Annotated in this window: 58 protein-coding genes and 5 pseudogenes; 19 read left to right on the top strand and 44 right to left on the bottom strand. The window is 49.3% G+C overall.

All coding sequences use genetic code 11. The features are described from left to right. Positions 1-171: 171 nt before the first annotated feature. The 4 genes from NSMM_RS09005 to NSMM_RS08990 all read right to left on the bottom strand — a co-directional run bounded on the left by NSMM_RS09005 (position 172) and on the right by NSMM_RS08990 (position 3,808). A complete protein-coding gene (locus NSMM_RS09005) occupies positions 172-414 on the bottom strand; it encodes a PP0621 family protein (protein ID WP_090286725.1) in 243 nt (80 codons plus the stop codon). A gap of 62 nt (positions 415-476) precedes the next feature. Continuing rightward, positions 477-758, bottom strand: coding sequence for a cell division protein FtsB (gene ftsB, locus NSMM_RS09000; protein WP_090286724.1), 282 nt, complete (start codon positions 756-758; stop codon positions 477-479). Between the two features lie 7 nt (positions 759-765). Then, positions 766-2,052 carry a phosphopyruvate hydratase gene (gene eno / locus NSMM_RS08995; RefSeq protein WP_090286722.1) on the bottom strand — a complete coding sequence of 429 codons (1,287 nt, stop codon included), beginning with the start codon at positions 2,050-2,052 and terminating at the stop codon, positions 766-768. Between the two features lie 82 nt (positions 2,053-2,134). Beyond that, entirely contained in the window at positions 2,135-3,808 is a 1,674-nt protein-coding gene (locus NSMM_RS08990; protein ID WP_090286720.1) for a CTP synthase, read from the bottom strand. Between the two features lie 175 nt (positions 3,809-3,983). Between NSMM_RS08990 and sdhC the strand changes: the two genes are divergently transcribed. The 10 genes and pseudogenes from sdhC to NSMM_RS15635 all read left to right on the top strand — a co-directional run bounded on the left by sdhC (position 3,984) and on the right by NSMM_RS15635 (position 11,559). Further along, positions 3,984-4,376 (top strand): succinate dehydrogenase, cytochrome b556 subunit, encoded by a 393-nt coding sequence (gene sdhC / locus NSMM_RS08985; protein WP_090286718.1) that lies wholly within the window; start codon positions 3,984-3,986, stop codon positions 4,374-4,376. Beyond that, complete coding sequence (gene sdhD / locus NSMM_RS08980; protein WP_090286748.1) at positions 4,370-4,723, top strand: succinate dehydrogenase, hydrophobic membrane anchor protein; 354 nt, start codon at positions 4,370-4,372, stop codon at positions 4,721-4,723. Before sdhC ends, sdhD begins: the two co-directional genes overlap by 7 nt. A 1-nt stretch (position 4,724) precedes the next feature. Beyond that, on the top strand, positions 4,725-6,488 hold the full coding sequence (sdhA, locus tag NSMM_RS08975) for a succinate dehydrogenase flavoprotein subunit (protein ID WP_090286716.1): 1,764 nt from the start codon (positions 4,725-4,727) through the stop codon (positions 6,486-6,488). Positions 6,489-6,536: 48 nt separating this feature from the next. After that, positions 6,537-7,508, top strand: a complete 972-nt coding sequence (locus tag NSMM_RS08970) for an ankyrin repeat domain-containing protein (RefSeq protein ID WP_090286713.1) — start codon at positions 6,537-6,539, stop codon at positions 7,506-7,508. A gap of 164 nt (positions 7,509-7,672) precedes the next feature. Then, positions 7,673-7,873: a hypothetical protein gene (locus NSMM_RS16075; RefSeq protein ID WP_218121058.1), complete on the top strand. Its 201-nt coding sequence runs from the start codon at positions 7,673-7,675 to the stop codon at positions 7,871-7,873. A 13-nt stretch (positions 7,874-7,886) separates the two neighbouring features. Continuing rightward, positions 7,887-8,105, top strand: coding sequence for a transposase (locus NSMM_RS08965; RefSeq protein WP_090286710.1), 219 nt, complete (start codon positions 7,887-7,889; stop codon positions 8,103-8,105). 18 nt (positions 8,106-8,123) lie between these two features. Then, positions 8,124-8,330: pseudogene (locus NSMM_RS15645) on the top strand (IS5/IS1182 family transposase); the annotation flags it as partial. Positions 8,331-8,342: 12 nt separating this feature from the next. Next, on the top strand, positions 8,343-8,627 hold the full coding sequence (locus NSMM_RS08960) for a hypothetical protein (RefSeq protein ID WP_090286708.1): 285 nt from the start codon (positions 8,343-8,345) through the stop codon (positions 8,625-8,627). 140 nt (positions 8,628-8,767) lie between these two features. Then, positions 8,768-11,056 (top strand): sensor domain-containing protein, encoded by a 2,289-nt coding sequence (locus NSMM_RS08955; protein WP_090286706.1) that lies wholly within the window; start codon positions 8,768-8,770, stop codon positions 11,054-11,056. Between the two features lie 335 nt (positions 11,057-11,391). After that, the gene (locus NSMM_RS15635; RefSeq protein WP_176753910.1) at positions 11,392-11,559 is read left to right on the top strand and encodes a hypothetical protein; all 168 of its coding nucleotides are present in this window, start codon (positions 11,392-11,394) and stop codon (positions 11,557-11,559) included. On the opposite strand, the pseudogene NSMM_RS08950 reads toward NSMM_RS15635, so the two are convergent. After that, a pseudogene (locus NSMM_RS08950) lies at positions 11,557-11,926 on the bottom strand (transposase); the annotation flags it as partial. The gene NSMM_RS15635 and the pseudogene NSMM_RS08950 overlap by 3 nt on opposite strands. A gap of 136 nt (positions 11,927-12,062) precedes the next feature. After that, positions 12,063-14,123: a TonB-dependent receptor family protein gene (locus NSMM_RS08945; protein WP_090286704.1), complete on the bottom strand. Its 2,061-nt coding sequence runs from the start codon at positions 14,121-14,123 to the stop codon at positions 12,063-12,065. A 485-nt stretch (positions 14,124-14,608) separates the two neighbouring features. On the opposite strand from NSMM_RS08945, the gene NSMM_RS08935 reads away from it, so the two are divergent. Both NSMM_RS08935 and NSMM_RS15180 read left to right on the top strand, forming a co-directional pair. Next, positions 14,609-15,166 (top strand): DUF488 domain-containing protein, encoded by a 558-nt coding sequence (locus NSMM_RS08935; protein ID WP_245654754.1) that lies wholly within the window; start codon positions 14,609-14,611, stop codon positions 15,164-15,166. Positions 15,167-15,317: 151 nt separating this feature from the next. Continuing rightward, positions 15,318-15,437 (top strand): annotated as a pseudogene (locus NSMM_RS15180) (IS5/IS1182 family transposase); the annotation flags it as partial. Positions 15,438-15,772: 335 nt separating this feature from the next. Here the strand turns inward: NSMM_RS15180 and NSMM_RS08925 are convergent. Further along, positions 15,773-16,921 (bottom strand): NnrS family protein, encoded by a 1,149-nt coding sequence (locus NSMM_RS08925; protein WP_090286695.1) that lies wholly within the window; start codon positions 16,919-16,921, stop codon positions 15,773-15,775. Between the two features lie 261 nt (positions 16,922-17,182). Between NSMM_RS08925 and NSMM_RS08920 the strand changes: the two are divergent. Continuing rightward, a pseudogene (locus tag NSMM_RS08920) lies at positions 17,183-17,860 on the top strand (IS6 family transposase). An 11-nt stretch (positions 17,861-17,871) separates the two neighbouring features. On the opposite strand, the gene NSMM_RS17080 reads toward NSMM_RS08920, so the two are convergent. From NSMM_RS17080 to NSMM_RS15625, 3 genes are all read right to left on the bottom strand, one after another. After that, positions 17,872-18,099: a transposase gene (locus NSMM_RS17080; RefSeq protein ID WP_425412366.1), complete on the bottom strand. Its 228-nt coding sequence runs from the start codon at positions 18,097-18,099 to the stop codon at positions 17,872-17,874. Continuing rightward, positions 18,077-18,250 (bottom strand): IS200/IS605 family transposase, encoded by a 174-nt coding sequence (gene tnpA, locus NSMM_RS17075; protein ID WP_425412364.1) that lies wholly within the window; start codon positions 18,248-18,250, stop codon positions 18,077-18,079. Before tnpA ends, NSMM_RS17080 begins: the two co-directional genes overlap by 23 nt. 166 nt (positions 18,251-18,416) lie before the next feature. After that, entirely contained in the window at positions 18,417-18,587 is a 171-nt protein-coding gene (locus NSMM_RS15625) for a hypothetical protein (protein ID WP_176753907.1), read from the bottom strand. Positions 18,588-18,651: 64 nt separating this feature from the next. Here NSMM_RS15625 and NSMM_RS17070 point away from each other — a divergent pair. Beyond that, a pseudogene (locus NSMM_RS17070) lies at positions 18,652-18,851 on the top strand (ISNCY family transposase); the annotation flags it as partial. Positions 18,852-18,969: 118 nt separating this feature from the next. On the opposite strand, the gene NSMM_RS08905 reads toward NSMM_RS17070, so the two are convergent. Continuing rightward, on the bottom strand, positions 18,970-21,651 hold the full coding sequence (locus NSMM_RS08905; protein ID WP_218121056.1) for a PD-(D/E)XK nuclease family protein: 2,682 nt from the start codon (positions 21,649-21,651) through the stop codon (positions 18,970-18,972). Between the two features lie 153 nt (positions 21,652-21,804). On the opposite strand from NSMM_RS08905, the gene NSMM_RS08900 reads away from it, so the two are divergent. Then, positions 21,805-22,299, top strand: coding sequence for a hypothetical protein (locus tag NSMM_RS08900; protein ID WP_090286691.1), 495 nt, complete (start codon positions 21,805-21,807; stop codon positions 22,297-22,299). Positions 22,300-22,333: 34 nt separating this feature from the next. Here NSMM_RS08900 and holB read toward each other — a convergent pair whose 3' ends face one another. Continuing rightward, a complete protein-coding gene (gene holB, locus NSMM_RS08895; protein WP_245654753.1) occupies positions 22,334-23,371 on the bottom strand; it encodes a DNA polymerase III subunit delta' in 1,038 nt (345 codons plus the stop codon). Beyond that, a complete protein-coding gene (tmk, locus tag NSMM_RS08890; protein ID WP_245654752.1) occupies positions 23,371-24,033 on the bottom strand; it encodes a dTMP kinase in 663 nt (220 codons plus the stop codon). Before tmk ends, holB begins: the two co-directional genes overlap by 1 nt. Before the next feature lie 31 nt (positions 24,034-24,064). Between tmk and ampD the strand changes: the two genes are divergently transcribed. Next, complete coding sequence (gene ampD / locus NSMM_RS08885) at positions 24,065-24,658, top strand: 1,6-anhydro-N-acetylmuramyl-L-alanine amidase AmpD (protein ID WP_090286688.1); 594 nt, start codon at positions 24,065-24,067, stop codon at positions 24,656-24,658. Between the two features lie 10 nt (positions 24,659-24,668). Here the strand turns inward: ampD and NSMM_RS08880 are convergent, their stop codons facing one another. From NSMM_RS08880 to NSMM_RS08735, 30 genes are all read right to left on the bottom strand, one after another. Next, positions 24,669-25,082, bottom strand: a complete 414-nt coding sequence (locus tag NSMM_RS08880) for a hypothetical protein (protein WP_090286686.1) — start codon at positions 25,080-25,082, stop codon at positions 24,669-24,671. A 28-nt stretch (positions 25,083-25,110) separates the two neighbouring features. After that, positions 25,111-26,571 (bottom strand): dihydrolipoyl dehydrogenase, encoded by a 1,461-nt coding sequence (gene lpdA, locus NSMM_RS08875; protein WP_090286684.1) that lies wholly within the window; start codon positions 26,569-26,571, stop codon positions 25,111-25,113. A gap of 17 nt (positions 26,572-26,588) precedes the next feature. Continuing rightward, the gene (nagZ, locus tag NSMM_RS08870) at positions 26,589-27,614 is read right to left on the bottom strand and encodes a beta-N-acetylhexosaminidase (protein ID WP_090286682.1); all 1,026 of its coding nucleotides are present in this window, start codon (positions 27,612-27,614) and stop codon (positions 26,589-26,591) included. 2 nt (positions 27,615-27,616) lie between these two features. Then, positions 27,617-27,994, bottom strand: coding sequence for a holo-ACP synthase (gene acpS / locus NSMM_RS08865; RefSeq protein WP_090286680.1), 378 nt, complete (start codon positions 27,992-27,994; stop codon positions 27,617-27,619). Continuing rightward, the gene (gene pdxJ / locus NSMM_RS08860; protein ID WP_090286678.1) at positions 27,991-28,716 is read right to left on the bottom strand and encodes a pyridoxine 5'-phosphate synthase; all 726 of its coding nucleotides are present in this window, start codon (positions 28,714-28,716) and stop codon (positions 27,991-27,993) included. Before pdxJ ends, acpS begins: the two co-directional genes overlap by 4 nt. Before the next feature lie 60 nt (positions 28,717-28,776). Continuing rightward, complete coding sequence (gene era / locus NSMM_RS08855) at positions 28,777-29,667, bottom strand: GTPase Era (RefSeq protein WP_090286676.1); 891 nt, start codon at positions 29,665-29,667, stop codon at positions 28,777-28,779. A gap of 62 nt (positions 29,668-29,729) precedes the next feature. After that, positions 29,730-30,428 (bottom strand): ribonuclease III, encoded by a 699-nt coding sequence (rnc, locus tag NSMM_RS08850; RefSeq protein ID WP_176753912.1) that lies wholly within the window; start codon positions 30,426-30,428, stop codon positions 29,730-29,732. 38 nt (positions 30,429-30,466) lie between these two features. Next, positions 30,467-30,844 carry a DUF4845 domain-containing protein gene (locus NSMM_RS08845; RefSeq protein ID WP_090286745.1) on the bottom strand — a complete coding sequence of 126 codons (378 nt, stop codon included), beginning with the start codon at positions 30,842-30,844 and terminating at the stop codon, positions 30,467-30,469. Between the two features lie 34 nt (positions 30,845-30,878). Then, positions 30,879-31,679, bottom strand: coding sequence for a signal peptidase I (gene lepB, locus NSMM_RS08840; protein ID WP_090286672.1), 801 nt, complete (start codon positions 31,677-31,679; stop codon positions 30,879-30,881). 53 nt (positions 31,680-31,732) lie between these two features. Then, a complete protein-coding gene (gene lepA, locus NSMM_RS08835) occupies positions 31,733-33,526 on the bottom strand; it encodes a translation elongation factor 4 (RefSeq protein ID WP_090286671.1) in 1,794 nt (597 codons plus the stop codon). Between the two features lie 95 nt (positions 33,527-33,621). Continuing rightward, positions 33,622-35,271 carry a glucose-6-phosphate isomerase gene (pgi, locus tag NSMM_RS08830; RefSeq protein WP_090286669.1) on the bottom strand — a complete coding sequence of 550 codons (1,650 nt, stop codon included), beginning with the start codon at positions 35,269-35,271 and terminating at the stop codon, positions 33,622-33,624. A 28-nt stretch (positions 35,272-35,299) separates the two neighbouring features. Then, positions 35,300-36,478 carry an acetyl-CoA C-acyltransferase family protein gene (locus tag NSMM_RS08825; RefSeq protein ID WP_090286743.1) on the bottom strand — a complete coding sequence of 393 codons (1,179 nt, stop codon included), beginning with the start codon at positions 36,476-36,478 and terminating at the stop codon, positions 35,300-35,302. A 21-nt stretch (positions 36,479-36,499) separates the two neighbouring features. Next, positions 36,500-37,834, bottom strand: coding sequence for an ATP-dependent protease ATPase subunit HslU (hslU, locus tag NSMM_RS08820; protein WP_090286667.1), 1,335 nt, complete (start codon positions 37,832-37,834; stop codon positions 36,500-36,502). Positions 37,835-37,921: 87 nt separating this feature from the next. Further along, complete coding sequence (hslV, locus tag NSMM_RS08815) at positions 37,922-38,443, bottom strand: ATP-dependent protease subunit HslV (RefSeq protein WP_090286665.1); 522 nt, start codon at positions 38,441-38,443, stop codon at positions 37,922-37,924. A gap of 131 nt (positions 38,444-38,574) precedes the next feature. Beyond that, a complete protein-coding gene (gene rpoZ, locus NSMM_RS08810) occupies positions 38,575-38,784 on the bottom strand; it encodes a DNA-directed RNA polymerase subunit omega (protein WP_090286662.1) in 210 nt (69 codons plus the stop codon). A gap of 132 nt (positions 38,785-38,916) precedes the next feature. Continuing rightward, on the bottom strand, positions 38,917-39,522 hold the full coding sequence (gmk, locus tag NSMM_RS08805) for a guanylate kinase (protein WP_090286660.1): 606 nt from the start codon (positions 39,520-39,522) through the stop codon (positions 38,917-38,919). Positions 39,523-39,868: 346 nt separating this feature from the next. After that, a complete protein-coding gene (locus NSMM_RS08800; protein ID WP_090286658.1) occupies positions 39,869-40,378 on the bottom strand; it encodes a C40 family peptidase in 510 nt (169 codons plus the stop codon). A 28-nt stretch (positions 40,379-40,406) separates the two neighbouring features. Continuing rightward, positions 40,407-41,540, bottom strand: coding sequence for a PQQ-dependent sugar dehydrogenase (locus tag NSMM_RS08795; RefSeq protein WP_245654751.1), 1,134 nt, complete (start codon positions 41,538-41,540; stop codon positions 40,407-40,409). A 61-nt stretch (positions 41,541-41,601) separates the two neighbouring features. Beyond that, positions 41,602-42,021 (bottom strand): ExbD/TolR family protein, encoded by a 420-nt coding sequence (locus tag NSMM_RS08790; protein WP_090286656.1) that lies wholly within the window; start codon positions 42,019-42,021, stop codon positions 41,602-41,604. Next, positions 42,021-42,812 (bottom strand): MotA/TolQ/ExbB proton channel family protein, encoded by a 792-nt coding sequence (locus NSMM_RS08785; protein WP_090286654.1) that lies wholly within the window; start codon positions 42,810-42,812, stop codon positions 42,021-42,023. Before NSMM_RS08785 ends, NSMM_RS08790 begins: the two co-directional genes overlap by 1 nt. A gap of 3 nt (positions 42,813-42,815) precedes the next feature. Then, positions 42,816-43,526, bottom strand: a complete 711-nt coding sequence (locus NSMM_RS08780; protein ID WP_090286737.1) for an energy transducer TonB — start codon at positions 43,524-43,526, stop codon at positions 42,816-42,818. 178 nt (positions 43,527-43,704) lie between these two features. Continuing rightward, complete coding sequence (rng, locus tag NSMM_RS08775; RefSeq protein WP_090286652.1) at positions 43,705-45,156, bottom strand: ribonuclease G; 1,452 nt, start codon at positions 45,154-45,156, stop codon at positions 43,705-43,707. A 28-nt stretch (positions 45,157-45,184) separates the two neighbouring features. Next, positions 45,185-45,811: a Maf family protein gene (locus NSMM_RS08770; protein ID WP_090286650.1), complete on the bottom strand. Its 627-nt coding sequence runs from the start codon at positions 45,809-45,811 to the stop codon at positions 45,185-45,187. 180 nt (positions 45,812-45,991) lie between these two features. Further along, positions 45,992-46,459 (bottom strand): 23S rRNA (pseudouridine(1915)-N(3))-methyltransferase RlmH, encoded by a 468-nt coding sequence (gene rlmH, locus NSMM_RS08765; RefSeq protein ID WP_090286648.1) that lies wholly within the window; start codon positions 46,457-46,459, stop codon positions 45,992-45,994. 9 nt (positions 46,460-46,468) lie between these two features. Next, a complete protein-coding gene (rsfS, locus tag NSMM_RS08760) occupies positions 46,469-46,798 on the bottom strand; it encodes a ribosome silencing factor (protein WP_090286646.1) in 330 nt (109 codons plus the stop codon). Then, the gene (nadD, locus tag NSMM_RS08755; protein WP_090286644.1) at positions 46,795-47,478 is read right to left on the bottom strand and encodes a nicotinate-nucleotide adenylyltransferase; all 684 of its coding nucleotides are present in this window, start codon (positions 47,476-47,478) and stop codon (positions 46,795-46,797) included. The genes rsfS and nadD overlap by 4 nt, the downstream gene beginning before the upstream one ends. Before the next feature lie 23 nt (positions 47,479-47,501). Then, a complete protein-coding gene (locus tag NSMM_RS08750) occupies positions 47,502-48,890 on the bottom strand; it encodes a 2-oxo acid dehydrogenase subunit E2 (protein ID WP_090286735.1) in 1,389 nt (462 codons plus the stop codon). Positions 48,891-48,971: 81 nt separating this feature from the next. Then, positions 48,972-51,629 carry a pyruvate dehydrogenase (acetyl-transferring), homodimeric type gene (gene aceE / locus NSMM_RS08745; RefSeq protein ID WP_090286642.1) on the bottom strand — a complete coding sequence of 886 codons (2,658 nt, stop codon included), beginning with the start codon at positions 51,627-51,629 and terminating at the stop codon, positions 48,972-48,974. A 51-nt stretch (positions 51,630-51,680) separates the two neighbouring features. Beyond that, positions 51,681-52,568 (bottom strand): bifunctional methylenetetrahydrofolate dehydrogenase/methenyltetrahydrofolate cyclohydrolase FolD, encoded by an 888-nt coding sequence (gene folD, locus NSMM_RS08740; protein WP_090286640.1) that lies wholly within the window; start codon positions 52,566-52,568, stop codon positions 51,681-51,683. A gap of 23 nt (positions 52,569-52,591) precedes the next feature. Next, positions 52,592-53,275 carry a hypothetical protein gene (locus NSMM_RS08735; RefSeq protein ID WP_245654750.1) on the bottom strand — a complete coding sequence of 228 codons (684 nt, stop codon included), beginning with the start codon at positions 53,273-53,275 and terminating at the stop codon, positions 52,592-52,594. A 166-nt stretch (positions 53,276-53,441) separates the two neighbouring features. Between NSMM_RS08735 and argS the strand changes: the two genes are divergently transcribed. From argS to NSMM_RS08720, 3 genes are all read left to right on the top strand, one after another. Then, on the top strand, positions 53,442-55,205 hold the full coding sequence (argS, locus tag NSMM_RS08730) for an arginine--tRNA ligase (protein WP_090286731.1): 1,764 nt from the start codon (positions 53,442-53,444) through the stop codon (positions 55,203-55,205). Positions 55,206-55,231: 26 nt separating this feature from the next. Further along, positions 55,232-55,873, top strand: coding sequence for an SPOR domain-containing protein (locus NSMM_RS08725; protein ID WP_090286638.1), 642 nt, complete (start codon positions 55,232-55,234; stop codon positions 55,871-55,873). A 209-nt stretch (positions 55,874-56,082) separates the two neighbouring features. After that, positions 56,083-56,643, top strand: coding sequence for a thiol:disulfide interchange protein DsbA/DsbL (locus NSMM_RS08720; protein ID WP_342671783.1), 561 nt, complete (start codon positions 56,083-56,085; stop codon positions 56,641-56,643). Positions 56,644-56,718: 75 nt separating this feature from the next. Here NSMM_RS08720 and NSMM_RS08715 read toward each other — a convergent pair whose 3' ends face one another. Then, a complete protein-coding gene (locus NSMM_RS08715) occupies positions 56,719-57,669 on the bottom strand; it encodes an IS1595 family transposase (RefSeq protein ID WP_090283515.1) in 951 nt (316 codons plus the stop codon). Positions 57,670-57,671: the final 2 nt, after the last annotated feature.

The following is a 57,671-nucleotide window of genomic DNA, read 5'->3' as shown; positions in this document are numbered from 1 at the left end:
ACAGGTCACTACTGTTACTCATTAAGCAGTAACAAGGCTTATCAAACGTCATCTTCAGTTCGGCTAGTTAGTGCGTAGCAGTGCGCTGGCTTCTCTGGCGCACGCTCAAGTCAAACTGAAATCATTTAGAGGCATTTATTTCTATTACGGCTATCCCTCTATAAAACGATCCTATTCATCAAGATCTTTCATAACATCCCGATATTGTTGAAGATGGTGTGCGTTACAAAAATATTGATCTTGACTGGCGATACTCTCACTTTTCGGTAAATGAACCCCGCAATGGGCGCAGCAAACCATATCTTCAATTGCAGCGAGGTCATTATTATCTTTTTGCTGAATTTGTCGAGCCCGTTTCAGAAACCAGTAAATCAGCACTCCCAACGCAATCAAAGCTATCCATTTCAATATCATTGTCTACCTGCTATGTCGGTCCGAAATAACGACGCAATAATTGCCTTGCAGCTATACGCCCGCTATTTTGTCTCCTGCGTCATCACGCGGAAAAATAATTCACCTTGACGGATCATGCCCAATTCACTGCGGGCAAGTTCCTCGATAGCATCCAGCCCCACTTTTAGATTGTCGACTTCTGCTTCCAAAATGGTGTTTTCCTGCTGAGATGACTGATTGCTTTCCTGCAATGCAGCTACCTGCCGCTTCATCTGTGTTACTTCCAGCCAGCCGCCTTTACCATACCACAGAGGGTATTGGGCCAGTGCAATCAGAGTAACCAATACAGCAGCCAGAATTTTCATAACATTCTTATGTCTTTAACTGATAAAAAGCCGAGCGCCCAGCATAACGAGCCAACTCACCCAGATCTTCCTCTATACGAATCAGCTGGTTATATTTGGCCAGCCTATCCGAGCGTGACAAAGAGCCTGTTTTGATCTGCAAGGCATTAGTAGCGACAGCAATATCAGAAATAGTAGTGTCTTCGGTTTCTCCCGAGCGATGCGAAACTATTGCAGTATATCCCGCGCATTTTGCCGCTTCGATGGCATCCAGTGTTTCAGTCAACGTACCAATCTGGTTGACCTTGATCAAAATGGAGTTGGCAATACCCTGTCTGATCCCTTCTTTCAGAATTTTCGTATTGGTTACAAAGATATCGTCTCCTACCAGCTGGATATTTTTACCCAGCTTCTCGGTCAGCAATTTCCAGCCCTCCCAGTCCTGCTCACTCATGCCATCTTCGATACTGATGATCGGATACTTGTCTACCCAGCCCGCCAGATAATCGACAAACTGGGCAGAGGTTAGCTGCAGCCCTTCCGAGTCAAGATGATATCTTCCATCACGGTAAAACTCGGAGCTGGCGCAGTCTACTCCGATGGCCACATCAGAGCCGGGTAGATAGCCTGCTTCATCGATTGCCTGAACAATCAATGCCAGCGCCTCCTCATTAAGGGCAAAATTAGGCGCAAACCCTCCCTCATCTCCGACTGTAGTCGCCATATTTTTTTTATGAAGCAATAGTTTGATCTTATTGAAAATTTCCGCGCCACAGCGAACTGCTTCGCGAAAACTCTGCATCCCGAGCGGGATGACCATGAACTCCTGAATATCCAAGCTATTATTGGCGTGCGCGCCACCATTGATCAGGTTCATCATTGGCACTGGCAACCACTTGGCATTGACGCCACCCAGATACCGATAAAGCGGCAGGCCGGATTCTTCCGCCGAGGCCTTGGCCACCGCAAGTGATACGGCAAGAATGGCATTCGCACCAAGCCTGGATTTGTTATCGCTACCATCCAGGGAAATCAAAGTTTGGTCAATAAAACACTGTTCAGCAGCATCCAATCCCATAATCGTTTCAGCAATTTCGGTATTAACATTCTCTACCGCTTTCAACACACCCTTTCCGTTAAAGCGATCCGCATCTTCATCACGCAGTTCAACTGCTTCCCGCGTACCAACCGAAGCACCGGATGGCACCGATGCGCGACCTAAAACGCCCGACTCCAGCAACACATCGGCTTCTATGGTGGGGTTGCCGCGGGAATCCATAATTTCACGGGCGATGACATCTACGATTGCACTCATGCTATCTTCCTTGTGTTATTCATTTGAATTATTTGATTAAATAGTTTGTTATTTTTTAACAAAATCTGATAGACAGTCTGAATCAGCTCACCAGCACATCAGTATTTTGTGATTTCCTTGACTCGGATTTAGCGGAAAATTTAATTGCTGCCTTAATATAGTGATTAAACAATGGATGACCATTGCGAGGTGTTGAGGTGAATTCCGGGTGGAATTGACAAGCTACAAACCAAGGATGTACCGATTGCGGCAATTCAACCACCTCACATAAATTCCCTTCGCTGGATAAACCGCTGACTAACAGGCCTGCTTGTTCCAGTTTCGGAATATATTTGGCGTTTACTTCATAACGATGGCGATGCCGCTCAATAATTTTGTCTGTGCCGTAAATTTTACCAGCCAGCGAACCCGCTTTTAACAGGCATTCTTGGCCACCAAGACGCATGGTGCCCCCCAGTTCAGTTTTGGCAGAGCGTTTTTCAATATGCCCACGACGGTCACGCCATTCCGTAATGAGTCCCAATACCGGATAGGGGGTATCGGGATCAAACTCGGTACTATGCGCTCCTTTCAGCTGTAACTGGTTACGCGCAAACTCAATAACAGCGAGCTGCATTCCCAGACAAATTCCAAGATAAGGTACGCGATGCACGCGAGCATAGTTGATTGCCATAATTTTTCCTTCAACCCCGCGCTTGCCAAACCCACCCGGCACCAGAATGGCATCCTTACCCTTGAGACAATCTGTTCCCTGCTGTTCGATATCTTCTGAATCAACATAATGAATATCTATCTGGCAGCGAGTATGAATACCCGCATGAATCAACGCTTCCGTCAGCGACTTATAGGATTCGGTCAAATCAACATATTTGCCTACCAGAGCAACCGATACCCTATGTTCAGGATGTTCCAGCGCATCCACCAGTTTTTTCCAGGCTGATAATTTTGCGGCCTTCGCCAATATGTTGAGTTTGTGGCAGACAATCTCATCGAGCATCTGTTCGTGCAGCAATGCAGGAATCTTGTAGATGCTGTTTACATCGATTGCACTAATCACTGCTTCCTCACGCACATTGGTAAATAATGCGATTTTACGACGTTCTTCCAATGGCAATGCATGATCAGAGCGGCACAGCAGCACATCCGGCTGTATGCCTATTTCACGCAATTCCTTGACGGAGTGTTGTGTCGGCTTGGTCTTGAGTTCGCCCGCCGAAGCTATGTAAGGCAACAGCGTCAGGTGGATGAAGCAGGTGTCCTCACGTGGCAGCTGTACCGACATTTGTCGGATTGCTTCCAGAAAGGGCAAGGATTCAATATCACCGACCGTTCCGCCAATTTCCACGATTGCAACCTGCGCATCCCCCACACCATTACGAATAAACAACTTGATCTCGTCAGTAATATGCGGGATGACCTGAACCGTTCCACCGAGATATTCTCCCCGGCGTTCTTTTCGAATGACACTATCATAAATCTGCCCGGTTGTGAAATTATTGCGACGCGTCATCTTGGTACTGATAAACCGCTCGTAATGCCCCAGATCAAGATCCGTCTCCGCTCCATCCTCCGTAACAAAAACCTCCCCATGCTGGAATGGGTTCATGGTGCCCGGATCAACATTGATGTAGGGATCAAGCTTGAGCATGGTTACTTTAATCCCGCGGGTTTCAAGCAATGCCGCCAGCGAAGCCGCTGCAATACCTTTGCCTAGAGAGGAAACAACCCCACCCGTCACAAAAACGTATTTAGTCATACAAGAATAAGTTTTAACAAAATAAAATTACTGAGGTTGTTCCGCATAAAAAACTTATAAACTGAGCACTCTGGGCAAAGTTGATGAGCCGATGAGAGAGAATTGAACTAGAATACTACTCAAATATCAAAGTACCGGCGCAATCACCATTCTTAAACAACTTGGGATAACTTTTATGGAAGCGCATTTTCCAAAAAAAAGAGGTCCGAAATATCTTGATTTGCTGCGCATCAAGCAGCCGCTGCCCGCCATTGTCTCCATTTTGCACCGTATCAGTGGCGTATTGTTGTTCTTCCCTGGTATTCCACTCATGCTATATACGTTGCAGACGGCATTGCACTCCCCAGAAAGCCTCACCCATTTACAGTCCAATCTAGAGTATCCGTTTGCTAAATTATTACTGTTACTGGCAATCTGGTTCTATCTGCATCATCTATGCGCGGGAATTCGTCATCTGGCACTTGATCTACATTTGGGATTACCTCTGCCGCAAGCGCGCCTCAGCAGCAAGATAGTTCTATTCGCGGGCATCATTTTAACAGCATTGACCGGGGTATGGTTATGGTAAGGCGATCAAACCGGGTGGTAACTGGCGCGCATTATGGATTACGCGACTGGCTGGCACAACGCGTAACCGCAGTGCTAATGGCGCTTTATACCGTGTTTGTCATCACATTTACCATCTTGCGCCACCCTGTCGATTACGACGACATCAGGTTGCTGTTCGATAACCAATGGATGCAAATAGCATCCTTGCTATTTTTTTTCGCTTTATGCTGGCATGCGTGGGTGGGTGTACGCAATGTATTGATGGATTATGTCCATCCGATGGCGGCTCGCCTGACAATCCAAATTATGGTGATTACCGCACTCTTATTCTATTTTGCTTGGTTTGTATATATTCTGTGGGGCTAGCGTGGCAATAAACACAAGAAAATTTGATGTCGTGATTGTCGGCGCCGGAGGTGCTGGCATGCGCGCTGCCTTACAGCTATCCGAGGCAGGTCTTAAAGTGGCGGTTTTGTCCAAAGTATTTCCCACCCGCTCACATACCGTTGCCGCACAAGGAGGAATTGCCGCGGCGCTTGGTAATGTCAGCGAAGACAACTGGCACTGGCATATGTACGATACGGTCAAAGGTTCCGATTACCTTGGCGATCAGGATGCTATCGAATACATGTGTCGTAGGGCTTCAGAAATTGTTTATGAGCTCGAGCATTTCGGCATGCCGTTCGACCGGTTGGAGAATGGTAAAATCTATCAACGGCCGTTTGGCGGACAATCCCAACATTTTGGCGGCGCGCAGGCCACCCGCTCTTGCGCCGTCGCAGACCGAACCGGTCATGCCATGCTGCACACCCTTTATCAGCGGAATGTCAGCGCCAACACTCAGTTTTTTGTCGAGTGGCTGGGACTTGATTTGGTACGCAATCAGCAAGGGGATGTTCTAGGTGTTACTGCACTGGAGATGGAAACTGGTGAAGTGATGCTGCTACAGGCACGTGCAACTCTGCTAGCGACGGGTGGTGCGGGTCAGATTTTTGAAGCCAGCACCAACGCTTTCATCAATACGGGAGATGGGCTGGGCATGGTGGCTCGTGCCGGCATACCTCTAGAGGACATGGAGTTCTGGCAATTTCACCCAACCGGTGTTTATGGCGCAGGAGTGCTCATCAGCGAGGCAGTACGCGGCGAAGGCGGTTATCTGCTCAACAGTGAAGGGGAACGCTTCATGGAGCGGTATGCACCAAATGCAAAAGATCTCGCCAGCCGGGATGTAGTGTCACGTGCACTAACGACCGAAATTTTGCAAGGCCGTGGCTGTGGGCCGAATCATGACCATCTGTTACTGAAACTCGACCATCTTGGCGCGGAGACGATTAAATCCAAGCTGCCGGGTATCCGCGACATTGCCCTAAAGTTTGCGCACGTCGACCCGATCGAGCAGCCCATACCGGTAGTCCCGACCGCGCATTATATGATGGGCGGCATACCCACCAATTTCCATGGTCAGGTTGTCGCTCCCTACAAAACAGGGCCGGAGGAAGTCGTGACCGGTTTGTATGCGGTCGGTGAATGTGCTTGTGTATCTGTACACGGCGCCAACCGTCTGGGTACCAACTCGTTGCTGGATATTGTCGTATTCGGTCGTGCGGCAGGCGAACAGATCATTAATGATCTCAAGGGTAACCACCATCATCAACCGTTGCCCGACAATGCCGCCGAATTCACCCTGACACGCCTATCCCGCCTCGAAACACAGAAAGATGGTACTTCTGTTGCCGAAACTTCTGCGGCACTGCGTAAAACCATGCAACACTACTGTGGCGTATTCCGCTTTCCAGACATGCTGGCGCAGGGAATTAATAAAATTAACGAAATCGCACAGCAAGTAAGGCAGACCGAAATACGTGACAAAAGCCGCGTATTCAATACGGCTCGGATCGAAGCTCTGGAACTGGATAATCTGATCGAAGTAGCAATCGCCACCATGGTTTCGGCACATGCCCGTCTGGAAAGCCGCGGCGCGCACACACGTGACGACTATCCCGAACGGGACGATCGTAACTGGCTCAAGCACACACTATTTTTCAGCCAAGACCAGCGACTCGATTATAAACCGGTAAGACTAAAACCGCTCACGGTAGAATCCTTTCCACCCAAAGCAAGAACCTACTGATAGCCTGCCAGGCACTATTTTATATAGTAATTTAAAAAATTATCCCATATGAAACTTCTAAAAACACTATTGCTTACCCACTCCAATCGCTCACCAAAATATTACCTAACTGGACTGGCACTATTCCTTTCATTACAGATTCCACCTTTATACGCAAACAATGAGCAAGATTTTCTCAAAGCCGCGTTAACCGGTGATGCTGCCACAGCGGCGAAACTGATCAATGAAAATATCAAAATTGATCTACAAAATCCGGATGGATTTACTGCACTATCCGTTGCAGCCCAGAATGGTCATGCAGAAATCGTTACGTTATTACTGAAACACAAGGCATCCGTGGATCTTGCTAATATCCAGGGAGGCACCCCGCTGCTGCTGGCAGTTAAAAATACCCACTTACCCATCGTCGAAATATTATTGGCGAACAAGGCCAATCCGGATCTACAGGACAAGAATGGCTTGTCACCATTAATGTTGGCAGCCGCTAAAGGTAACGGCAAGATAACAGACTTATTACTCAAGCATAAAGCCAAGCCTGATTTAAAAAGCGAAAATCAAGTTACTGCTTTACACTTAGCTGCACAAAATGGCCATCTTGATGTCGTCAAAGCTTTATTGGCCAGTGGTGCAAAGCCCGATCTACAGGACGCCAATGGCGCTTCTGCGCTGTTCCTGGCATCGCTTTCCGGTCATACAGATATTGTAGAAATTCTGCTAGCTCATGGTGCGCTGCCCGATCTCAAGGCGACCAACGACTTCACCGCACTTATTCTGGCCGCACAGAATGGCCATAATCCAGTTATCGAACTGCTACTCGCTAAAGGCGCTAATATAAACCAGCAAAATCAAGACGGTGTTACTGCATTAATGTGGGCCGCCTTACATGAAAACGCAAAAACCGTTCAATTACTGCTTGAGCGAGGTGCCGACTCCACCATCACCACTATCAGTGGAAAAACCGCAATGGATATGGCCAAAGATCCTGCTATAGTCGAGATACTCAAGCACACTGCCCAATAAAATTCTTTCATAGAATTGCGGATAATCATTAACATAAGCACGCAACCTCATACAAACGCACAACAAACCTGCCTATGGAATGGTGTAGTTGAATAAATAGAACTGCCGGTAAAAAGATGGCATATCTGGCATAATTCTGCAGGATTTCATCTGCAGAGAAACGAATGACTTATAAACACAACGAAAGTCACCGTCATAAGACCGAAAAATCTCGTTATAAACTGACGAACTGGCATGAGTATAACAATGGACTATGGCGACGGGGTGATATCACGATTTGGTTTACGGAAGCAGCAATTGCTGAGTGGCGCCCCACCAGAAGGGAGCTCGCGGCAGGCCGCAGGAATATTCTAATCTCGCCATAGAAACACTCTATTTATCCGCCAAGTCTTTCATCTACCCTTACGTCAAACCGAAGGTTTCATGAACTCGCTTGCCGGTATCACGAAAATTGACATCACCATTCCTGATTTCAGTAGCCTGTCCAAGCGCAGCATTAAGTTAGTTACCTCAGCATACCCTAATAAAGCGATGAAACCGGGTAGACTTGTTATTGTTGATTCAACCGGTCTCAAGGTTTACGGCAAGGACGAATGACACCAGGAAAAGCACGGTGCTCCTGCTCGCCGCACATGGCGGAAGCTGTATTTTGCAACTGATGAAAATCATCAGCTGTTGGAGTGCGAACTCACCACGCCGGAAATTGGTGACCTCACTGCGGTTCCAGATTTACTGGTTCAGATTGACACGCCTTTTGATACCTTCATCGCCGATGGCTCCTATGATGACGAACCGGTTTCCCGAGCGGTTTTGAATCAGTAACCTGATGCACAAGTGATCATTTCACCACACAAGACTGCTGTCCGTTCGGCTGCAGGCGACACCCAGCGAGACGGTCGTATCAAGGTGATTGACCAGCATGGACGCATTGCCTGGCAAAAGAAGACAGGATATGGTTTGCGCAACTATGCCGACCTTGCCGCGCAACGCTACAAGCGTATTTTTGGCAACGCCAGGAAAACACGCGCACTCCCACAGCAAAAAATAGAAGCATGGATTAGTGCGTCTGCACTCAACAGAATGCCTAATTTAGGCATTCTGGCGCCTATAAAAATCTAAAAGTTAACGAAAGAATGAGGACTTTTGTTCAAATTTTGATATATTCAACAAGGCTATTTCAAATGCTTCGCACGTCTGACGAACCAACTCTCGAACGCGTTCTGTGAAATCTTAATAAAGCCGATGATTTTAACCTTGTGATGAACAATAAAAATCTTTCTCTGACGCAAGCAGAATTACAGAAGCGTAACGCCGCTTTGGCTTTAGAGATTCAGGAACTGAAACGTGACGCACTAAAATACCGGGGACTGATCGAAAGTGCCCACGCTATTGTCTGGAGCGCCGACCCAGAGACATTCCAACTGACCTATGTCAGCAAGGAAGCGGAAACTTTGCTGGGTTACCGTCTGGCCTCCTGGACCAGCGAAACCGATTTCTGGCTCCAGCACATCCACCCGGATGACAAGGAATGGGCAGTATCCTATTGCCTCGCCGAAACGAGAGCACATCGCGAACACAAATTTGAATACCGGATGATAGCCGCCGATGGCCGTACTGTCTGGTTGTATGACGTGGTGGAACCGATCATAGAAAACGGTGAGCTTAAAGAATTGGTGGGCGTGATGATGGATATTACTGAACGCAAAGAAGCAGAAGCCGCGCTGCAAAACCGCACCGGTGAATTGACCCTGCAAAACTCGATTTTACAGCTTATCAACCAGAAAATGGCGCTGAATCAGGTTCTCGATTCTCTGACACGCCAAATCGAGGCGCTGCATCCTGAAATGCTTTGCTCGATTTTGCTGCTGGATGCGCATAACAAATTGCGCCACGGCGCAGCACCCAGCCTGCCCAAAGCTTACAACCGTGCTATTGATGGCCTTGCCATCGGCATAGCTGCGGGTTCTTGCGGCACGGCGGCGTTTCTGGGCGAACGCGTCATCGTCGCCGACGTGAAAACGCATCCTTATTGGACGGCTTATCGGGAAATTGCGCGTAAGGCATGTGTGCAATCCTGCTGGTCGCAACCCATCAAAAACAGTACCGGACAAGTTTTAGGAAGCTTCGCCATTTACCACCGGCAGCCCACGTTACCCACCGATACCGAAATCTTCCTGATTGAGCGCTATGCCGATTTGGCATTACTGGCTATCGAGCATGACAGTGCTGAAGCGACCATTCGCAACCTGGCCTATTATGACCCTTTAACCCAGTTACCCAATCGGCGCTTACTGATAGAACAGCTCCAGCATGGTCTCAGCATAAGTCAGCGTGATGGCAAACCATTGGCTTTGCTCATGCTGGATCTGGATTATTTTAAAGCCGTCAACGATAGCTTGGGGCATTTAGCTGGTGATAACTTGTTGCAGCAAGTCGCCGCCCGCATTAAGGCACGGCTACGCACCGTCGATATGGTTGCGCGCCTGGGTGGCGATGAATTTATCGTCCTGCTGGAAAATCTGGCGCATGAAGAAGATGCGGCCCGAGTGGCGGAATCGCTCATTACCGATCTGGAAAAGCCTTTTAGCCTCGACCAACGTAACGATATACGCATCAGTGTCAGTATTGGCATCAGCTTGTACCCACAACACGCCAACACTTCCGAACAATTATTGGTTCAGGCCGATGCTGCGCTGTATCAAGCCAAAGACGCAGGCCGGGGCAACTTTGCTTATTATTCCGAAGCCATGACGCTGGCGGCACGTGAACGGATTGAATTAGAAGCGCGCTTGCGTAAAGTGATCGAGCAACAGGAACTAAGGGTTTTTTATCAAGCGCAAGTGGCTGCCGCCAGCGGTCGCATCGTCGGCGCCGAAGCTTTGGTGCGCTGGCAATACCCGGACGGCCAGTTGATTGCACCGGGGCATTTTATTCCCGCTGCCGAATCCAGCGGCCAGATTGTGGCGTTAGGCGAATGGGTACTTGCCGAAACTTGTCGGCAGGGCCGTGCATGGCAGGACGCAGGACTGCCGCCGCTGACCTTGGCAGTTAATGTTTCGCCGCACCAGTTCCGCAGTAGCGACATGAACGCCCTGGTGGCCAGGATACTGAAAAAAACCGGTTTTCCCGCTAAATACCTGGAATTGGAACTCACTGAAAGCGGACTGATGGACAACCAGACCAAAGTGATGGGAATCCTGAATGACTTGCGCGCCCAAGGAGTGCGTCTTGCCATCGATGATTTTGGTACCGGCTATTCTTCACTGGCCTACCTTAAACGCTTCCCGCTGGATGTGTTAAAAATCGATAAAAGTTTTATCGACGATATTCCCCACTCACAATACGACATGGAAATTACCGCAACAATTATAGCTATGGGACGGACGTTGGGTTTTAAAGTTCTAGCCGAAGGCGTGGAAACAACAGCGCAATTAACTTTCTTAAAAACCAAGGGATGCGATTATTATCAAGGTTATTTAAAATATAAGCCGATGCCGAGTGATATTTTTGCCGAATTATTACGCCAAACCGCCCGACCGCCTCGTTAGCCAGATAAACTGAGCGTCTATTTCTACTTTGTCAGATTACTCCAAAGCCACTTACCATCAGGCGGAAGACTATTAGGCGCTGAGTCTCCTCTGATGCTGCTATTCATATGTTCAGGTGATAGCCAGCACCAACCCGGCTCAACCTTTTCTGGTAAGAACGTCTGGCCAGCCGTCACACTTGATGACCATCTGCACCCTGCTCTACAGGCCTTGTGCGGCGGCGAATCGCCTCGGAATTACTGGAGACTCTATTTCTTGAGAGGATAGAGTAATGAAAAACATGACTATTTAGCATAGGCTTGCAGAACTATCGGTTATTTATCGCACTACGAGTCATGCGCGAACTCGAACTTCTTGACCTCACGACACTGGCCTCAGATCAAGAGAATGATTTGATCCGCCCGTTATTCGAACAGGTTCGGATTTTGACTGCGCGGGTGTCTGAATTGGATGTCAGCGGCAATGTAATTTTGACTCCTTTTACTGCTTCATCGACAACCTGAAACACCCTTCAAATACAGCCAGGGTAACACCGCCTCCAGCGAAGCTGTCTTCCGTACATACGGCGCGGCACCAGAGCAGAGCTGACCGAAATGTCACAGGGTCTCCATCTTTGGCGCGTACCTTCGGTATCTTAACCGTGACAGGCCCTATACTTGTCTGTATATTCCTCTCAGGGCGATAGCCATTACGCACCACAGCAGCTCTCCCATCATTCAGCTTCCTGCCGGAAAATTGCTCCATAAATCCTGTCAATTCAGCTTCAACAGCTTGTTCCAGCAGTTGTTTGGCTCCCCTCCTTAACAACTCTGTCAACGAATCACTGAACTGATTTGTTAATAGCGTAACAACGTTGCAGCGTATGATCAAGGTGGACGGCGTATATCCAAAGTTGGGTTATTCTGCATAAAGGTACGTAACGCACCGTGGCCGAGCTATGGGGTCTTTTAGGCAAACAACCCATTGTTAATTCTAAATTTCATTAAACCAACAAAACCAAGCAGGCTCAAATTGGCGCAATATGCAGGCGTAATCCGCCAAAAAAATTCATTGGCGCACCCGGTTCAAAGTAGCGATCAAAGGCGGCATTGATACGGGTATTTGAATTATATTTGGCATCAAATAAATTGTTAATGCCAAGGAATAGTAAGCCTTCAATCCATTGATGCTTTTTTTGCCAGCCGACGAGTAGTTGCCCCAGGTTGTAGGCATTATTGGACGCGGTGTTGGTATTGTTGACATAAAAAGTGCCGACACGTTGCACATGCATTTGCCCAAATACACCAGATGAGTGGGCATAGCGTAGCAGTCCTTCCCAACGATGTGTGGGAACGCCGGGGAAAGTGTTGCCTTGCAAGTCATTATTGTCGACGATGAATTTTTGAAACTCAAAGTCGGAATAGGTGTAACTCACTTCGCCGCGTAAGCCTTTCCACTCCGGCGAGGCTAGGCGTGTTTCAACACCAATGCGGCGTGATTTCCCGGTATTGCGGAAGAACGCACGTCCTGGTGAGGTTGATAGCTCAAATGGCGTAATTTCATTGCGAGAGCTGATATGAAACACGGTGGTTTCATATTGAAATCCGGCAGAGTCACCACGAAAGCCGAGTTCTTTACTCAACGAAGTCTGTGCATTTAGGTTGGGATTAAAACCACCAATACCGGCTGGATTATTCAATAGCTCGGTAGTGGTCGGCGTTTCAAACACTGTCGCGACATTAGTGTAAATTTGTTGGTGGTTGTTTAAGTGGTACACCAAACCCACCGTGCCGCTGCCTTGAGACAGTGTTCGGGAGCCGGATTGATTGCCGTCAATTTTAAATGCATCACTGACTTGGTAGTGCAGCCAATCCCAGCGGCCACCCACAACGACATCAACATCTTCAATGACGCGCCATTCATTGCGAAAAAATGGCCCGACACTTTGTACGCGTTCCAATTGGTTGAGCGTCAGCGCACCTCGGTTGCCTTCATTGTTGTCAAAACGGCGCCGATCGTCGTTTTGTATGCCATAATCCACGCCGACCAACAGACGATTGGGTCGTTTAAATAGCATGTGGTTATTTTCAAACTGAACCGCGAATCCGCCGACCCAACGATCAAACTGTACCTGGCCACCATCCTTAAATGGTAAACGATTCTGAAAATCACGATGTAATATATGTGCGGTGACCGTGAGTTGTTGCGTGGCGGATGGTCTCTTGCGATAGCGCAGGCCAAGCTGCTCTTGGCTGACTTCCTCGCCGGCATTAAACAACACATTGCGCGGCGCGGCTTGGCGACGGTTTGAACGCACCTGGGTGCTTGTCAGACCGCCAGGGTCTCTTGATTCGGGCGAGTAAAATTTACGGAACAGCACCATCAAATCCGAATTAGTACTGGTTTGAAAATTAAACTTACCTTGCGAAAAGATATTCTGCATTTGGCTGTGATCACGCCAACCCCTTTGCTGCAAATGGGAACCGAATAGACCGTAGTCAAAATTTTTCTCACTTCCACCGGCAAGAATTTCTGATTTGAAATAACCGTATTGCCCAAATACTTGTCGTGGTGTAATGGCAAATTTTTCTCGTGGTGAACTGCGTGTCGTCATGTTGATCATGCCCCCCGACGCATTACCAAACAGTGACGCCGAAGGCCCGCGTATGATTTCCATGCGTTCGATCAGCGATGGATCTATGGTGTCTAGTTGCGTTTGACCGTCGGGCAGCGTTTGCGGGATACCATCGACACGCACCTGAATGCCACGCACACCAAACGGCGAACGTGCGCCAAATCCACGGATAGAAATACGTAAATCTTGTGCAAAATTAGACGGGTTCTGGAAAAATACACCGGGTGTGCCGCGAGCAAATTCGTCGATTGTCGCGCCGGGTTGAGAGTCTTGTTGCTGATCTCGCTCGATGAAAGTGGCAGCATTAGGAATCTCGCTGAGTTGCTTCTCACTGCGTGTGGCAGTGACGTTAATAGCGTCCAAAACAACGGGGGCTGTTTTTTCTGATTCTTGCGCCCAGGCAGTAGAGGAAGTGGCCAAGGAGGCCAAAATCAGAATAAGAAAATATTTCACTTAAAATTAAATGGTGATACGGATGTGATGATTAGTGAGCTGTAAAAATATTTAAAACAGTGCTTCTGGAAAGTAGCTTAGCTCAGAACGAACACTTTTGGGGTTCTTCCACAGGACCCCTAATGGTCAACACACTACACGAATGTATCAATGATCTCGCTTAATGCGACAGAGCAGAATATTTTAAATGAATATACGTGGAATGATATTCTTGTCTGGTGCTCACTTTTTTCTTCTATCGCTTATGGCAGTCTTCTCCCGACGCGGCGTTGTTGAATAAATCAAAATTTGACCAAAAATCCTCATTTTCTCGTTAAATTTTAGATTTTTATAGACTCTGGCATGCCTAAATTGGTCATTCTGGGGTCGTCTCAGAAAACGGAAATCGTACGCTAGTGCTTTATTTCCGTTTTCTGAGACGACTCCCACATGCAACATGGAACACGATAAAAAGAATTGAATGCCTTGCGGGATGAGATGGAGTAATGATGCAGGAAGAACAGCTACATAAGAATATTTGGACCATCGGGCATTCCATTCGTAGCCTGGAAGAATTTATTGAGATGCTCAAATCCTTTCAGATTGGAGTGGTGGCGGATGTGAGGAGCTTCCCGGGCTCACGTAGAGTTCCACATTTTAATAAAGAAGTACTTGAAATTTCTTTGCCACAAGCCGGCTTTCGGTACATCCACATAAAAAATCTTGGTGGCAGAAGAAAAGTTCGTCTTGACTCTAAAAATACTTCCTGGCGACATATGGCCTTTCGCGGCTATGCTGATTATATGGAAACGGACACTTTCCGGAAAGGAATAGATGAACTGAAGCAAATAGCCCTTACACAGCCCACCGCCTATATGTGTTCCGAGGCAGTTTGGTGGCGCTGCCACCGCTCTATGATTTCCGATTTTCTGAAAGCTGAGGGCTGGAACGTAATTCACATTATGGGAGCGGGCAAAGCCGAAGAACACCCCTACACCCAGCCGGCAAGAATAGTCGGCGGTAAATTGAGTTACCACCCTGATGGAGTAAACGAAAATACTTAACCTCCGCCAATATTAAAAATAACAAACCATGGGGTATAGGAAAAATAAACGCCGCTTTTTCATAAATAGGCGTCTCGAAAAACCTCGACTCTCCCACTCTTGGTAGACTTGGTAAAATTACGTTGTCCTGAAATCCATTCTTCTCCTGCCGATGAAACCACATAGCGCCATCAAGCTCGACCTGTTCGCCGACGAACACCGCCGCAAGAAAATCGATTCGTTGGGTGATCCACTGGTTGAGATCGAGTCGCACATTGACTTTGGCTATTTATGCCCATCCCCTCGAAAAGGTATGCTCGTTTCTGATCGGAAGCTTGATCTTAAACCCCCCAGCGCGATAGCCAGAAAAGCGACCGCCGCAATAACAATCAAAACAGCGATAAACATGTTAATTTCCAGAATAGTGTTACGAGTACAAATCGAGGCGTGCGATAGTGCACGCTAATGCCGTCCCGACATAAGTGGATTCAAGCCAAAATCAAGTGCTGCTGTATTTCTTGAGCAAGGTCTGCTGTGTGACATAAGAAGATAAATACCTGGAAGTCTAAGCACCAATCCCGTTGTCGTTAGGTATTAAATTCACGGCACCAGCACAAGTACTTTGTCTCAACGCCTGTTGCGCCCAGGTTCACGCCAGCCCCGATACAGCTCTGCCGTGAACAGTAAAGCCAGGGTACCAAAACACAGTGTCCATGCCAGTGCCGCCAGCCACAGGAACAGTATTGGATTGCCCCAGTGGGGAATATTGGCCGCCACTCTCGCCAGCACAGCAATGGTAAGGGTGGCGAGCATCCATATGACCAGAGCAGCGGGCGGTGGTGTGCGGCGCAGGCGCTGGTAGTGTGTGAGACTCATAACACCGCTGGTTAAGGTGCCCAGGGCGCCGATGGTAATGACGTGCAAGGTACTGGTAACGTGCCCGCCGCTGGCAATGGAGAAACCGAACAGGCCGAGGCCGATGCTTAACCAGGTGTAACCAGCGCACAATCCAATTAAGTCCGGTCGTGTGCGACAGCGCCATGGCTGCCAGCGCAGCAGACGAAACAGGATGAGTACACCGGCCAATATTGCCATTGTGCCAGCGACTGCGGCGCCGCCGGGAATGACTAATGCGGGGGCGGCTACTATCAACAGCACAATCAAAGCCACTTCTACACGTGGTTGTACGCGGGCATCCAGCTCGCGTCCTTGCTTGCCAAATTCATCGGCGATTGCCGGGGCAATTATCCGACCGCCCATAAAGGCCATCAGCAGCGATAAAAATAAAACGGCCTCATGCAGAACCAATCGTGTTTGTGCGAAAGCCCCCAGTTGCTGGGCTACCAAATAGCTTGCGGGCAACACACATAAGCCACCCAACAAGGGCATCATGACCCGGTTGCGCCACTTTTTTGCGACCACAAAACGTGGTACGATGCGCCAGCCCAGCGCCAGCCCAAAGTTTGCCGACAGCAGCAATGCAGGCACACTGAAAGGCGCAACATACTGGGCAATACGCGCAATTAACCACAGCGAAAACAGTGCTGCCAGCAAGCGCGGCTCCGTGGGCCCTAGGGTGTATCCGGCGACGACCGCCAGGGCATAGCCGAATAGCATTTCAAAGCCGTGGCCTTGACCGACCAGTGCTAGCGGCCAGGCATTACCGCTGGTCATGGCGTATACCGACAGCGGTATGACAATAGTGGCATACAGACAGGCTGCCGGGAAAAATATCCGGTGCGCCCATACGGTCTTATTTTTCTGTGGGCGGGTCATCGCCTGTAACTTAAGTCTACTGGGGTATAGGGAAAATAAACCACCTTTTCCATAAGTTTTGAATGTACTGAAAGCTGGCTTAATTGTCAAACACGGCGGTAATCGATCGAAAAATGACTATATTCAGGTTTAGCTAACACGAAACGTCAAAGATATTGCAGTGTTTTGGCGCTTCCGGCGCAAGGCACCCAAGGGTAAAGGTTCTGTCGCATTAAACGAGATCATCGATACATTCGATGTAGCGTGTTGACCATTAAAGAGATGGTGCTGCTACATGCCTATTGTAAAAAGATGCGGTTTCCGATTGATGTAATTCTGATTTGTATCCGCTGGTATGCAGCGTATCCGTTAAGTTGCCGGCACCTGGAAGAAATGATGGAGGAGCGCGGTGTTACAGTTGACCATTCTACAGTGAGCCGTTGGGCAATCCGGTTTCTACCATTACTGGAAAAGATTTTCATAAAATATAAGCGCCCGGTTGGTGGAAGTTGGCGGATGGACGGGATTTACATTAAAGTGAAAGGCGTTTGGAAATACTTCCATCGCGCTGTTGACAAAGAAGGAAACACCATTGATTTCCTATTGAAAGTCAAGCGTGATATAGCAGCAACCATGCGTTTTTTCAAAAAGGCCATTAACAGCAATGATATGCCGGAAAAAGTAGCGATGGACAAGCGTGGTGCCAATCAAGCAGATATTGATCAGATCATCAAGAATAATGGCGCTTCTATTGTCGTCAGGCGGGTCAAATATCTCAACAATATCGTGGAATGAGTGAAGCGCATAATAAAACTAATGCTCGGATTCAAATCTTTTCAATCAGCTAAAAACATCTTGGCTGGTATCGAACTAATGCACATGATTCGCAAAGGTCAGATGATGATGGAAGGGGCTGACAAGGTATCTTTTGCTGAGCAATTTTATGCGCTGGCAGAATAAATTCGCCTAGTTTAAAGGAATCGCATGCCAGCTCTTCCGAAATATGCTTTTTTGCAGTTAATGCGACAGAACTTCCAAATCATCGGTCGGTCACGCTTGAGTGCCAAAATTTGAAGTGCGGTGGGTATATAACTCGATGTTCGTCCTTTTATCCGCCTCATGATCTCGCTCGGCGCCATCTTCAGAGGACAACTCCCCGGTATATGCACATGATCCTTACTCACATACACCCTGTACAATTCTGACTTCAAATGCTTCGCACGTCTGGAGAACCATCTCTCGAACGCGTTCTGCCGCCTCTTCTTTCAATATCTTATATCGATACTTCGTTACCCACACAAAGTGGTATTCAATCTGATAAACCGTATGACTTCCATATCTATAATTCATGCCATGCCATGCCTCCTGTGTGGCATATTCTCGCAGCTAAACGGTGGTTTTAACCTTGTGGAGACAATAAAGGGATTAAATCCGGTTTAACCGACGTTATGCTTAATGAAGCACAGTATTATGCTGGCACCACGTAACCGTTGTTCTCCATTTATTGACGAGGCCTTTACCCTGCCACTTTGGCAGGGTTTTTTTTGGGTGACATCTGCGTAAATAGTGCCTGCCAGACCCCCTCACCCTCCAGTGAGGCAGCGGTTAGCACCCAATCGATAGTGCTGAAGATCCTCAAGGGATCAATCCAGACTGACGCTATCAGGCGATTTTGATCAATTTCCAAGGATAGTCACCCCAAACTTCGCATAAAATTTTTGGAAATACCATTCTCAAAAACAAACTTCATTGCACAACGACATCTGGACAAGATTCAAACCAACTTGCCCGGACTAATCGCTCCAGCCCCCACCGAGCGACTTCTGAAGCTTGAAATAGAAGGTTATTGCCAGCATGCTAGCCGCCAGATTGACAGATCACGCGCCGTGTGCTTAAAGGCGAAGTGATTCCTCATCAGGAAAAAGTATTCTCCATTTTCGAGCCCCACACTGAAGTTTCGACAAAGGTTCTCACTCACTCCCCCGCCAACCAGGCTAAATTAGCACAGCAGCTCGACCAGGTCACGCTGCCCCAAAAAGGTAAATCATCCCAAGAGCGTCTTGTTCACCCTATTCACCCTGGTCACCTGACCGATGCACCATCTTCTCATCGATCCGACATAATGGCCGCAATGAGCAATAAGCGCAGGTTTGTGGATATTGCTTCGGATTTACCTCCGCTTTGCCAGCAATAAAATCCGTTGCCAGCTTTTCCAGTGTTTGCTGCCAGATGACGATCACAGTCAGCCAATCAGGATAATCGCGTGTCAGTGGCAGTTTTTTATAAAAAATAATACCAGGTACACCAGTTTCATCGCTGGTGACACCCTTAAAAGCCATCTCACCGGTCCTGATCTGCGCAAATGCGATCCCGGCAAGTTCTTGCCCAAAAAGCAAACTGTACAATGGCAATTGCGGCTCATCAGGACGCTCGCCAAACCAGCCATCAACTTTGCTGAGTCCGGTTTTATAATCGATCAACAGCTTTCCTCCTTGAGGCAGGCCGTCTATTCGGTCAATTCTGACATGCACTTGCCGCCCACCCACCGTCAATTCCGTGGTTTTTTCCTGCTCGATTATCTCGAAAGGCGGACGTTGTTTTTCATATTCGAGCCATGCGTGCGCCAGAAAGGATAGTCTTGTCAATTCAAGCGCCTGTAAACGGGCACCAAAGCTTTGCCGATAACGGGGTGCTATTTCCCGAATGGTCTCAGTCACTTTACTGACAATCAGCTCATCCAGCTTATCTGCTGGTGTTGCTATTAGGCAATCATGCGATTTAAGCGATATCCAGATTTTCTCCATCAAGCGATGCAGCAGAATCCCTCGCACCCGCGCATTCAAACCGAGCTGAGTCCGGCCCAATTCTCGTGCACCTAGCCGTAACTCAGCAAAGGCAAGGAAAGGACAAGCCGCTTGTAGCTTGAACGCGCGGCTACCGCCAGGAATGAAATGTTCCACCAACGGTGGAGCAGGATCTTCAGTCAGTTGCTGCAATCGACTATTTTGATGGATCAGTTGCTGCCAGATAAGATGCGTGCCGCCGGACAGCGCTTCCTTGGACAAAAGAGGGAAAGCAGCAATCAGTGGACTCGGGATCAGCGACATGTCCTGTTGGCGCTGCGGATAACTGATGACGACTTCTGGCGCACTTCCAGCCAGCCGCTGTAATACTGTTTTTGCTACTTGCAATTCACGTCCGGCAGTTGATCTGGGTAACTCCATCCGGCGCTGCAATGGCAGAGGAATGAACGGATTAGGCTGCGGTGGCGCAGGCAATACACCATCATGCAAACCCATGATCCAGAGATGATCGAACTGTAAACCGCTGGTTTCGAGTAGCCCAAGCACCTGAATCGGAACCGGTAGAGATTCCGGCTGGAATACGGTACTGGCAGCCATTTCCCTCAACCGGCTCAGTGCAGAAGCCAACGTCATTGGCTGCGCCACCCAATCGAGCGCTACGAATTGCTGCAATAAAACCTGCCACGCTTGCATTACCTGGAATTCCATACTCGTCAGAAGGCGGTCGCCCGGCCAGCCAACTACAGTCAGCCACTGGCTGAATTGTCGCCTCCACTCGCCCGGCATACCCATCTCTGGCCGCGCCTCGGCCAATTCAAGCAGCTGTTTCAGGCGCTGGACGAGCACCGGACAATGATAGGGACGTTCAATCTGACTGGCATGATGCGCAACGGATTGTAACGACACATTCCACTCCCCTGTCTCTCGCAGACGTGCATCCAGCAAGGCACGCGCACTGCGTTCATCCTCCCGGCCAGCCAGAAAGGATGAACGCAGCAAACGGCTGACATGCGTTATCTCAGCAACTGGCACAGGTAACGTCAGCCATTCAAAAGCAGCATTGATTAGTGGATACTGAATCAGCGGCAGGCCAAGTGACAGGTTATAAGGACGAGGCAACTCATGATTACCAGGCTGCAGTGCCGCCGGACAAAGCATTTCATCCAGCATGCGGCACACTAGCGCGCGCTGCGTACTTAACTCAGGCACTACCAGTCCAATGTGCGCATCTGGATTTTCTTCCAGCCGCCGGAGAATCCATTGCGCCGCCTGCTGCAATTCAACGCGACTGTCAACGCAGGCCAATTTGCCAATAAAGGCCGGTTCTGATGAGAATTGCAACCATTCCGGCACACACCCCGCTTGTGCCAATCCCTGCAGAAAGGCTATCTGCTGTGGCGTCAGTTCATCAAACCCGAGCAGAATCAGCTCACCTGGCAAGGCAGTGCCACCTGCCTGTAAAACTGGCAGCAATAGATCCGGTAATTCTGCGGCTGTCAGCCAACTGTTCTCTTTACAGCTACGCTCAAAAGCCGTAAAAACTTTCCAGAAAAATTGACTGTCTTCGTTATACGCGAATGTCGCCACATCCATTGAGATTTTCCATGTACGCAGGTTTTGTGCGGCCACCATCATCCGCGTGACAGTCAACCCATCAGTCAGCCACGGCAGTGATGGGACTATTGTTTGCAAAATCTGCTGCCAGACTTGCCGCTCCTGATGTGCATCCAGTAGAACCAGGTTTGAGGCTACTTTATTAGCCACAATAGTTTCCTGCCACAATCGCTGCAACCAGGCATTCCATGGCAAAATATCTGCCGCTAACCATGCCTCACAGCCTGCCTCGATCATGGACTGGTTATAGCGTTGACGAAGTACTCGCGCGAGGCGTTGATTGCCGGTCACAATGGTTGCATCACGACCCAATCTGCGGATAATATCGGCCATGTCGGTTCGCTGTGGCTTGCATACAAAAGCAGTGATAGTTGAATAGTGCATCTCAATTGCATTCCAGTGCGCATTTACCCATCAAGAGGCGATCCATATTGTGATTCACAGAATCGATATATTTCAATAAATTATAGTTAATTAGGAGAATAAATGAATAAAAGCATATTAAATAGCCTGCTATTCGCTGCAGCTATTTCCTGGGCAGGGCTGGTGTTTTCTGAGGAATCAGATGCACAGCATACTACTGAGGATGTTTCGTCACAAACTGAAACTGAAGTAACGACAACAACTGAAAAAGCCAGCGGTGATGAACCCCTGATGAGTGGTATCGGCTGGCGACTGGCTCGAAAAGTAGAAATGGGCAACACTGGTAAATTCGTGAATATGGTTCTGGTAGAACCAAAAAGGCAAATGGATAAGACCATTTACAGCAATGCGATTACCCGAATATGCGGCAAAGAGGAAGAATTCTGCCGCATCCGCTTCTGGATAGAAGAACGCTTCCTCCCGGAAAAAAGCATTCCTACCGGCGAGCAATTGCAAAGGCAAAAAGCCGACTTCCTGCTCAACCGCAAGGCCGGTATCCATCGTACTCAGTGGTCCTGCACGGTTGATCATGACAGAAATGAATGTATAGACTGGTAGTCTATTGACGAAGCAACTATCTTCAGCTGTTTTCTTATGCTACTGAATCCAGATAACGATACAGCAGCTCTTCGATAAACAGTCTGGGATTCAGCGGGTGGCGCGCCCATTGCCGTGAGGTAGTCAGGCCGCGCCACAGAAATGCCAGTGACGAAGGATTGATCCTGGCAGCAATTTTTCGAATCACCGCTTCCTCCTGCAAATGATAACGAACCTTGCCCGTCATGCGGCAGCTCATCAAGTCAAAGCACCATTTCTGCAACCAATCCACGATGCATAGCAATTCGAGCTGCTGCAGTTTTTCTGCCAAACCGACCACAGCCAGGTGATCCAGTACGCTGAGACATCGTATGAATGTCTGATGCTGTTCAAGCCAGGATTCATCGAACTGCATGGCTAGCAAGGGTGAAAAACCCGACATTGCCAAACGAACTTCTACATGATCAGCCCCCTGTTGCTGCAGCCAGTCTTGCGCAACCTGCCGGTCTGGCAGTGGCATAACGATCTGCTGACAACGGCTACGAATAGTTGCCGGCAAGGTCGCTACATCATGGGTCACCAGAATGAACACGACATTGGGAGGCGGCTCTTCCAGTTTTTTCAGCAATGCATTAGCTGCCGCTTGATTCATCGCCTCCGCTGGGTGAATCAGTATCAATCTGTCGCGATCCTGATGCGCGCTGAGATAGACAAAATTATCCAGTTCGCGAATTTGGGTAATCGTGATCTGCTGGCCAAGTTTTTTTTTTGATTTAGCGTCTCCGCCTTCAGACGAACTGCTCGCCTTGTCTTTATCTGCATGATCCGTCGTTCCGGATAACGCTTCCGGGGTCAGCAAACGGAAATTGGGATGCTGGTTCTGTTCAAACCAGCAACAGCTGGCACAAGTGCCACACGCAACGGCATCAGCATCGACTCGTTCGCACAACGTTACTTTGGCCAGACTGCGTGCCCAGGCAAGCTTGCCGATTCCGGCACGCCCTGTCAGCAGCAAGGCATGATGCTGACGAGCACTGCCTTGCCGAATCTTCTGCCACAACATTTGCTGCCAGGGATAAATAGTGGTCTGCATCATTGTCCACCGTGCTGCCGGTAAAAAGCTTCGATCAACTCCATCAAATTCTGTTTGACTTGTTCAATTGGCAGACTGGCATCAATTACACTGATACGTTGCTGGAATTGCTGCGCGCGTTGCAAATAACCTCGCCGGACATGCTCAAAAAATTGATCGGATTCCACTTCAAAGCGGTCTGCGGTTTTAATAGACTGCACGCGCGCTTTACCAATTTCTGCCGGCAGATCGAAATATAGCGTCAGATCGGGTGAAAAAATGCCCTGTACCCACTCCTCTAACAAGGCAAGCTTCCGTAGCGGCACGCCCCTTCCTGCGCCCTGATAAGCAAAACTGGCATCCATGTAGCGATCAGAGACTACCCAGTCGCCACGAGCCAGCGCCGGCAGGATGACTTTATCAAGGTGCTCGCGCCGTGCCGCAAACATCAATAAGGTTTCGGTCTCAGCATGCATCGTCTGGCGCTGGTCAAGCAATAGTTCTCGCAGTCTCTCGCCCAATACCGTCCCGCCCGGTTCACGGGTCACGACTACTGTCAGCCCTCTGTTTTGCAGGAATTTTGTCAGCCAAGCAAGATGAGTGCTTTTCCCCGCGCCATCGATACCTTCGAACGTAATGAATTTTCCCGGTTGTACCATGCTGGATTCTAATAAAATGGGCATTTGATTGGCGTGAACATACGGTCAGATCGATATGAAAATTAACACGGTGGGTTTACTGGTTGATGCAACACACATACCTTCTCCCAATTGTGACGCACGCCCCGACGATACCGATATCAGTCTGCTGGTGATCCATCATATCAGCCTACCACCGGAAGAATTTGGCGGAGATGGGGTAATTGAGCTTTTCACCAATCGGCTTGATTCTGCCGTACATCCCTATTATCAGTCGCTGCAAGGTGTACGGGTCTCGGCACACTTTTTCATCCGGCGCAGCGGTGAAATTATTCAGTTTGTCCCGTGTCTGCTGCGCGCCTGGCATGCGGGAGTTTCCTGCTGGAAGGAGCGTACCTGCTGCAATGATTTTTCAATCGGCATCGAACTGGAAGGCAGCGAAAACCAACCTTTCACTCCCGTTCAATACGTACAATTGGCCAGATTGACCGCAAGCCTGCTTACTACTTACCCTATCCACGATATTGCCGGACATGCCACAATCGCACCACAACGCAAAACCGATCCTGGCCATCATTTCGACTGGCAAGGCTACCGGCAGGCGCTCCTTACCCAAAAAATAGTGTGTGATTTGACCGATCAGATCGCTATCACCATCCATCGGGTCTGAAACCAGTCATTCAATTCATTTCTTCCCGGTCAGGGGATTTGTCTTGTCTCAAGGCAGCCAACTCACCGATCAGTACCTGCCGCTCCCGGTCGATTTCCTGGTAGCGCTCATGGATTTCACTCAGCCGTGCCGTATAATCCTTGATGCGAGCCAAGCGCTCCCGCTCACGCTTTTGTACCTCATCATAATTAAGAGTAGCGTTTCCCGTGACAGGTGGTTGGTTCTGTTGCACGATGATGCTGTTTTCCTGCAATAACTCCTGCCGACGCAATTCCTGCAACATTTGAAACTGCTGGAACAGGTTCTGCTGTTCCTGTTGCAGCATTGACAAGGCGACCTCGACCTCCTGTATCTGTTTCTGCACATCGTCGGCAGCAGATAACGGCAGCGATAACAGCAATAAACTCATCAACATTAACTTCATAATCCCTCCAGGAGTCCTTATCCTGCAATCAGATATGAATCGCACGCTTGTCCACAGCCAATGCCGCTTCATGTAGCGCCTCGGATAATGATGGATGAGCATGCACAATGCGCGCCAGATCTTCACTACTGGCAAAAAACGCCATTGCGGTCACCGCCTCGGCAATCATCTCCGAGACGTATGGACCAATCATATGCACCCCCAGAATCTGGTCAGTCTCGGCATCTGCCAGAACCTTCACCAGACCGGCCGTTTCTCCGAGTGCGCGGGCGCGGCCATTGGCCATAAACGGAAACTGCCCGGATTTATAGGCAACGCCTTCTGTCTTGAGCGCCTGTTCAGTTTTGCCAACCCAGGCAATTTCCGGACTGGTGTAAATCACCCACGGTATCGTGCCAAAATCCACCTCTCCAATCGAACTGGCTGACCCATTCCGTTTTGCCGCAATCCGCTCAGCCACCGCCACACCTTCTTCGGAAGCCTTATGGGCGAGCATCGGGCCTCTGACAACATCCCCGACTGCATACACATCCGGCAGATTAGTCTGGCAAAATGCATCGACCTCGATCTGACCACCAGCATCTAGTTTCAGACCGGCTGCATCTGCGCCCAGTCCGGTAGTATTCGCTACTCGGCCCGCGGCAACGATCAGCTTGTCCACGGACAATTTCTGACTGCTGCTTTCCTGGTCCAGATAATCTATTTCCACCATATTTTTCAGGGACTTGACCGATTGAATCTTCACTCCGGTTTGAATGTTCAATCCGGTGCCGCGGGTCAATACCTTGAAAGCTTCTTTGGCAATCTGTTCATCCGCCGCAGACAGAAAATCTGGTTGTGCTTCCAGAAGAGTAACTTCCGCACCCAGTCTACGCCACACGCTGCCCAGCTCAAGACCGATAACACCCGCGCCTATGATGGCGATCTGCTTAGGAACAGCCTGCAGCGCGAGTGCACCAACATTGTCAAGAATATTGAGATCGTCCACTGGCGCCACTTCCAGCTGGCGTGGCGATGAACCCGTGGCGATAATGACGTGCCGCGCTTGAATGGTTTGCGTATCCTGGCCATTTTTCACCTCGACGGTCCAGGTATCCTCATTTTGAGCCCGTTTGTGCAGCACACCATGACCATGTACGCTGGTGACTTTATTCTTCCTAAACAGCATACCGATGCCGCCGGTAAACGCTTTGACGATTTTGTCTTTGCGCGAGATCATCACGGGTACTTCTACTGTGATGCCTTCTATCTTGATACCGTGTTCGGCAAACTTGTGGTTAGCTCGCTCCACGTTCTCGGAGGATTCCAGCAGCGCTTTGGAAGGAATGCAGCCGACATTAAGACAGGTACCACCGAGGCTGGGTTTTTGCTGCTCATTTTTCCAGTCATCGATGCAGACGGTATCCAGCCCCAGTTGCGCGCAGCGAATCGCCGCCACATAGCCACCCGGGCCCGCACCAATCACCGCAACATCAAAAATTTTATTCATGTCTATCTACCCTAATATTATTGATCAAGTCCGTTAATAGTATCAACCGCATGGGCAAACTGCGGGATTTCCCGTAACTGTTGCAGGGAATGATCACTGCGATGTCCACGCATCCGTGCCAGTCTTGCCATGCTGGTCGCGGAGATCTCCCATGACAAATCATCCAGCAACTGGTTTGTCGCCGCGGTATCGTTACACACCAGCACCATGTCGCAGCCTGCCCGCAACGCCAGAGTGGCGCGCTCCGCCATATCACCATAACTGCCGGTTGCACGCATGCTCAGATCATCGCTGAATATACAGCCTTCAAAGCCGAGCATATGCCGCAATACATCCTGAAGCCATTTGCGGGAAAACCCAGCTGGGTAAGAATCAACAGCAGGATAAATGACATGTGCCGCCATAATGCCGGCTAGCCCAAAATCAATCATGCGCTGAAATGGCAGCAGATCATCCATCTGGATATCCACAAAGTCACGCGTATCGACGGCAATTTCCACGTGCGTATCTGCTGCAATCGCACCATGCCCGGGGAAATGCTTGCCAACCGCCATCATGCCTGCCTTACGCATACCGAGCATCAGTTCGTGCGCAAGTTCCGATACTGCCTGCGGATGACGATGCAAGGATCGGTCCCCGATGACACAACCCAGCCCATAATCGAGATCCAGTACAGGCGTGAAACTGACATCGACCCCACAAGCTTTCAATTCTGCGGCCAGCACATAACCCACTTGCCAGGCCAGCCGACGGGCGTACCGCGGGTTATCGTTCCAGCTCTCGCCCAATCTGCGCATGACAGGTAGGCGTGTGAATCCGCTCTGGAAACGCTGTACCCGGCCCCCTTCCTGATCAACAGCAATCAGCAACGGCGGTTCTCGCAGTATGCGAATTTCTGCTGTCAACTGGCAAAGTTGTTCAGGTGATACAAAATTACGGGAAAACAGGATGATTCCACCTGTCAAGGGATGCAGCAATCTTTCCCGATCCTCTGCCGACAGGCTCGTACCCGCTATATCGAGCATGATGACGCCCGTCGACATATCTATTTTTCCAGAATAACGAAGGCGCTTGCCATGGTCAATTCATCACTGATCGACAGGTGATGCGCAATAATTCCTCGTTGTCTCACCCATTCACTCAATGCCTCACAAAACTGAAAATACGGTTTTCCCTGCGGATCATGCAGTACCACGATGTTGCTAAAACTGACCGGATCACGCAGCCCCGTGCCTATTGCCTTGGCAAAGGCTTCCTTGGCGGCAAAACGTTTGGCAACAAACACGGCTGGATTAGCATGCCTGATAAAATCAGGCCATTCCACATCCGCCAGCACCCGTTTGGCAAACGCTTCACCGTGACGTTCCAGCGAACGGGCGATACGAGCAGGATCGACCAGATCGGTACCAATACCATAGATCATGCGCTCGCCTGACGGATCAGCGTCTTCATTTCACGTACCGCCTGGGCAAAGCCGACAAAAAGGGCACGTGCCACGATGGCATGCCCAATATTGAGCTCAGAAATACCAGTGAGCGCAGCTATCGGCAAGGTATTCTGGTAGTGCAATCCATGTCCGGCATTGACTTGCAGGCCACATTCAAGACCATACTTGACCATGGCTTTGATCGCTGTCAGTTCTGCCTGCTGTTCGACATCACTCTTGGCATCGGCAAAACGGCCGGTATGAAGCTCGACTGCCGGCGCCCCCGCTTTGACAGCCGCATCAACTTGCTGCGGCTGCGCATCGATAAACAATGAAACACGTGTACCCGCCTGCGCCAGCGAGTCACAAGCCGCCTTGACCTGATCAAAATGACGCACGACATCCAACCCCCCCTCGGTGGTCAGTTCCTCACGCCGCTCGGGGACCAGACAGACATCCTGCGGTTTGATACGGCAGGCAAAATCGATCATTTCCCGAGTAACCGCACTTTCAAGATTCATGCGGGTGGTCAAACGCTCACGCAGTATCTCGACGTCTCTATCTTGAATATGGCGGCGATCTTCTCGCAAATGCAGGGTAATGGCATCCGCACCAGCCGTCTCGGCGATCATCGCTGCTTCCACCGGATCAGGATATGTAGTACCACGCGCCTGACGCACAGTGGCGATATGATCAATATTAACGCCCAGCGTAATCATGATGGTAGTTGCATCCTCCCAAAGTAGTTTGTTTCTATAACACCTGTTTCGCAGCTCTTGTCATTCGTAACCCAGATTCTTCAGTACGTTGCCATCATCCGCCCAGCCAGTCTTCACCTTGACCCAGACTTCCAGATACACCTTGCCGCCAAACAACGTCTCCATATCCTTCCGCGCCTGGGTTGCCATCTCCTTCATTTTTTTCCCCTGTTTACCAATGATGATGGCTTTCTGATTGGGACGGTCCACCAGAATGCAGGCATGAATACGCCGCAAATTGCCTTCAACCGTAAACTGTTCAATGATCACGCTGACAGAATAGGGAATTTCCTGCCCAATTTGCCGGAAGATTTTTTCTCGCAATAGCTCGGCGGCCAGAAAACGCTCGCTGCGATCCGTTATATCATCCCCACCAAACAACGGCGGGCTGACCGGCAAATAATTCCGGATAGCTTCTATCAATTCGATCAGCAACTCATTTTGCAGGGCGCTAACCGGAATCATCTCTACAAAATTGAACCTGTCCGCCATTTCCTGCATAAAGGGAAGCAATTGCAGCTTATCCGCCTGCAAATCAATTTTATTGATAACCAGCATGACCGGTCGGTCAGTTGGCAAGCGCTCAAGGACCGCTTCATCCTGGCGATCAAATTTACCTGCTTCGATGACGAAGATAATGACATCGACACCGTGCAGTGTTTGCATAACCACTCGGTTCATCGCCTGATTGAGTTCGCTACGATAGCGTGTCTGAAAACCCGGGGTATCAACAAAAATGAATTGCGACTGTGTATCTGTCAAAATCCCATGAATGCGGTGACGGGTTGTCTGCGGCTTCCGGGAGGTAATGCTGATTTTTTGCTTGACCAGATGATTCAGCAACGTCGACTTGCCTACATTAGGACGTCCCACGATGGAGACATAACCGGTTTTAAATTCAGCAGCATTCATGACAGTAGGCCTCAAGGGATCAAAATATGAAACGCCAGACAAAGCAGACATGACATCAACGATTATATTGTCTGCCTGTTGCTGCTGGTTACCTTCGCATACGCTTGCTGTGCGGCTTCCTGTTCAGCGCGTCGACGACTGGTTCCCTCACCCTGTGTGCGGATGGCTAGCTTCTCGACCATACACTCAACCAGAAACGTCTGTGCGTGCGCTTCACCCGCTACTGATAACATTCTGTATTGTGGCAAACCCATTTTGCGATGCTGCAGATACTCCTGCAACAGTGTTTTTGCATCTTTGCCAGACACGTCGAGATCAAGGTCATCGACCAGGGGACCATACAGCTTGGCAATAAGACGTTCAACTTCCTGAAATCCGCTTTCAAGATAGACTGCGCCAATGACCGCTTCCAGCGCATCTGCCAGAATGGATGGGCGACGATAACCGCCACTTTTTCGCTCACCATCGCCCAACAAAATCAATTCGCCCAGTCCCACACCAGATGCTAGCGAATATAAAGCATTCTGATTGACAAAATTGGCTCGGGTTCTAGTCAGATCGCCCTCCGGCAATTGCGGAAAACGTTTGAACAATAACGCAGAAACGGCGCAATTCAACAAACTGTCCCCAAGGAACTCAAGCCGTTCATTATGAGGCAGGCCAAAACTGCGATGCGTCAACGCCTCCCGAAACAAGGCAGGCTGATTGAAAGTGTAACCGATCCTGTCAAAAAAAATCAGGTAAGGCGGTGTCCGCAGAATGCCATCCTTGTCATGTACTGAAGATTTATACACTCCGGTCAATGACTGGACGCCTCAAAATCAATCAATAACGAGATATTGGCAAATAGTGGTTTTTTGACCATATAACTGGCGCGCATCACCACCTGATTATTCTGTTTCTCGATCACTAGATCTTTTCCTGTGACAGACTTGATATCGTCTATGCTGGCACGCTTGTCAAATCCCTGACGCAATGCACTGATACCTCCTTCTTTCAAGGCAGTGTCACTGGCTGTAGCGACCAGCGCCCGCTTGACTGCTGCAAATTCAATATAAACTGGAATCAGACGCATACTAAAAATTGCAACCATGGCAATCATGACTGACCATAACAACAACCCTGACAGGGTCAATCCATTCTGTCTGCTTTTAAGCTGAGGCATATTCTGGCGCATCATTCTATCTCCTGATTAGTTGACAAGCAGATCGTTAAATCGACGTACCAATTCTGCTCAGATCGCTGAAATTCCACCAGATGAGGAAAGCCTTTCCAATGATATTGCCCTCCGGAACGAATCCCCAATATCGACTATCGCTACTGCCATCACGGTTATCACCCAAAGTGAAATAGTTTCCTGCTGGCACTTCACAGACAAAACCGGCATGATCAAACTGACAATTTTCCCGGTGCGGAAAATAATGAATGGCGGACAATTGTATCGTGGGCATTTCCTGATTGATCAGGATATTGTGTTCTCGATCATCTATTTTTTCGCTGAATTTCTGCGCATAGATATACGCCAGCCCGGATTCCACATATTTGTAATCACCATTCAGTTCCAGCTTGAAGGACTTCCCGTTGACGCTCAGCTGCTTGTTACGATATTCAATTTTATCACCTGGCACACCGACAATACGCTTGATGTAATCGATGGAAGGGTCTTCCGGAAACCGGAAAACCAGCACATCACCGCGTTGCGGCTCATTCAGATCGATAATTTTGCGATTAATAACGGGCAATCTGATGCCATAGGTAAATTTATTAACCAGAATAAAATCACCCACCAGCAAAGTGGGAATCATCGATCCGGATGGTATTTTGAACGGCTCAACCAGAAATGACCTCAGGCAGAACACAATCAGAATTACGGGAAAAAAGCTGACGGGATACTCGATCCACCATGGTTCATGATTTTCAGGAGCACGCTTGGGTTTTAACCAGAAACGATCCAATACCCAGATCCCGCCTGTCACCACGAGTAAAACAAGTAATACCAAAGGAAAATTCATAATGTGTTTCTACCTGATTCTTAAAATCTCAATCGCCAGTCAAGGCATTGATATTATTTATTATCTGTCTGTAAAATAGCCAGAAATGCCGATTGGGGGATATCCACGTTACCCACTCGTTTCATCCGTTTTTTACCTGCTTTCTGTTTTTCGAGCAATTTGCGCTTGCGCGTGATATCGCCACCATAACATTTGGCCAGCACATTCTTACGCATTGCCTTGACATTCTCACGCGCAACGATGTGCGCCCCAATCGCTGCCTGTACGGCAATATCGAACATTTGACGAGGGATGAGTTCCCGCATTTTTTGTGCCAGTTCTCGTCCTCTTGATTGGCTGCTGACACGATGCACAATCAGAGACAAGGCATCCACTTTTTCGTTGTTAATCAGGATGTCAAGTTTAACCAGATCGGCCGACCGAAATTCAAGGAATTCATAATCCAGCGAAGCATAACCACGGCTCACGGACTTTAACCGATTGAAAAAATCCATGACCACTTCGTTGAGTGGCAATTCAAAAACCAGCATCACCTGCCTGCCCATATATTGCATATTCTTCTGTACACCACGTTTGCTGACACACAACGTGATGACCACTCCCAGATACTCTTCCGGCACCAGAATGGTTGCCGTAATAATGGGCTCGCGGATTTCAGCAATAGCTGAAGCATCAGGCAGCCTGGAAGGGTTCTCGATTTTAATCACATTGCCATCTCGCATGACTACCTCATAAATCACCGTTGGCGCCGTGGTGATGAGGTCCATATCATACTCCCGCTCAAGCCGCTCCTGCACAATGTCCAGATGAAGCAGTCCCAGAAAGCCGCAACGAAAACCAAAACCAAGCGCCTGCGAGGTTTCCGGTTCAAATTGCAGGGAGGCATCGTTGAGCTGCAGCTTCTCCAGTGCCGAGCGTAATGCATCGTACTGATTGGATTCGACGGGATACAACCCGGCAAAAACCTGCGGTTTGATTTCCATGAATCCGGTCAACGCTTCAGATGCAGGACGATCAAGCAAGGTGACTGTATCACCCACTTTCGCAGATTTCAAATCCTTGATACCCGCAATGATAAAACCCACTTCACCCGCGCTCAAGGATGGGCGATCTACCGCCTTCGGCTGAAAAATACCAGCCCGTTCACACAGATGAGTGGTTTTGCTGTGTATCAACTGAATCCTGTCTCCAGTATTCAGCACACCGTCTACCACCCGCACCAGCATAACCACACCCACATAATTATCAAACCACGAATCGATAATCAAAGCTTTTAGAGGTGCATCAATATTACCTCTGGGTGGCGGCACTCTAGCGACAACATTCTCCAGCAAGTCTTCTAGACCCTCCCCGGTTTTAGCGCTGATACGCACGGCATCAGTGGCATCAATGCCAATCACATCTTCAATCTCAGCCACAACCCGGTCTGGATCAGCCGCCGGCAAATCAATTTTATTCAGTACCGGAATGACTTCAACCCCGAGCTCCGTTGCGGTATAGCAATTGGCAACCGTTTGTGCTTCCACTCCTTGAGATGCATCCACCACCAGTAATGCACCTTCGCAGGCAGATAGCGAGCGGGAAACCTCATAGGAAAAATCAACATGCCCAGGAGTGTCGATTAGATTGAACCTATAGCTGTTGCCATCGCGAGCCCGGTAAGCCAGGGCAACGGTTTGCGCCTTGATCGTAATACCGCGTTCACGCTCGAGGTCCATGGAATCGAGCACCTGCTCTTCCATCTCGCGCTCGGATAAACCGCCACAATACTGGATGATACGATCGGCAAGCGTGGACTTGCCATGATCGATATGGGCAATGATTGAAAAATTACGAATGGACTGCATTAACCGTTCCTGGAAAAGTGTAAGTAAACTTCACGATTACGCAAAAGGAGGGATTGTATACAATCCCAATTAACTTGACATAAACTATAACCACCTTATTCATTTATGCGGGCGCGTTGTTCCCGGAAATAGTGCATCAATCCACTGGTTGATGCGTCATGCTCTGCTGGGGACCGGTCGTTTGTCAATTCGGAAAGAATAGTATTGGCGAGCTGCTTGCCCAGTTCCACCCCCCATTGATCAAATGGATTGATGTTCCAGATCACACTCTGCACAAAAACCTTGTGTTCATAAAGCGCAACCAGCGCCCCCAGGGTGGCAGGATCCAGCTTGTTGAACAGGATGGACGTTGTCCCTTGGTTGCCGGGAAACACCCGATGAGGCAACAACTGTTCGATGAGCTGCTGAGGGATCCCTTCTGCTTCCAGTTCGACACGCACTGTCTGAGCATCCTTACCGCGCATCAGCGCTTCGGTCTGAGCAAAGAAATTTGCCAGCAGCATCGTGTGGTGATGATGCAGCGGATGCTGACTATTACACGGCGCTAGAAAATCAGCATTAAAAACCTGAGTTCCCTGATGCAGCAGCTGATAGAACGCATGCTGACCATTGGTACCGGGCTCCCCCCAGACAATGACGCCCGTGCTGTAGTCAACCGCATCGCCATCACGGGTGACACGCTTGCCCAAACTTTCCATTCCCAGCTGTTGAAGATACGCCGAAAAGCGATGCAAGGACTGATCATAAGGCAGAATTACCTGGCTGGTAGCCTGGCAAAAATTGATCTGCCATATTCCAATCAATCCCAGCAGAACGGGCAGATTATCTTCCAGCGCAGTATTGAGGAAGTGTTGATCCATGTCCCGCGCACCAGCCAGAAGTGCACGAAAGTTATCCATCCCGATCGCCAGCGCTATCGGCAGACCGATGGCCGACCACAACGAATAACGTCCCCCGACCCAGTCCCAGAAAGTAAACATATTTTCTGCCGCGATTCCGAATTGCTGCACTGCGGCAATATTGGTGGAAACCGCAACAAAATGACGGGCAACCGCCGCTTCGTCACCACCATTTTGTAGAAACCAGGTGCGCGCGGAATGCGCGTTGGTGAGGGTTTCCTGAGTGGTGAATGTCTTGGATGCGATGATAAACAGTGTCGTGGCAGGGTTGAGATTTCGCAGAATGTTATCCAACTGAGCACCATCGATATTCGAAACAAAATGTACCTTGAGTTGCGGCAGGCAATAGGGCTTCAGTGCTTCCGTGACCATTACCGGACCGAGATCGGAACCACCGATGCCGATATTGACGACATCGGCAATTGGCAGACCGGAGTAGCCACGATGAGTATGGTCCTGAATCGCCGCAACGAATCCTGCCATTTGCTGCAAAACTGCATTGACCTCTGGCACGACATCGACACCATCGAGATAGACCGGTGTATCGGCACGTAACGCAATATGCAGTGCCGCACGGTTTTCGGTGGTATTGATCCGGTCGCCGGAAAACATGCGTCTGATCCAGTCCTGCAATTTTTGCTGTCGCGCCAGAGCAAACAAGCAGGCAATCGCCGTCTCATCGAGCGGTTGTTTGCTGAAATCGAGGAGTATCGTGCCAAATTGCCGGGAAAATTCTGTAAAACGCTGCGGATCCCGTTCAAAAAACGAAGCTATCGGCTGATTTTTGATTTGTGCGTGGTGTGCTGCCAGTGCGAGCCAGGCAGGAGACTCAGTCAGAGTGGACATCATGTTCTCGGAAAAGGTGTTTTAAAACTCAGAGACGCTCGAATATCGCGGCGATACCCTGTCCGCCGCCAATACATAATGTAACCAGTGCATACCGCCCACGGCAGCGACGTAGCTCATGAATAGCCTTGATCACCAGAATACAGCCGGTTGCGCCAACTGGATGCCCCAACGCCACGGCGCCGCCATTGGGATTAGTTTTGGCCGGATCGAAATCCAATTCTCGCACTACTGCGCAAGCCTGAACAGCAAAGGCTTCGTTGGATTCGATGACATCCATGTCTTCCACACGCAAACCGGCGCGTTGCAGCGCTTGCCTGACTGCAGGTACCGGGCCGATTCCCATGAAAGCTGGATCAACTCCCGCATGACCATAAGCAACCAGACGTGCAAGCGGTACAAGCTCACTTTGTCTGCTGGCAGCATCGCCTTCCATCAGCACCAGTGCTGCAGCAGCATCGTTAATGCTGGAAGCATTACCGGCGGTCACGGTACCATTCTCAATAAAAACTGGGCTTAGTTTCGCGAGCGCTTCGATACTGGTCTGACGAGGATGCTCGTCCGTTGCAAATAATCTGTTTCCGTTACGATCTGCAATTTCGATTGGGATAATCTGCTCGTGGAAATAACCCTGATCAATGGCATGGAGTGCACGCTGGTGACTTTCCAGTGCAAACTCGTCCTGCTGCTCGCGATTGATTCCCCATTTCCTCGCAATATTCTCCGCCGTCACCCCCATATGTACACAGTCAAAGGGATCGGTCAGCGCACCGACCATCATGTCCATAGCTGTTGCATCCCGCATCCGCTGCCCCCAGCGCAGCGACGGCAACAGATACCCTCCCCGGCTCATCGATTCCACACCTACTGCGACGGCCGCTTGAGCATCACCCAGCATGATCGCGTGAGCAGCAGAAATAACAGCCTGCAGGCCGCTGCCACAAATCCGGTTGAGTGTCAGTGCCGCAGTCGATTGCGCCAATCCCGCCTCGATGGCAACCGAACGCGCCAGATACATGTCACGGAGCTCGGTTGGAATGACATGGCCGGCAAACAAATGTCCGATTAATGCCGGATCAATCCTTGAGCAGGAAACTGCTTCCTTAGTAATAATGCTCGCAAGCGAGATTGGAGAATGCCCTTTAAGTGCACCGCCAAAATCGCCGATAGCGGTTCTGACACCACTCAGGACGACAACATCAGTCATGGGCATTACGCAATCAGAGCATCAAAGCACGTAGCGCGCCAGATCCTCGCTCCGGGACAGTTCTCCCAGACGCTCATCAACAAGCACAGCATCAATTGTCAGGGTCGTATTTTCATAACGTGTAGCATTAAAGGAAATTTCCTCCAACAGTTTTTCCAGTACAGTATGCAGCCGCCGCGCACCGATATTTTCAGTTTTTTCATTAACTGTCGAGGCTATTTCAGCCAACCGCCGGATCGCCGTATCCGTAAATTTGAGCTCCACACCCTCGGTTTTCAATAGCGCCTGATACTGCCTGATCAAGCAGGCATCGGTATTGGTGAGAATCTGCTCAAAATCACCGGCACTCAGGCTGCTCAGCTCGACCCGGATTGGAAAACGCCCCTGCAGTTCAGGAATCAAGTCGGACGGCTTAGCAATATGAAATGCACCGCTGGCAATAAACAGAATATGGTCTGTACGAATCATGCCATATTTGGTAGTAACTGTCGTACCCTCCACCAGCGGCAGCAGATCCCGTTGTACTCCCTGCCGGGAAACATCCGATCCGGACACTTCCGAGCGACTGGTGATTTTGTCGATTTCATCCAGAAACACGATGCCATTCTGCTCCACGTTCTGTGTGGCCCTAAGTTTCAGTTCCTCATCATTGATCAATCGACTCGCTTCCTCTTCGGTAAGCAGTTTTCTGGCTTCGCGGATAGGCAATCGACGGGTTTTCCTCTTGCTCGCTCCCATATTTTGAAACATCCCCTGAATCTGTGAAGTCAGCTCCTCCATACCAGGTGGTGCAAAAATTTCCATACTGGCCTGAGGCATGGCAACTTCAATCTCGATATCCTTATCATCCAGGTCACCTTCACGTAATTTTTTACGGAATTTCTGCCGTGTCGCGCTATGTTCTTCATACTGCTCGGATTGTGCACTACCAGTATCGCGTGCAGCTGGTAACAAAATATCGAGAATGCGTTCCTCTGCTCGATCTTCCGCCAGTGGCCGGTTACGCTTGATCTCAAGCTCGCGTGCCTGTTTGATGGCGGATTCAACCAGATCACGAATGATCGAATCGACATCACGCCCAACATAACCCACTTCCGTAAATTTGGTTGCCTCGATCTTGATGAATGGGGCATCTGCAAGCTTCGCCAGTCGCCGGGCAATTTCGGTTTTACCAACACCGGTCGGGCCGATCATCAGAATGTTTTTGGGAGTGATCTCCTGACGCAATGGCTCATCGACCTGCTGCCGGCGCCAGCGGTTACGCAGCGCGATTGCCACGGCGCGCTTGGCTGCTTCCTGCCCGATGATGTGTTTGTTAAGTTCATGCACAATTTCTTGTGGCGTCATTTGCGTCATAATGTTTATTCCTGGTGCTGGGTAAGGATTAAGCTTAGGGTACTTCTAAAAACTCAAATTTATAAATAAGATTTTTAGAAATACCCTTCAGTCGAGCTGTTCAATCACATGTGATTGATTGGTATAAATACAAATATCTGCGGCAATGGTGAGTGCCTGACTAACAATTTCCCGTGCATCCAGATCAGTGTTTTCCAGCAAGGCACGCGCAGCAGCCTGGGCATAAGCGCCCCCACTGCCGATTGCTGCCAACCCATGCTCAGGCTCAATCACATCGCCCGCACCGGTAATGATCAGGGTCGCCTCACGATCTGCCACTACCAGCATGGCTTCCAAGCGACGCAATATCCGGTCGGTACGCCAGTCCTTGGCCAGCTCAACCGCCGAACGCAGCAGATGTCCCTGATGCTTTTCCAGCTTGCCTTCAAAACGTTCGAACAGAGTAAACGCATCCGCTGTTCCGCCCGCGAACCCAGCCAGCACTTTTTCATGATGCAGTCTGCGCACCTTGCGAGCGGTCGCCTTGGCAACCACTGCACCAAGTGTCACTTGACCATCTCCGCCCAGCGCAACCTGTTCACCGCGCCGCACAGATACAATCGTCGTCATGATTTTTAATCCAGGTAATAAAAAAAGCAGCCATTATTAATAATTAGCGATTTTTTGTGCGCTATCTCTATTTGCCAGAAGAAGGAAATCCACAGATTACCTAATGTATCAGAGCCGCAGGGCCAGCAAAATTACGACAAGCGCCCAACATTGATAATTTCCTCGCCATACTTGCCCTGCGCCATTTCACGCAACGCAATGACGGTCGGTTTGTCATTCGACTCCTCGATCATGGGAGTGGATCCAACTGAAATCTGTCTCGCCCTAGCAGTGGCAGCAAGAGTCATATTAAATCGATTGGGTATTTTTTCAAGACAATCATCTACGGTAATTCTTGCCATGGTTGATATAAACTCCAGTCTGGTAATTTTTAAAAAGTGTGAATACGTCCGTTTTGATAAAAACACGCATATTTATTTAGTCTGTTATTTGCCAAAGACCACCGGAAATCTCCATAGAGTTATAGCACCAAATCAGGCAAACTGCGCAATCAATTCACGCTGCCCGGCGAGTTGTCGGATTGTTTTCAGCCTCTCCGCGCGCACAATACAAGCAATTTGCTGAACAGTTTCCTGCAGATCCTGATTGACTATCAGGTAATCATATTTATGAACGTGGCTGACTTCCTCACGAGCAGCAGACAAGCGACGCTCAATGACTTTATTTTCATCCATGCCGCGTTGCTCAAGACGTTGTTTCAAAATTTCCAGTGAAGGTGGCAGGATGAAAATTGACAGAGCTTGTGGATATAATTCACGCACCTGCAGCGCTCCCTGACAGTCTATTTCCAGCAAAACATCCTTGCCCGCCGCCATTTTTTCTTCAATCCAGCTACGGGAAGTGCCATAAAAATTACCGTATACCTCAGCGCTCTCGAGAAACTCCCTCTGCTTCAACATTTCCTGAAAACGCGCACGATCTACAAAAAAATAATCATGCCCATCCACTTCATTTTGTCGCGGCGGGCGTGTGGTATGCGATACAGAAAGATTGATATTTGGATCCACTTGCAATAGCGAGCTGACAACGCTGGTTTTACCTGTGCCAGAAGGTGCACTGATGACAATTAGAAAACTCATTGGCAAATTATATTTTATTTAGGCTATGTCTACGTTAATAGTTAAAACTGATTTTCACATCCGAAAGCAGCATGGCACCCGACAACAGAGCCGATCCGGCTGACAGGCCGGACAACTCGGTTCAAAATAATTTCTCAAGTCATTTCACGGCCACAGCTTGCGGCACCACATCGCTCAGCCAATAACCTGCCTCGTTCTTTTTGAACACACGGCACGGCTAAGCTGCGATATTTTCCAGTCACTCCCGAAAATCAGAGACGCTCATAAACCATATTCTCCGGTCCTGATGCTCCAGTCTAAAGTCTTTTCAACATTTAACGCAGACATAATCTAATATTTTGGGCAATCAAATTCTGACTGATTTCCAATATTTGTTGCGCCAATAGGTATTATCCATACGAGAAATAGTGACGCCTACGCTGGTGGAAGCGTGTAGAAATTTCCTGTCCTCCAGATAAATACCAACATGCTGGGTACGTTTGCCGGTCTTGAAGAAGACGAGATCGCCCGCCTTGAGTTCATGTCTGCCAATCTCATTACCCAATTGCGCTTGCACACCAGTTAGCCGCGGCAGATCTACACCAAAAGCAGATTGATAGACAGTTCTGACCAACGCCGAACAATCAATCCCGGAGCGACTCTCCCCGCCCAATCGGTAAGGTGTGCCCTGCCATTGCTGATAATGCGTGTAGAGCCGATCGAGAATAGCTTTTGTGTCTGCGTCAGTTTCTCTATTAAGGAGAGATGGTGGACGCTGTGAGAGTTTACTGGTAAATGTGCCGCATCCAGTTACGGTGCTGATGCTCAACAATACTACCAAAAAATATCTGAATACAATATTGTTGGTTTGTTTCATCTATCTTGAATATTCACTCAATGATCCTTCATTGTAGCGTCTTTTCAGGAATAAGTTTCAGCAGTTTACCGTTTGCTTCATCCGTCAGCAGGTAAAGTGCTCCGTCCGGGCCTTGTTCGACGTCACGAATACGTGCCATACCCTTGAGCAAGGGTTCTTCGGCAACGACTTTCTGTCCATCGAGAACCAGTCTGACCAGCTGCATGCCTGCCAGCGCGCCAATGAACAGATTCCCCTTCCAGACTGGAAAAAGATCTCCCGTATAAAAAACCATACCGGAAGGCGCAATGGAAGGTGTCCAGTGATGGATTGGTTCTTCGAATCCCTGTTCGGCATGCTCATCCTTGATAGGAACCATCCAGTAATGCATGCCATAGCTAGCATAAGGCCAGCCATAATTTTTACCGGACTCCGGAATATTAATCTCATCCCCACCGCGAGGACCATGCTCATGTATCCACAATTTGCCAGTTTGCGGATGAATCGCTGCGCCCTGCATATTGCGATGGCCATACGACCAGATCTCGGGCTTTGCCTGTGGGTCATCCATGAAAGGGTTGGATTCCGGGATACTGCCATTCGGGCGAATTCTTACCAGTTTTCCAAAGTGATTATTGATTTGCTGCGCTTCCTGCATGAAATCCCAACGATCACCCAGGGTGATGAACAGATTACCATCTGGAGCAAAAACCAATCGGGAGCCGAAATGCTGTGCTCCCCGAGTCTTGGGGAACTGGCGAAAAACAACCTGCAAATCCTTGAGCATCAATCCGTCCACATCCAGTCTCGCACGTGCCACTGCCGTGCCAGCCAGCTGCTCTTGTGGCTCGGCATAGGAAAGGTAAACCAGACTATTACGCGCAAAATCCGGATCGATTACCACATCGAGCAGTCCTCCCTGCTTTTCGTTTAGGACGGCTGGCGTTCCCTTCAGGGGAGCGGAGACCTCTCCTGTGGCGGAAATGATGCGTAGCCGCCCAATGCGTTCTGTCACCAGCAGACGCCCATCCGGCAAGAAGGCCATGCCCCAGGGAAAACTCAGACCAGCAGCAACGGTTTTGATTTCGAAAGCGGATGACAACGGCTGAGAGAATGGCGTTGAAATCGCCAGACACCAAGAAAAAACAACCAATACGATGCGTCCGCCCAGTGATTTATTCAAAATGCTCTCCAGGTAAAACCAAATGCAATCACTCGCCGAGATAATCAACGTGAGCGAAGCATTACTCCGTGGATGGATCGGTGACAAAACCAATACGACTAATGCCTGCCTGCGCAGCAGCACTCATCACCTTGGCGACCAGTTCATAATGGGCATCACGATCGGCACGGATGTGTAATTCGGTATCAGGTGATTCCGCAACCGTTTGCGCAAAACGTGCAGATAATGCATCCAGTGTAACCGGTTCACCACTCCAGAAGAAGTTACCATCGGCATGAATGGCAAACTCGATATGCTCGGGTTCCGTCAGATTGGGAGTACTGGATGCTTTCGGCAAATCCACCTTGACCGAATGCGTCAACAAGGGAGCGGTAATGATAAAGATGATCAGCAAAACCAGCATGACGTCCACCAACGGTACCACATTGATTTCGGACATAGCACCCTTGCCTTGATAACGGGTCGAATCACCGAATGCCATCAGTCTTTTACTCCCGCAACCATTCCTACTGCCGCGCCGACCAGCGATGTGGAAGGCGACCCAAACGAAACCTGTGTATTTCCCTGCGTCACAGGTTTTTCTGATTCCTCACCAACTTTCCCACCTATTGTAAAAATGGTGTAAAGATCATGAGCAAAGCTGTCGAGTTGCGTCATCCATACACGATTGCGACGTGTAAAGGCATTGAATGCCAGTACTGCAGGAATGGCCACCGCCAGACCCAACGCAGTCATGATCAGCGCTTCCCCAACTGGACCAGCGACCTTGTCGAGCGTGCCTTGGCCTGATATTCCGATCTGAATCAGGGCATGATAAATTCCCCAAACAGTGCCAAACAGGCCGATATAAGGGGCAGCAGAGCCAGCAGAAGCAATCACGGTCAAGCCATTTTCGATTTCTGCCGCTTCCTGATCAAGCGCATTGCGCAACGCACGGGTGAGCAACTCTCCAGTACCACCTGCAGCGGCCAGTTTTTCAAACCCATGTTTACGCGAATCGCTTGTGACTTCCAGAGCGGTTTTTGCCAACTGAACAAAAGCATGATCGCCTTTTGTCTGCTTTATCTCCGTCTCCAGCTGGATAATCGAATCAATATTCCAGAAACATTTCAGAAACCGACTGGCACGGCGCTTAGCCAGATAATTGGAGATACTTTTAGTCACAATCAGATACCAACTGGCAACCGACAAAACCAGCAGCAAACCGAGCACAGCCATACCGACATGGTCTATCTGTGCCAGGAAATTAGCAAAGCCCAGCGATTTTTCCATCAATTACTCTCCTTGAATAACAAAATTAAAAGGCTGCAAAGCAACTGTGCGAACAGGCTGTCCATCGCGCGTAGCAGGTCGGCAGTGCCAGGTTTTAACAGTCGCAACTGCAGCATTGTCCAGCCGGGAATAGCCACTGCTTTTGACAATTTGCGTTTGCGTGACTCTTCCGGACTCATCCAGTTCCACCTGTAAGGTGAGCTTACCCTCTTCACCCAGGCGTCTGGATAACGCCGGGTAAGAGGGTCGTGCCATCTCGGGACAGGATACCGATAATTCGGTAGACAAAGTAACCGGGCCAGCCGGCATTTGTGCTGATCTGGCTGCCGCCACGGCCTGTGGCGCTATTTCGGCAGGTACTGGCAGGGACTCCTCAACAGGCATAACAGGAGCAGCAACATCCTGCTTTGTTCTGGCCGGCGCTTTCGCAGCCAGTCGCTGCTTCGGCATCGGCTTTTCCTGTACAACCGGTGGCTTAGGTTTGATCTGTGGCGGTTTTGGCTCCGGCTGCAGATCAACTTTAGGCGCCTCAGGAACTTCAGCCTTGACAGGTGGCGAGATGAATTCAGCGTAAAGTGTCACTGTTGAAGGTTCCACCACGTTGAAACGATGCTGCATCAACCCATAGATCAAGGCCGCATGCACCCCTAATACAGTGACCAGACTAAAGAGAGAAGCAAACGTAATAACCGGCTTATGATTTGTTTTAGACATATACATCACAAGATGTTACCGCAAATGATAATGATTATCAATGTATAAACATTACCACTTTTTACCAGTGGTAATTCAATTAACTTATTCTGACAATGCGACAAACTGTCGCATCAGTAATCTACTGAATGTCAATAAAACAATATTTTTACAGAAAGTTGATTGAAAAGCAGAGAGGCTAAATCAGCACAACATCGTACTGCTCCTGGGTATAGGACGCAATGACTTGCAGACTGATGGGCGTAGCGATGAAATCTCCCAGATTGGCAAGACGTTGAGATTCTTCGTCCAGAAAAAGGTCGATTACCTGCTGTGACGCTAGAATGCGGAACTCTTTGGCGGTAAATTGTCTTGCCTCTCTCATCAAATCCCGCAGAATATCGTAACAGACGGTTTGTGCACTCCTGATTTCGCCACGCCCCTGACAGGTGGGACAGATTTCACAGAGAATCTGTGCCAGGCTCTCGCGCGTCCGTTTACGGGTCATCTCCACCAAGCCAAGCGCAGTAAACCCGTTGACGGTCATTTTGGTTTTATCTCTGAGCAACGCCTTGTTAAATTCAGCCAGCACAGCATTGCGGTGATCTTCCTGATTCATATCGATGAAATCAATAATGATGATCCCACCCAGATTTCTTAGCCGTAACTGCCGCGCAATAACTTGCGCAGCTTCCAGATTAGTCTTAAAAATAGTATCGGCAAAATTACTGAAGCCGACAAAACCGCCGGTATTAACATCCATGGTTGTCAACGCTTCGGTCTGATCTACAATCACATAACCGCCAGACTTCAGATCCACCCGCCGAGCCAAGGATTTTTCAATTTCCTGTTCGACACCATATAAATCGAACAATGGTCGTACGCCGGTATAGTGACAAATTTTGCCGGCATCATTCACCATATACTCCTGTATAAATGCCGTCATTTTCTGAAAAGTTTCCCGCGAATCCACTAGTACACGATCGACCCCAGCATCCACAAAATCGCGCAATACCCGCAAACTTAAATCCAAATCCTGATAGAGCAATGCGGGCGAGGGAGAAGTCAATGCGCGTTTCTGGATATCGAACCAGAGTTTGTAGAGATAATTAATATCTCCCTGCAATTCTGATACATCGGCGGTTTCCGCCATGGTGCGAATGATAAAACCGCCAGCAGCATCCTCTGGCAGCGCATTTATTAATTTCTGGCGTAACTGCTCACGCTCGGTATTATCCTCAATACGCTGCGACACACCAATATGAGAATCCTGCGGTAGATAAACCAGCAAGCGCCCTGCCAGACTGATTTGCGTAGACAACCTGGCACCTTTTACTCCAATCGCATCCTTGACGACCTGTACCAGAATATTGCTGCCTTCGGCCAGAAGTTGCTCGATCGGCCGAATGGGGTGTCCATGGGAAAATTCCAGAATATCGGCCACATGCAGAAAGGCCGCGCGCTCCAGGCCGATATCGATAAAAGCGGATTGCATGCCGGGCAACACCCGGCTCACACGACCATTGTAGATATTGCCAACGATACCACGACTGTTGTTACGCTCAATGTGAAATTCCTGCGTAATACCTTGCTCAGTGATAGCAACGCGTGTCTCCTGTGGCGTGATATTGACCAGAATTTCACTACTCATAACCTGGTTTTCCAAGTCATGCTCACCATCAATCGCAAAAAACAGGAATCCCTGTTTCCTCCAGCAGTTGTGCCGTTTCAAACAATGGCAGACCCACTACACCGCTGTAACTGCCACTCATTTCAATGATAAATGCCGCTGCTTTCCCCTGAATCGCATAAGCGCCGGCTTTGTCGTATATCTCGCCGCCAGCAACATAAGCATCAATCTCCTGCTGACTGATTTCACGAAATCGCAACATTGAAACCGATAATCGCAGCCTGATCTGTTGCTGAAATGCCAGTCCGATCGCACTATAAACCTGGTGCTCCCGCCCTGATAACTGCCCCAGCATGGTTTTAGCATGCTGGGGATCACGTGGTTTACCCAGGATACAACCATCCAGCACGACCACGGTATCTGCCGCCAGTACCGGTTTGACCGGCAAATTACGCTGACCAAGTCGCAACCAGCCCGCCTCGGCTTTCGCATGCGTCACCCGATAGACATAGTCGGCCGGAGCTTCATTCGGCAAGGGGGATTCATCAATATCCGCCGGACGCGTGAGTGTTTCGCGCATCAGCAGCACACTGTGACGGATACCGATCTGCCTCAGCAACTCACGCCGACGGGCACTGCGTGACGCCAGATAAATCGAATGTTTGATAGCACTCATTGGTTAGCAATTCATGTTGTTAAACAATATGGGCTCCTCTAAAAATTAATTCAGAGCTCCGAACAAAACCAAACGTAAATAAAAATGCTGCCGCAGCATATTATTGATATATAAAAAATATTTTTTATTTACGATACAGCATTGTGACGAAATTTGGATTTTTAGATGTGGCCATAAGACTCAAGCACGATGATAGGGATGTTGCCGATTTACCGTCGTTGCCCGATACAACTGCTCGGCAAGCAACACACGCGCCAATCCATGCGGCAACGTCATCGCAGACAGCGCCAACTGCTGATGCGCCAACTGCTGAATAGTCGAATGCAGACCATCCGCACCACCAATAATAAACGCCGTATCCCGGCCAGATGCCAGCCAGCCCGTCAGCATTTGAGCCAAACGCAGAGTGGTAGTCTGCTGACCATGTTCATCCATGACCACTACATGACATCCAGACGGCAAGGCGGTTTGAATACGTTCACTTTCGATGTTCAACAGCTTGTCAATATCCTTGCCCGCGCGTTTCTCTGGCTTGATTTCCACCAAACGAATCGCGGTTTCCCCGGGCATGCGCCGCACGTATTCGTTAAAGCCTTCACTGACCCAAGCTGGCATCTTGTTACCGACTGCCAGAATGTGGATCTTCATGGATAAACGTTAATGCAGAGATGACGCCCATAATCCCTCCAAATCATAATACTCACGAGTCGCAGGCTGCATTACGTGTACGACAATCTCACCCAGATCAACCAACATCCATTCGCCAGTCTGCTCACCTTCCACACCATAAACTTCGCCACCGGCCACCTTGACCGCTTCCCGTACATGATTGGCCAATGCCTTAGTCTGGCGGGTAGATTCAGCACTGGCAACTACCATGGTTGTAAACAGCGTAGCAAATTTACCCAGTTCAATGACGCGGATATCCTTGGCTTTGATATCCTCCAGTGCCTGGATGACAACTTTTAGTAATTGATCAGAATTCATTCTCCTCCGGCATAGATTTTGCGCCTGATGATATAGCTTATTACATTGTCAGGCAGTAAATAACGAACACTCTTTCCTGCCTGAATCGCCGCGCGAATACTGGTCGAAGAAATCGCAAGCAGCGATGTTTGTGCAACATAAACCCGGCCAGATAACGATTCGGACAAGCCCCTTGCCGTATCTGCCCAACGATCTTCACATTCACTCCTCAGGACGGACGGCAAATCAGCGGCATACCTTATCAGTACATTCCCTGGTCTATTGACTATCACGATATGGCATAATTCAAACAATTCCTGCCAGCAGTACCATTGCGGCAACTTCAGAAAAGCATCTGCCCCGACGATAAAACAGATCCTTTTTTTTCCATTTTTTTCAACATTACTCCGGATTTCCCGCAGGGATTCGACGCTGCGGGTTTCTCCAGTTCGCCGCAATTCCCGATCATCCAGAAAAAAACGCGCATTGCTGCGAATGGCACGGCGCAGCATGACACGACGGTGTTGATTGGCGGCCGGAGGCAGATCACGCAGCCGTGGTTGACCAGCGGGCAGGAAATACAAATGATCGAGATTTAAATTTTCCGAGACTTCCTCGGCAACCCGCAAATGTCCGTGGTGCACTGGATCAAATGTGCCCCCGTAAATACCAATAAGCGGGAACGCCCTTGTATTGCTCATGACTGCATTCAGGTTTTCCCGAGTTAAAGCAGCGCCAATCGCATATCCGCCAGAACGTCAGTCAGATGTGTGGTAAAGCGCGCAGCCTGAGCACCATCGATAACACGATGATCATAGGAAAGCGACAGGGGCAACAACAGTCGTGGTACAAAGGTTTCATCGCGGTAAACCGGCTGGTAGCTTGCCCGCGAAACACCGAGAATCGCCACTTCCGGTGCATTGATAATTGGTGTGAAACCCGTCCCTCCGATTCCACCGAGACTGGATATCGTAAAACTGCCACCTTGCATATCGCCAGGTTTTAGTTTGCCTTCACGAGCGAGGCCAGATAATCTGCCAAGCTCAGTTGCAATTTCCAGCACGCCCATCTGGTCTGCATTGCGGATAACCGGCACCACCAGCCCAGCAGGAGTGTCCGCCGCAAATGCCAGATGATAATATCGCTTTATAACCAGCTGATTGATGTCTTTTTCCTGACCAAGAGATGCATTAAATTCCGGGAATTTCTTCAAGGAAACAGTCACTGCCTTGACTAGAAAAGCCAAGATTGTGAGCTTAACACCACCTGCCTCTACTTTCTCGTTATGCCTTTTTCGCAGCACTTCCAGATCGGTAATATCTGCCTGATCAAATTGTGTTACATGCGGAATCATGATCCAGTTTCGCTGCAGATTAGCACCCGAAATTTGCTGAATCCGCGACAGCGACTTCAGCTCAATCGGACCAAATTTAGCAAAATCCACCTGTGGCCAGGGCAGTAGATCGAACGCACTCTCGTTCCCGACATTTTGTCTGCCCGCCAACACCTGTTTGACAAACGCCTGAACATCCTCCTTGAGAATCCGTTGCTTGGAACCCGAACCCGTTACCTTGTGTAGATCAACACCCAATTCACGTGCAAAGCGGCGTACGGAAGGACCAGCATGTGGGTTGGCTTTAGTATTTTGATCAGATTCAAATACCGGTTTCTCTGAAGCCTCCACGGGTGATCGCTTCGCAGGCGGTTGCTTTGCCGGCACATTTTTGACATCGAAATCAACGCGCGCGGACATGGTGTTGCTTGTATACTGATCGTCGTCCACCGCAGTCGCCGAAGGGATGACATCTGCCGGACTGGTTTCTTTTTTATGTGTGGCCGCAGGCAGCTCTTGAGGCGATTCATTTGTAGCAGCAATCAACTCCATCGCCAGGATTGATATTCCCTGCGAAACCTTGTCACCGGTCTTCAACTTAATCTGCTTGATCCTTCCAGCATAGGGAGACGGTACTTCCACTGTCGCCTTATCCGACTCCAGCACGATCAGAGGGTCTTCCTGCTGGACGACATCCCCCTCCTTTACTAGGATTTCAACTACCGGTATCGCATCAAAATCACCAATATCCGGCACTACGACTTCCTTGATTTCAGCCACATCCACTCCCATCCGTCGGTTTACCCCGGAAAATATCAGCTAAAAAAACAGTTTTTACTTGGTCAGGTGACATTAACAGACTCATACACTGACTGGATCCGGTTTGTCCGGATCAATACCCAGCACCTGAATAGATTTTGCAACCTGTTCCACAGGAATCGTACCTTCATCCGCCAACGCCTTGAGCGCGGCCACTACGACATAGTACCGATCTACTTCAAAAAAACTTCTGAGTTTCTCGCGGGTATCCGAGCGCCCAAAACCATCGGTTCCCAGGACACAATATCGACCCGGTACAAATTCACGGATCTGGTCAGCGACAATCTTCATGTAGTCACTCGAAGCAATCACCGGACCCTTGCGATCCTTCAGGCAAGTGTTGACATACGATAGCTTTGGTTTGGCTGTGGGATGCAGCATATTCCAGCGGGAAACGTGCAGCGCTTCCCGGCGTAACTGATTGAAACTGGTCACGCTCCATACATCAGCCACCACTCCGTATTCCTTCTCCAACAAATCGGCGGCAGCAATCACCTCACGCAAAATAGTGCCCGCACCCAAGAGCTGCACGCGGGGCTTACGTGACCTTTTCTCGCCCTCACGCAGCAGATACATTCCATTGAGTATGCCTTTCTCAGATCCTTTTGGCATTTCTGGATGCGCATAATTTTCATTCATAATCGTGATGTAATAGAACACATCTTCCTGCTCTTGAACCATGCGGCGCAATCCGTCCTGAATGATCACCGCCAGTTCATAGGCAAAAGCAGGATCGTAAGCCACGCAATTGGGGATGACCGAAGCCAGCAAATGGCTGTGACCATCTTCATGCTGCAATCCCTCTCCGTTCAGTGTCGTTCGCCCGGCCGTTCCACCCATCAGAAACCCGCGGCAACGCATGTCCCCCGCTGCCCAGGCCAGATCACCCACACGTTGAAATCCGAACATTGAGTAATACACAAAGAAAGGAATCATCTGCACATTATGCGTGCTATAAGCTGTTGCCGCCGCAATCCAGGAACACATGGCGCCGGCTTCATTGATTCCCTCCTGCAGAATCTGGCCATGCTCATGTTCCTTGTAATACATCAGCTGATCGGCGTCTTGCGGCGTATACAGTTGCCCAACCGATGACCATATCCCAAGTTGACGAAACATGCCTTCCATGCCGAATGTGCGTGCCTCATCCGCAACGATGGGTACGACATGTTTGCCAATATTGGCATCCTTCACCAGGATATTCAGAATTCTCACAAACGCCATGGTAGTAGAAGTCTCGCGACCTTCCCCACTCGCTTTCAATAAAGCATCAAATGCCTCCAGAGGTGGCGTCTGCAGACTTTGTGCCTGTTGCCGCCGGTGATGCAAGAAACCGCCGAGTTGCTTACGCCGTTCGTGCATGTAAGCGTATTCCGGGGAATCTTTATCCAGCTTCAGATAAGGAACATCTTCCAACTGTTCGTCAGACAGTGAAATGCCAAAGCGATCGCGAAAAGCCTGCAGCGAAACCGTGCCCATTTTTTTCTGTTGATGAGTGATATTTTGCGCTTCACCCGATTCCCCCATACCATAGCCCTTGATGGTCTTGGCCAGAATGACGGTTGGCTGCCCCTTGTGCTGCATGGCAGCCGCGTAAGCCGCATAAACCTTGTGCGGATCATGGCCGCCACGATTCAACCGCCAGATATCGTCGTCCGACATATTGGCAACCATTTCCCGCAATTCAGGATATTTGCCGAAAAAATTCTCGCGAACATAAGCGCCATCGCGAGACTTGAATCTCTGATACTCGCCATCAACACATTCCATCATGCGTTGCTGCAGCAGTCCTTTGGTGTCTTTTGCCAGCAAAGGGTCCCAGTAGGAACCCCAAATTACCTTGATCACATTCCAACCCGCACCACGAAACGCCGCCTCCAGCTCCTGAATGATCTTGCCATTACCTCTGACCGGCCCGTCCAGTCTTTGCAGATTACAATTGACGACAAACACAAGATTATCGAGATTCTCGCGCGAAGCCAGCGTGATCGCCCCCAAGGACTCTGGTTCATCCATCTCCCCATCACCGGCAAACACCCAAACCTTACGGTCATCGGTCTTGGCCATGCCTCGACCATCAAGATATTTCATGAAGCGCGCCTGGTAAATCGCCATCAATGGGCCAAGTCCCATCGAAACGGTGGGAAACTGCCAGAAATCCGGCATCAGCCATGGGTGCGGATACGAAGACAAGCCTTTGCCACCGGTTTCCTGGCGAAAATTATCCAGCTGCTCTTCTGTCAACACATCGAGCAGATAAGCATACGCGTAGATACCGGGAGACGAATGTCCCTGTACATAAACAAGATCGCCGCCATGATTCTCCGATGGTGCCCGCCAGAAATGGTTATAGCCAGCATCATATAAAGTCGCAGCCGAAGCAAAACTGGCAATATGGCCGCCGACATTGGTAGTACGATTAGCGCGCAACACCATCGCCATTGCGTTCCACCTGACATAAGAACGGATGCGATGTTCCAGCGCATGATCACCTGGTGAACGAATTTCCTTGCCGGGCGGAATCGTATTGATATAGGCGGTATTCGCGCTGTAGGGAAGATAAGCACCGGATCGACGCGCTTTTTCCACCAACCTCTCCAGCAAATAATGAGCACGTTCCGCTCCCTCATTCAGCAACACACTTTCCAGCGCTTCCAGCCATTCCTGCGTTTCCTGGGGATCAATATCCTGAAATTCCATATAGTATTTACCGAACTTTATTTAGATTAGGGTGCCGCCAACTATTCAATCTCACTGAATATTGCCGTGCCGGGCCACCAATTGTGCACCCGTTCTGGCACGCTCCGCCGCTTCAATTGCATTGCTCATCAACATCATGATGGTCATCGGCCCCACGCCTCCGGGCACTGGCGTAATATAACCGACTTTCTCCTTGACACTGGCAAATTCCACATCGCCACACAACCTGCCATCCGGCATGCGATTAATGCCAACATCAATCACGGTCGCACCCGGCTTGACCATCGCGCCAGTCAACAAATTTGGCCTTCCGGTCGCCATGACCACGATATCTCCATGACTAGTATACTCTCTCAGATCACGTGTTTTAGAAGTGCAAACCGTCACGGTCGCACCCTGTTCCAGCAACATCAACGCCATCGGTTTTCCAACAATATTGCTCCGCCCAACGATCACCGCATGCCGTCCCTCTATCGGAATTTCATAATGCGCCAGCATTTGCATGACGCCATAAGGCGTACAGGGCATCAGTTGGGCATGACCAGTCGCCAGTGCACCCACATTGCATGGATGAAAACCATCAACATCCTTCTCAATAGCAATGGCGGCAATCACTTCGTGTATTCGGATGTGTGCCGGCAAAGGCAACTGCACCAGGATTCCATGAATCTCGACATTAGCATTTAGAATCCGAATCTGACGCAATAGTGCTTCCTGAGAAATATCACCAGGATAATTAAACACTTCAGACCGAATCGCCAGTGCCTCGCAAGCTCTGGCCTTATTACGCACATAAACGGAAGACGCAGGATCATCTCCGACCAGAATGACTGCCAAACCCGGTTGCATCCAGGTTCGCGATAAGTCGTCGGCACGTAATTTCAGCGCTTCACGCAGTTTATCTGCAACCAGCCGACCATCAATAATAATTGCACTCATGGGCTATAGTAAGACCTGGTCTGTCAGGTGGATGAAGATCTCAATCGTTCACCCTTCTTGATCTTATAACGATATATCATCAGAATAATCAGGAAGGTGGGTAATATGAACAAAAACCCCATCAGCAACCCAACTGCAAGAATGGCCAGATTGTCGCTCTCCGGCAGAAGCAGCGTCACCAGCCACACCCCAATCATCGTAAACAGCAGCCCGCCGAGAATTAGGATTTTTTTACCCTGTTCGAAGATACGCCACAATCCACCGGATACCCTGACCTCATCCAGATATTGATCAAATACTTCGGCAAGGCTCTTGTCTCCTGGCTTACTTTCATAGCCCATGGCCATAGCCAATGCTTCATCATCATCCAGACTGGATGTCTTTCTAAGAAATACTGTTCTTTTTTCGGCAATCCTGGACTTGACGCCATCCCTGACCATCATGGCCGTCAATGCTGTAAATGCTTTTTCCAGAGCACTCTCTTTGGTCTCATACTGTGCATAGAATTTCCACATCGCCCCTACCAGGTAAAGCTGAATCGTCATATCCCTGAACTGAGGCGCAAAATCATATTTTTTCCTGTCCGCAATGTGTTCGCTTTGCTCGGCAATGACTGCTTTTGCATGTGCTATGCACTCATCCAGCAACAACGCATCATTATCAGCTGTTAATACATTGCTGTGGTTCCCTGTTGATGCTCCCATCATTTCAATTCCTCTTTGCTAGTTCGACTAATGGTCGTCATTATATACCTGCTATCCCCGCTCAACCCAAACACACATAAACAGACAGATACACAGACTTGCCCCACAAAACACAAACAGTTTACAAGCAAGTCGATATAATGCGCAGTTGCTGAATTATTTACCCATCATGGTTACAAAATTTCCCAATAATTTCAAATTTTATTGTGCTTCGCTGCTCCAACAGGCCATAAACAAGGCGCTTCCAGACGAAACCATCCCACCGATTGAATTAGCTCGCCCAAAACAATCTGGGCATGGCGACTACGCCAGCAATATTGCGATGAAAATGGCAAAATCTTTGCGGAAGAATCCACGTGAGCTGGCTGCCGTATTTATCTCCGCCATGCCTGTTTCACCTTGGTTAGAAAAAACCGAGGTAGCAGGCGGCGGATTTATTAATCTATTTTTAACCCAGAATGCCAAGCAGCAATCTCTGTATACCATGCTGCAAACAGGTGAATCATTTGGCGATTGCCATCATCTGGGTGCGGGCAAGAGCATCCTGATTGAATTCGTCTCAGCCAATCCCACTGGCCCACTGCATGTTGGACATGGGCGCGGCGCCGCTTTTGGCGCCAGCCTCGCCAACGTACTTGCTGCTGCTGGCTTTAACGTCAAACGCGAATTCTACGTCAATGATGCTGGCCGACAAATGGACATCCTGACCCTGTCCGCCTGGCTGCGTTATCTGGAACTGAACGGGTTGTTTTTCCAGTTTCCACCGAATGCCTACCAGGGCGAGTATGTCATCACAATGGCGCGGGAAATTCATAACGCACATGGCGAACGTTACGTACACCGCTCCGAGTCGATGTTGCAGCAATTAGTCGAAGCCGGAACAGACACAACTGCTGAAAATGAAGATGCCCGACTCGATCGACTTATCGCCAGCGCCAAAAGTATCCTCGGACAGGATTATGCCTATCTGCATAATTTCGTGCTGACGGAACAATTGGGCGATTGCCGTAATGATCTGATGGAGTTTGGCGTTGAATTTGACACCTGGTTCTCCGAGCAATCGTTATTCGACAGTGGCATGGTCACCCATGCCATGCGCTTACTGGAGGATAAAGGGCTGCTTTATCAGCAAGATGGCGCAACCTGGTTCTGCTCAACCCGCTTTGGTGACGAAAAGGACCGTGTGACGCAACGGGAGAACGGCCAGTACACTTATTTTGCATCAGACATTGCCTATCACCTGAACAAATACGAACGCGGCTTTGACCACCTGCTCAATGTCTGGGGAGCAGATCATCATGGTTATATTCCCCGCGTAAAGGGTGCCATAGAAGCGCTAGGGGCTGACTCACAAAAACTGGAAATCGCACTGGTCCAGTTTGCCGTCCTCTATCGCAATGGCCAGAAAGCCGCTATGTCAACGCGTTCCGGTGAATTTGTCACCTTGCGCGAACTACGTGAAGAAGTTGGCAATGATGCCGCCCGCTTTTTCTATGTGCTGCGCAAAAGTGATCAGCACCTTGATTTCGATCTCGACCTGGCTAAATCGAAAAGCAATGAAAATCCGGTTTATTATGTACAGTACGCGCATGCCAGAATTTGCAGCGTGCTGACGCAATGGAGCGGTACACCTGCCATGCTTATCGCGGCAGATACTGCTCTACTGATTGATCCAGCTGAGCTCGCTCTGCTGCAGAAACTAAGTGATTTCCAGGATACGATAGAAGCCGCCGCCAAAGAGCGTGCACCTCATCTCATTGCCTTCTATCTACGCGAACTGGCGAGCGAATTTCATAGCTATTACAACTCCACCCGTTTTCTTGTTGCTGAAGAAACGCTTAAAATAGCCAGGCTGGCATTAATTTTTGCAACCCGCCAGGTTCTGGCCAAGGGCTTGACCATACTGGGCGTAACTTCACCTACTGAAATGTAGGAATGTCATTAAGGACTGGAAGTATCATGAGCCGCGATTACAAATCAAGGAGTAACACCAATACAGGCAGACGCAACGGAGGCTTGTTTTCAGGACTGATCATCGGCTATATTTTGGGTCTGGCAAGTGCCATTGGTGTCTGGCTGTTCATCAGCCAAGCACCCAGCCCTTATCTCAATGAATCTCAGGCCATCCTGAACCAGCCCACTGAAAAAGCTTCGCCCTCAATCCAGCCGGACAATAAATCCATCGAGAAAACTCAGGCGGCCGAGAACAAATCACGCTTTGATTTCTATAATATTCTACCCGGGATCGAAGAACCGGATAGCGAGCTTTTCATTGATCCTGCTCCAACCGCAGCAGCACCAACGACCCCCTCCAAAGCACCGCCACCTCCCCCTGCCAAAGTGGCAAGCACAACTCCTGAACCTGTTAAATATTACCTGCAAGCCGGATCCTTCAGCAGTCGTGATGCAGCCGAGCGCCGCAAAGCTGAACTCGCCTTATTGGGGATCGTTGCCACCGTAATTACACAAAAATCCGGAAATAATGCAGCTGCACACCGCGTACAAATCGGACCTTTTAACAAGATGGAGGAACTCGACCGGATTCGCGGATCATTACAGTCAAATGGCATTACCACCAGTCTGGTAAGCAACCCAGGTTGATCGGCATTCCCGCATCACTTCAAAAAGCATAAGTTCAGTAGTTTTACTACCTTGGCATGATTAGCCAGTAATTTGCGTTAGACTATCCATGCTGAATCTGCAATTCAATCAAACAACCCAAACAAGAGGAAAAAATGAACGTGCAAAAAACCATTTACCTGTTGCTGAGTACTTTATTGTTTTGCCTGACCACTATCGCACAGGCGCAAATGACCGAAGGCAAAGATTACACCCGGCTTATCACACCACAGCCAACTGAAAACGGCGAGAAAATTGAAGTCATCGAATTTTTCTGGTACGGCTGCCCGCACTGCAATGATCTCCACCCCTATCTCAAAAGCTGGCTTGAAAACAAACCGGATGATGTCAACTTTCGTTATATACCCGCAGTTTTCCGTGCCAACTGGATGCCTGCCGCTAAAACCTTCTATGCGATGGAAAGTCTCGGTCTGACTAAACAGTTGAATGACAAGTTATATCAAGCCATCCATCGCGACAAAATTGACTTATCCAAAGAACCGACACTGTTTGCGTGGATTGAAAAACAAGGCATCGAACGCAGTAAATTCGTCAATGCCTACAATTCCTTCACCGTACAAAACCAGGCCAACCGCGCCGCACAACTGACCAAGCAATATCAAATTACCGGCGTCCCCGCCTTGGTGGTCAATGGTGTCTACCTTACCAGCGGCAAGCTGAGCGGCACTCCGCAAGACACCATCGCTGTGCTCAATCATCTCCTGAACAAGGTTCGCCAAGAGAGAAAATAACTTTAGAGCACCTCTAGAAACTCACATTTCGTCACAACACTGTGTTGCTTAGGGCTTGTTCAAAGCCTTTCCTGATTAGTTACCTGTTTCAGAAATTCTCAATATACCGATCGGAAGAGGTTCTGTCGTTGCGGCGGCGCGCAGCAATCGCGGCACCATGGCAGCCAAATCAAAACGGCGATTGAAGCGATAGGAGAATTCTGCAAGATAGCGCTGTGCATACTTGGCGTGATTGAATGCATGGTAGGTTCCGCTGAAGGCAGTCTTGAGATTGCCAAGAAGCGTATTGACCCAGCGAAACTCGGCACGCTGCACAGCAGATTTGCCACTTCCCACAATATGGCGCTCATGCTGCGCGGCTGTATGCGTAACCGCCCCGAAACACCCCAAACCATCAGATACGACTCGTGCAGTAGATGACAGACATTCAGCCGACCACTGTTTGAGCGCTTCATATGTAAAACCCGCTACGGGAGTCAAGCGTATATAAAGTGGCTTCCCCTCGCTGTTTGTTTGTATTGCCGCTACAAATGGCGTCTTACTTGCCGCGCCCCGCCCGCGCTTTCCCGGCCTTTCACCTCCCAGATAAGCATCGTCAACCTCCACGCGTCCATCCAGACGGCGTTGCTCTTCGCGCAGCAGCATGGTCTGTAACAGCTTATGCTTGATCGACCATGCCGTTTTGTAACTTACCCCCAGCTGACGTTTGAGTTCCAATGCACTGACCGCATTCTTGCTTTGCGTCATCAAGTAAATGGCCAGAAACCAGGTTCTTAGCGGTAATTTAGTATTTTCAAACACGGTGCCGACAATTGAAGAACATTGGTAGCCACAATCCAGGCATTCCCATAGCTTGCGGCCGTTATGGGTACAGGAATATCGCTCCCCATCGCAGCGCAGGCATCTCCAGCCATGTGGCCACCTCGCAGCAAACAATGCTGCTTCACATTGTGCTTCCGTGCCATATTGATGCAGAAATTCATGCAGTGACAGGCCTGCCTGAAACTGAATTTTATTCATCGCCATTG

The sequence above is a fragment of the Nitrosomonas mobilis genome, from assembly GCF_900103035.1.
Lineage (GTDB): Bacteria > Pseudomonadota > Gammaproteobacteria > Burkholderiales > Nitrosomonadaceae > Nitrosomonas > Nitrosomonas mobilis.
The sequence above is the reverse complement of the archived record's forward strand: the minus strand, read 5'-3'. Positions and strand labels throughout refer to the sequence as shown.

Bases quoted from the DNA above. Each gene is read 5' to 3' on its own strand.
- NSMM_RS09005 (WP_090286725.1), bottom strand. From the start codon at position 414: ATGATATTGAAATGGATAGCTTTGATTGCGTTGGGAGTGCTGATTTAC.
- ftsB (WP_090286724.1), bottom strand. From the start codon at position 758: ATGAAAATTCTGGCTGCTGTATTGGTTACTCTGATTGCACTGGCCCAA.
- eno (WP_090286722.1), bottom strand. From the start codon at position 2,052: ATGAGTGCAATCGTAGATGTCATCGCCCGTGAAATTATGGATTCCCGC.
- NSMM_RS08990 (WP_090286720.1), bottom strand. From the start codon at position 3,808: ATGACTAAATACGTTTTTGTGACGGGTGGGGTTGTTTCCTCTCTAGGC.
- sdhC (WP_090286718.1), top strand. From the start codon at position 3,984: ATGGAAGCGCATTTTCCAAAAAAAAGAGGTCCGAAATATCTTGATTTG.
- sdhD (WP_090286748.1), top strand. From the start codon at position 4,370: ATGGTAAGGCGATCAAACCGGGTGGTAACTGGCGCGCATTATGGATTA.
- NSMM_RS08970 (WP_090286713.1), top strand. From the start codon at position 6,537: ATGAAACTTCTAAAAACACTATTGCTTACCCACTCCAATCGCTCACCA.
- NSMM_RS16075 (WP_218121058.1), top strand. From the start codon at position 7,673: ATGACTTATAAACACAACGAAAGTCACCGTCATAAGACCGAAAAATCT.
- NSMM_RS08955 (WP_090286706.1), top strand. From the start codon at position 8,768: ATGAACAATAAAAATCTTTCTCTGACGCAAGCAGAATTACAGAAGCGT.
- NSMM_RS15635 (WP_176753910.1), top strand. From the start codon at position 11,392: ATGCGCGAACTCGAACTTCTTGACCTCACGACACTGGCCTCAGATCAA.
- NSMM_RS08935 (WP_245654754.1), top strand. From the start codon at position 14,609: ATGATGCAGGAAGAACAGCTACATAAGAATATTTGGACCATCGGGCAT.
- NSMM_RS08925 (WP_090286695.1), bottom strand. From the start codon at position 16,921: ATGACCCGCCCACAGAAAAATAAGACCGTATGGGCGCACCGGATATTT.
- tnpA (WP_425412364.1), bottom strand. From the start codon at position 18,250: ATGAATTATAGATATGGAAGTCATACGGTTTATCAGATTGAATACCAC.
- NSMM_RS08905 (WP_218121056.1), bottom strand. From the start codon at position 21,651: ATGGCCGATATTATCCGCAGATTGGGTCGTGATGCAACCATTGTGACC.
- NSMM_RS08900 (WP_090286691.1), top strand. From the start codon at position 21,805: ATGAATAAAAGCATATTAAATAGCCTGCTATTCGCTGCAGCTATTTCC.
- holB (WP_245654753.1), bottom strand. From the start codon at position 23,371: ATGCAGACCACTATTTATCCCTGGCAGCAAATGTTGTGGCAGAAGATT.
- tmk (WP_245654752.1), bottom strand. From the start codon at position 24,033: ATGCCCATTTTATTAGAATCCAGCATGGTACAACCGGGAAAATTCATT.
- ampD (WP_090286688.1), top strand. From the start codon at position 24,065: ATGAAAATTAACACGGTGGGTTTACTGGTTGATGCAACACACATACCT.
- NSMM_RS08880 (WP_090286686.1), bottom strand. From the start codon at position 25,082: ATGAAGTTAATGTTGATGAGTTTATTGCTGTTATCGCTGCCGTTATCT.
- lpdA (WP_090286684.1), bottom strand. From the start codon at position 26,571: ATGAATAAAATTTTTGATGTTGCGGTGATTGGTGCGGGCCCGGGTGGC.
- nagZ (WP_090286682.1), bottom strand. From the start codon at position 27,614: ATGTCGACGGGCGTCATCATGCTCGATATAGCGGGTACGAGCCTGTCG.
- acpS (WP_090286680.1), bottom strand. From the start codon at position 27,994: ATGATCTATGGTATTGGTACCGATCTGGTCGATCCTGCTCGTATCGCC.
- pdxJ (WP_090286678.1), bottom strand. From the start codon at position 28,716: ATGATTACGCTGGGCGTTAATATTGATCATATCGCCACTGTGCGTCAG.
- era (WP_090286676.1), bottom strand. From the start codon at position 29,667: ATGAATGCTGCTGAATTTAAAACCGGTTATGTCTCCATCGTGGGACGT.
- NSMM_RS08845 (WP_090286745.1), bottom strand. From the start codon at position 30,844: ATGCGCCAGAATATGCCTCAGCTTAAAAGCAGACAGAATGGATTGACC.
- lepB (WP_090286672.1), bottom strand. From the start codon at position 31,679: ATGAATTTTCCTTTGGTATTACTTGTTTTACTCGTGGTGACAGGCGGG.
- lepA (WP_090286671.1), bottom strand. From the start codon at position 33,526: ATGCAGTCCATTCGTAATTTTTCAATCATTGCCCATATCGATCATGGC.
- pgi (WP_090286669.1), bottom strand. From the start codon at position 35,271: ATGTCCACTCTGACTGAGTCTCCTGCCTGGCTCGCACTGGCAGCACAC.
- NSMM_RS08825 (WP_090286743.1), bottom strand. From the start codon at position 36,478: ATGACTGATGTTGTCGTCCTGAGTGGTGTCAGAACCGCTATCGGCGAT.
- hslU (WP_090286667.1), bottom strand. From the start codon at position 37,834: ATGACGCAAATGACGCCACAAGAAATTGTGCATGAACTTAACAAACAC.
- hslV (WP_090286665.1), bottom strand. From the start codon at position 38,443: ATGACGACGATTGTATCTGTGCGGCGCGGTGAACAGGTTGCGCTGGGC.
- rpoZ (WP_090286662.1), bottom strand. From the start codon at position 38,784: ATGGCAAGAATTACCGTAGATGATTGTCTTGAAAAAATACCCAATCGA.
- gmk (WP_090286660.1), bottom strand. From the start codon at position 39,522: ATGAGTTTTCTAATTGTCATCAGTGCACCTTCTGGCACAGGTAAAACC.
- NSMM_RS08800 (WP_090286658.1), bottom strand. From the start codon at position 40,378: ATGAAACAAACCAACAATATTGTATTCAGATATTTTTTGGTAGTATTG.
- NSMM_RS08790 (WP_090286656.1), bottom strand. From the start codon at position 42,021: ATGGCATTCGGTGATTCGACCCGTTATCAAGGCAAGGGTGCTATGTCC.
- NSMM_RS08785 (WP_090286654.1), bottom strand. From the start codon at position 42,812: ATGGAAAAATCGCTGGGCTTTGCTAATTTCCTGGCACAGATAGACCAT.
- NSMM_RS08780 (WP_090286737.1), bottom strand. From the start codon at position 43,526: ATGTCTAAAACAAATCATAAGCCGGTTATTACGTTTGCTTCTCTCTTT.
- rng (WP_090286652.1), bottom strand. From the start codon at position 45,156: ATGAGTAGTGAAATTCTGGTCAATATCACGCCACAGGAGACACGCGTT.
- NSMM_RS08770 (WP_090286650.1), bottom strand. From the start codon at position 45,811: ATGAGTGCTATCAAACATTCGATTTATCTGGCGTCACGCAGTGCCCGT.
- rlmH (WP_090286648.1), bottom strand. From the start codon at position 46,459: ATGAAGATCCACATTCTGGCAGTCGGTAACAAGATGCCAGCTTGGGTC.
- rsfS (WP_090286646.1), bottom strand. From the start codon at position 46,798: ATGAATTCTGATCAATTACTAAAAGTTGTCATCCAGGCACTGGAGGAT.
- nadD (WP_090286644.1), bottom strand. From the start codon at position 47,478: ATGAGCAATACAAGGGCGTTCCCGCTTATTGGTATTTACGGGGGCACA.
- aceE (WP_090286642.1), bottom strand. From the start codon at position 51,629: ATGGAATTTCAGGATATTGATCCCCAGGAAACGCAGGAATGGCTGGAA.
- folD (WP_090286640.1), bottom strand. From the start codon at position 52,568: ATGAGTGCAATTATTATTGATGGTCGGCTGGTTGCAGATAAACTGCGT.
- NSMM_RS08735 (WP_245654750.1), bottom strand. From the start codon at position 53,275: ATGATGGGAGCATCAACAGGGAACCACAGCAATGTATTAACAGCTGAT.
- argS (WP_090286731.1), top strand. From the start codon at position 53,442: ATGGTTACAAAATTTCCCAATAATTTCAAATTTTATTGTGCTTCGCTG.
- NSMM_RS08725 (WP_090286638.1), top strand. From the start codon at position 55,232: ATGAGCCGCGATTACAAATCAAGGAGTAACACCAATACAGGCAGACGC.
- NSMM_RS08720 (WP_342671783.1), top strand. From the start codon at position 56,083: ATGACCGAAGGCAAAGATTACACCCGGCTTATCACACCACAGCCAACT.
- NSMM_RS08715 (WP_090283515.1), bottom strand. From the start codon at position 57,669: ATGGCGATGAATAAAATTCAGTTTCAGGCAGGCCTGTCACTGCATGAA.